This window comes from Streptomyces sp. NPDC059009, assembly GCF_042740175.1.
In the GTDB taxonomy this organism is placed as follows: domain Bacteria; phylum Actinomycetota; class Actinomycetes; order Streptomycetales; family Streptomycetaceae; genus Streptomyces.
This window is the reverse complement of sequence record NZ_JBHYJB010000026.1, coordinates 1-56,107: the sequence shown is the minus strand read 5'-3', so window position 1 is coordinate 56,107 and position 56,107 is coordinate 1. Positions and strand designations below refer to the sequence as shown.

The 56,107-nt window shown below is 72.4% G+C and carries 50 protein-coding genes (1 of these 50 cut by a window edge); 21 read left to right on the top strand and 29 right to left on the bottom strand.

The window, feature by feature from the left end; genetic code table 11:
- The 3 genes in view from ACFWYM_RS24970 to ACFWYM_RS24960 are tightly spaced (at most 32 nt apart) and all read left to right on the top strand, a layout consistent with a single transcriptional unit that may run on beyond the window.
- Nucleotides 1–565, top strand: partial view of a serine hydrolase gene (locus ACFWYM_RS24970; protein ID WP_384841292.1) — the 3' portion only. Its footprint begins 2,840 nt before the window's first position; only the last 565 of its 3,405 coding nucleotides appear in the window; its start codon lies off the left edge, out of view; its stop codon occupies nucleotides 563–565.
- A 1-nt stretch (nucleotide 566) separates the two neighbouring features.
- Nucleotides 567–1,784, top strand: coding sequence for a GNAT family N-acetyltransferase (locus ACFWYM_RS24965; RefSeq protein WP_384841289.1), 1,218 nt, complete (start codon nucleotides 567–569; stop codon nucleotides 1,782–1,784).
- Between the two features lie 32 nt (nucleotides 1,785–1,816).
- A complete protein-coding gene (locus tag ACFWYM_RS24960; protein WP_384841286.1) occupies nucleotides 1,817–3,508 on the top strand; it encodes a PucR family transcriptional regulator in 1,692 nt (563 codons plus the stop codon).
- Here the strand turns inward: ACFWYM_RS24960 and ACFWYM_RS24955 are convergent.
- Complete coding sequence (locus tag ACFWYM_RS24955; protein WP_384841283.1) at nucleotides 3,447–4,598, bottom strand: serine hydrolase domain-containing protein; 1,152 nt, start codon at nucleotides 4,596–4,598, stop codon at nucleotides 3,447–3,449. The two genes, ACFWYM_RS24960 and ACFWYM_RS24955, sit on opposite strands and share 62 nt — an antisense overlap.
- 262 nt (nucleotides 4,599–4,860) lie before the next feature.
- Between ACFWYM_RS24955 and ACFWYM_RS24950 the strand changes: the two genes are divergently transcribed.
- The gene (locus ACFWYM_RS24950) at nucleotides 4,861–6,399 is read left to right on the top strand and encodes a PH domain-containing protein (RefSeq protein WP_384841280.1); all 1,539 of its coding nucleotides are present in this window, start codon (nucleotides 4,861–4,863) and stop codon (nucleotides 6,397–6,399) included.
- Between the two features lie 38 nt (nucleotides 6,400–6,437).
- Here the strand turns inward: ACFWYM_RS24950 and dctA are convergent, their stop codons facing one another.
- The 3 genes from dctA to ACFWYM_RS24935 all read right to left on the bottom strand — a co-directional run bounded on the left by dctA (nucleotide 6,438) and on the right by ACFWYM_RS24935 (nucleotide 9,945).
- Nucleotides 6,438–7,862, bottom strand: coding sequence for a C4-dicarboxylate transporter DctA (gene dctA / locus ACFWYM_RS24945; protein ID WP_384841277.1), 1,425 nt, complete (start codon nucleotides 7,860–7,862; stop codon nucleotides 6,438–6,440).
- 27 nt (nucleotides 7,863–7,889) lie between these two features.
- Nucleotides 7,890–8,948, bottom strand: coding sequence for a tartrate dehydrogenase (locus ACFWYM_RS24940; RefSeq protein WP_384841274.1), 1,059 nt, complete (start codon nucleotides 8,946–8,948; stop codon nucleotides 7,890–7,892).
- A 109-nt stretch (nucleotides 8,949–9,057) separates the two neighbouring features.
- Nucleotides 9,058–9,945 (bottom strand): LysR family transcriptional regulator, encoded by an 888-nt coding sequence (locus ACFWYM_RS24935; protein WP_384841271.1) that lies wholly within the window; start codon nucleotides 9,943–9,945, stop codon nucleotides 9,058–9,060.
- A gap of 83 nt (nucleotides 9,946–10,028) precedes the next feature.
- Here ACFWYM_RS24935 and ACFWYM_RS24930 point away from each other — a divergent pair, with 83 nt between their 5' ends.
- A complete protein-coding gene (locus ACFWYM_RS24930; protein WP_384841268.1) occupies nucleotides 10,029–10,937 on the top strand; it encodes a GNAT family N-acetyltransferase in 909 nt (302 codons plus the stop codon).
- Here ACFWYM_RS24930 and ACFWYM_RS24925 read toward each other — a convergent pair.
- The 5 genes from ACFWYM_RS24925 to ACFWYM_RS24905 form a co-directional block, all read right to left on the bottom strand.
- A complete protein-coding gene (locus tag ACFWYM_RS24925) occupies nucleotides 10,907–11,053 on the bottom strand; it encodes a hypothetical protein (protein ID WP_384841265.1) in 147 nt (48 codons plus the stop codon). The two genes, ACFWYM_RS24930 and ACFWYM_RS24925, sit on opposite strands and share 31 nt — an antisense overlap.
- 446 nt (nucleotides 11,054–11,499) lie before the next feature.
- A complete protein-coding gene (locus tag ACFWYM_RS24920) occupies nucleotides 11,500–12,303 on the bottom strand; it encodes a phosphatidate cytidylyltransferase (protein ID WP_384841262.1) in 804 nt (267 codons plus the stop codon).
- Nucleotides 12,300–14,096 carry an aminotransferase class I/II-fold pyridoxal phosphate-dependent enzyme gene (locus ACFWYM_RS24915; RefSeq protein WP_384841259.1) on the bottom strand — a complete coding sequence of 599 codons (1,797 nt, stop codon included), beginning with the start codon at nucleotides 14,094–14,096 and terminating at the stop codon, nucleotides 12,300–12,302. Before ACFWYM_RS24915 ends, ACFWYM_RS24920 begins: the two co-directional genes overlap by 4 nt.
- A 93-nt stretch (nucleotides 14,097–14,189) precedes the next feature.
- The gene (locus ACFWYM_RS24910) at nucleotides 14,190–14,630 is read right to left on the bottom strand and encodes a hydrolase (protein ID WP_384841256.1); all 441 of its coding nucleotides are present in this window, start codon (nucleotides 14,628–14,630) and stop codon (nucleotides 14,190–14,192) included.
- Nucleotides 14,631–14,701: 71 nt separating this feature from the next.
- Nucleotides 14,702–15,352, bottom strand: coding sequence for a nitroreductase family protein (locus ACFWYM_RS24905; protein ID WP_384841255.1), 651 nt, complete (start codon nucleotides 15,350–15,352; stop codon nucleotides 14,702–14,704).
- A gap of 88 nt (nucleotides 15,353–15,440) precedes the next feature.
- Between ACFWYM_RS24905 and ACFWYM_RS24900 the strand changes: the two genes are divergently transcribed.
- Both ACFWYM_RS24900 and ACFWYM_RS24895 read left to right on the top strand, forming a co-directional pair.
- Nucleotides 15,441–16,130 carry an IclR family transcriptional regulator gene (locus ACFWYM_RS24900; protein WP_384841252.1) on the top strand — a complete coding sequence of 230 codons (690 nt, stop codon included), beginning with the start codon at nucleotides 15,441–15,443 and terminating at the stop codon, nucleotides 16,128–16,130.
- Nucleotides 16,131–16,179: 49 nt separating this feature from the next.
- The gene (locus tag ACFWYM_RS24895; protein ID WP_384841249.1) at nucleotides 16,180–16,500 is read left to right on the top strand and encodes a cyclic-phosphate processing receiver domain-containing protein; all 321 of its coding nucleotides are present in this window, start codon (nucleotides 16,180–16,182) and stop codon (nucleotides 16,498–16,500) included.
- Here ACFWYM_RS24895 and ACFWYM_RS24890 read toward each other — a convergent pair.
- On the bottom strand, nucleotides 16,497–17,546 hold the full coding sequence (locus tag ACFWYM_RS24890) for a GlxA family transcriptional regulator (protein WP_384841246.1): 1,050 nt from the start codon (nucleotides 17,544–17,546) through the stop codon (nucleotides 16,497–16,499). The genes ACFWYM_RS24895 and ACFWYM_RS24890 overlap by 4 nt on opposite strands.
- Nucleotides 17,547–17,598: 52 nt before the next feature.
- Between ACFWYM_RS24890 and ACFWYM_RS24885 the strand changes: the two genes are divergently transcribed.
- Nucleotides 17,599–17,994, top strand: a complete 396-nt coding sequence (locus tag ACFWYM_RS24885) for a cupin domain-containing protein (protein ID WP_384841243.1) — start codon at nucleotides 17,599–17,601, stop codon at nucleotides 17,992–17,994.
- A gap of 137 nt (nucleotides 17,995–18,131) precedes the next feature.
- On the top strand, nucleotides 18,132–18,455 hold the full coding sequence (locus tag ACFWYM_RS24880; RefSeq protein WP_384841241.1) for a WhiB family transcriptional regulator: 324 nt from the start codon (nucleotides 18,132–18,134) through the stop codon (nucleotides 18,453–18,455).
- 54 nt (nucleotides 18,456–18,509) lie between these two features.
- Here ACFWYM_RS24880 and ACFWYM_RS24875 read toward each other — a convergent pair whose 3' ends face one another.
- Entirely contained in the window at nucleotides 18,510–19,244 is a 735-nt protein-coding gene (locus ACFWYM_RS24875; RefSeq protein WP_384841238.1) for a TetR/AcrR family transcriptional regulator, read from the bottom strand.
- Nucleotides 19,245–19,353: 109 nt separating this feature from the next.
- Here ACFWYM_RS24875 and ACFWYM_RS24870 point away from each other — a divergent pair, with 109 nt between their 5' ends.
- The 3 genes from ACFWYM_RS24870 (at nucleotide 19,354) to ACFWYM_RS24860 (ending at nucleotide 22,119) form a co-directional block, all read left to right on the top strand.
- Nucleotides 19,354–20,535, top strand: a complete 1,182-nt coding sequence (locus ACFWYM_RS24870) for an FAD-dependent oxidoreductase (protein WP_384841235.1) — start codon at nucleotides 19,354–19,356, stop codon at nucleotides 20,533–20,535.
- A 116-nt stretch (nucleotides 20,536–20,651) separates the two neighbouring features.
- Nucleotides 20,652–21,410 carry an SDR family NAD(P)-dependent oxidoreductase gene (locus tag ACFWYM_RS24865; protein ID WP_384841232.1) on the top strand — a complete coding sequence of 253 codons (759 nt, stop codon included), beginning with the start codon at nucleotides 20,652–20,654 and terminating at the stop codon, nucleotides 21,408–21,410.
- Nucleotides 21,411–21,582: 172 nt separating this feature from the next.
- Nucleotides 21,583–22,119, top strand: coding sequence for a hypothetical protein (locus ACFWYM_RS24860; RefSeq protein WP_384841229.1), 537 nt, complete (start codon nucleotides 21,583–21,585; stop codon nucleotides 22,117–22,119).
- Nucleotides 22,120–22,215: 96 nt separating this feature from the next.
- On the opposite strand, the gene ACFWYM_RS24855 is transcribed toward ACFWYM_RS24860, so the two are convergent.
- Nucleotides 22,216–23,304, bottom strand: a complete 1,089-nt coding sequence (locus tag ACFWYM_RS24855) for a DUF5937 family protein (RefSeq protein ID WP_384841226.1) — start codon at nucleotides 23,302–23,304, stop codon at nucleotides 22,216–22,218.
- Between the two features lie 99 nt (nucleotides 23,305–23,403).
- Between ACFWYM_RS24855 and ACFWYM_RS24850 the strand changes: the two genes are divergently transcribed.
- A complete protein-coding gene (locus ACFWYM_RS24850) occupies nucleotides 23,404–24,606 on the top strand; it encodes an MFS transporter (RefSeq protein ID WP_384841223.1) in 1,203 nt (400 codons plus the stop codon).
- A 90-nt stretch (nucleotides 24,607–24,696) separates the two neighbouring features.
- Here ACFWYM_RS24850 and ACFWYM_RS24845 read toward each other — a convergent pair whose 3' ends face one another.
- From ACFWYM_RS24845 to ACFWYM_RS24835, 3 genes are all read right to left on the bottom strand, one after another.
- On the bottom strand, nucleotides 24,697–25,497 hold the full coding sequence (locus ACFWYM_RS24845; RefSeq protein ID WP_384841220.1) for a GNAT family N-acetyltransferase: 801 nt from the start codon (nucleotides 25,495–25,497) through the stop codon (nucleotides 24,697–24,699).
- A gap of 65 nt (nucleotides 25,498–25,562) precedes the next feature.
- Entirely contained in the window at nucleotides 25,563–27,092 is a 1,530-nt protein-coding gene (locus tag ACFWYM_RS24840) for an amino acid permease (protein WP_384841217.1), read from the bottom strand.
- Between the two features lie 103 nt (nucleotides 27,093–27,195).
- Nucleotides 27,196–28,131 carry a hypothetical protein gene (locus ACFWYM_RS24835; RefSeq protein WP_384841499.1) on the bottom strand — a complete coding sequence of 312 codons (936 nt, stop codon included), beginning with the start codon at nucleotides 28,129–28,131 and terminating at the stop codon, nucleotides 27,196–27,198.
- A 969-nt stretch (nucleotides 28,132–29,100) separates the two neighbouring features.
- On the opposite strand from ACFWYM_RS24835, the gene nirB reads away from it, so the two are divergent.
- Entirely contained in the window at nucleotides 29,101–31,893 is a 2,793-nt protein-coding gene (nirB, locus tag ACFWYM_RS24830) for a nitrite reductase large subunit NirB (protein WP_384841214.1), read from the top strand.
- Here nirB and ACFWYM_RS24825 read toward each other — a convergent pair.
- A complete protein-coding gene (locus ACFWYM_RS24825; RefSeq protein WP_384841212.1) occupies nucleotides 31,841–32,944 on the bottom strand; it encodes a sensor histidine kinase in 1,104 nt (367 codons plus the stop codon). The genes nirB and ACFWYM_RS24825 overlap by 53 nt on opposite strands.
- Entirely contained in the window at nucleotides 32,937–33,632 is a 696-nt protein-coding gene (locus ACFWYM_RS24820) for a response regulator transcription factor (protein WP_384841209.1), read from the bottom strand. Before ACFWYM_RS24820 ends, ACFWYM_RS24825 begins: the two co-directional genes overlap by 8 nt.
- An 87-nt stretch (nucleotides 33,633–33,719) precedes the next feature.
- Between ACFWYM_RS24820 and ACFWYM_RS24815 the strand changes: the two genes are divergently transcribed.
- The 3 genes from ACFWYM_RS24815 (at nucleotide 33,720) to ACFWYM_RS24805 (ending at nucleotide 36,208) form a co-directional block, all read left to right on the top strand.
- Nucleotides 33,720–34,316, top strand: coding sequence for a M15 family metallopeptidase (locus ACFWYM_RS24815; RefSeq protein WP_384841206.1), 597 nt, complete (start codon nucleotides 33,720–33,722; stop codon nucleotides 34,314–34,316).
- Nucleotides 34,317–34,339: 23 nt separating this feature from the next.
- The gene (locus ACFWYM_RS24810) at nucleotides 34,340–35,410 is read left to right on the top strand and encodes an endonuclease/exonuclease/phosphatase family protein (protein WP_384841496.1); all 1,071 of its coding nucleotides are present in this window, start codon (nucleotides 34,340–34,342) and stop codon (nucleotides 35,408–35,410) included.
- A 273-nt stretch (nucleotides 35,411–35,683) separates the two neighbouring features.
- Nucleotides 35,684–36,208, top strand: a complete 525-nt coding sequence (locus ACFWYM_RS24805; protein ID WP_384841203.1) for an HPP family protein — start codon at nucleotides 35,684–35,686, stop codon at nucleotides 36,206–36,208.
- A gap of 114 nt (nucleotides 36,209–36,322) precedes the next feature.
- Here the strand turns inward: ACFWYM_RS24805 and ACFWYM_RS24800 are convergent, their stop codons facing one another.
- A complete protein-coding gene (locus ACFWYM_RS24800; RefSeq protein ID WP_384841200.1) occupies nucleotides 36,323–37,306 on the bottom strand; it encodes a GlxA family transcriptional regulator in 984 nt (327 codons plus the stop codon).
- Between the two features lie 133 nt (nucleotides 37,307–37,439).
- On the opposite strand from ACFWYM_RS24800, the gene ACFWYM_RS24795 reads away from it, so the two are divergent.
- The 4 genes from ACFWYM_RS24795 (at nucleotide 37,440) to ACFWYM_RS24780 (ending at nucleotide 40,839) form a co-directional block, all read left to right on the top strand.
- Nucleotides 37,440–38,084, top strand: coding sequence for an HD domain-containing protein (locus tag ACFWYM_RS24795; protein ID WP_384841197.1), 645 nt, complete (start codon nucleotides 37,440–37,442; stop codon nucleotides 38,082–38,084).
- Nucleotides 38,081–38,545 (top strand): nuclear transport factor 2 family protein, encoded by a 465-nt coding sequence (locus ACFWYM_RS24790; RefSeq protein WP_384841195.1) that lies wholly within the window; start codon nucleotides 38,081–38,083, stop codon nucleotides 38,543–38,545. Before ACFWYM_RS24795 ends, ACFWYM_RS24790 begins: the two co-directional genes overlap by 4 nt.
- Nucleotides 38,546–38,633: 88 nt before the next feature.
- A complete protein-coding gene (locus ACFWYM_RS24785) occupies nucleotides 38,634–39,437 on the top strand; it encodes an alpha/beta fold hydrolase (protein WP_384841192.1) in 804 nt (267 codons plus the stop codon).
- A 277-nt stretch (nucleotides 39,438–39,714) separates the two neighbouring features.
- Complete coding sequence (locus ACFWYM_RS24780) at nucleotides 39,715–40,839, top strand: S1 family peptidase (protein ID WP_384841189.1); 1,125 nt, start codon at nucleotides 39,715–39,717, stop codon at nucleotides 40,837–40,839.
- Between the two features lie 169 nt (nucleotides 40,840–41,008).
- Here ACFWYM_RS24780 and ACFWYM_RS24775 read toward each other — a convergent pair whose 3' ends face one another.
- From ACFWYM_RS24775 to ACFWYM_RS24725, 11 genes are all read right to left on the bottom strand, one after another.
- On the bottom strand, nucleotides 41,009–42,778 hold the full coding sequence (locus tag ACFWYM_RS24775; RefSeq protein ID WP_384841186.1) for a DUF4157 domain-containing protein: 1,770 nt from the start codon (nucleotides 42,776–42,778) through the stop codon (nucleotides 41,009–41,011).
- A gap of 398 nt (nucleotides 42,779–43,176) precedes the next feature.
- On the bottom strand, nucleotides 43,177–46,596 hold the full coding sequence (locus ACFWYM_RS24770) for a lantibiotic dehydratase (RefSeq protein WP_384841183.1): 3,420 nt from the start codon (nucleotides 46,594–46,596) through the stop codon (nucleotides 43,177–43,179).
- Between the two features lie 7 nt (nucleotides 46,597–46,603).
- Nucleotides 46,604–47,989: a lanthionine synthetase C family protein gene (locus ACFWYM_RS24765; protein ID WP_384841180.1), complete on the bottom strand. Its 1,386-nt coding sequence runs from the start codon at nucleotides 47,987–47,989 to the stop codon at nucleotides 46,604–46,606.
- A gap of 426 nt (nucleotides 47,990–48,415) precedes the next feature.
- Nucleotides 48,416–49,648 (bottom strand): cytochrome P450, encoded by a 1,233-nt coding sequence (locus ACFWYM_RS24760; RefSeq protein WP_384841177.1) that lies wholly within the window; start codon nucleotides 49,646–49,648, stop codon nucleotides 48,416–48,418.
- Nucleotides 49,649–49,661: 13 nt separating this feature from the next.
- On the bottom strand, nucleotides 49,662–50,870 hold the full coding sequence (locus ACFWYM_RS24755) for a cytochrome P450 (protein WP_384841174.1): 1,209 nt from the start codon (nucleotides 50,868–50,870) through the stop codon (nucleotides 49,662–49,664).
- A complete protein-coding gene (locus ACFWYM_RS24750) occupies nucleotides 50,867–51,478 on the bottom strand; it encodes an ATP/GTP-binding protein (protein WP_384841171.1) in 612 nt (203 codons plus the stop codon). The genes ACFWYM_RS24755 and ACFWYM_RS24750 overlap by 4 nt, the downstream gene beginning before the upstream one ends.
- A complete protein-coding gene (locus tag ACFWYM_RS24745) occupies nucleotides 51,456–51,812 on the bottom strand; it encodes a DUF742 domain-containing protein (RefSeq protein WP_384841167.1) in 357 nt (118 codons plus the stop codon). Before ACFWYM_RS24745 ends, ACFWYM_RS24750 begins: the two co-directional genes overlap by 23 nt.
- Complete coding sequence (locus tag ACFWYM_RS24740; protein ID WP_384841165.1) at nucleotides 51,809–52,225, bottom strand: roadblock/LC7 domain-containing protein; 417 nt, start codon at nucleotides 52,223–52,225, stop codon at nucleotides 51,809–51,811. Before ACFWYM_RS24740 ends, ACFWYM_RS24745 begins: the two co-directional genes overlap by 4 nt.
- Before the next feature lie 2 nt (nucleotides 52,226–52,227).
- Nucleotides 52,228–53,574, bottom strand: coding sequence for an ATP-binding protein (locus ACFWYM_RS24735; protein WP_384841162.1), 1,347 nt, complete (start codon nucleotides 53,572–53,574; stop codon nucleotides 52,228–52,230).
- Nucleotides 53,575–54,061: 487 nt separating this feature from the next.
- A complete protein-coding gene (locus tag ACFWYM_RS24730) occupies nucleotides 54,062–55,465 on the bottom strand; it encodes a PQQ-binding-like beta-propeller repeat protein (protein WP_384841159.1) in 1,404 nt (467 codons plus the stop codon).
- Nucleotides 55,462–56,034 (bottom strand): SigE family RNA polymerase sigma factor, encoded by a 573-nt coding sequence (locus ACFWYM_RS24725; RefSeq protein ID WP_384841156.1) that lies wholly within the window; start codon nucleotides 56,032–56,034, stop codon nucleotides 55,462–55,464. The genes ACFWYM_RS24730 and ACFWYM_RS24725 overlap by 4 nt, the downstream gene beginning before the upstream one ends.
- Between the last annotated feature and the right edge of the window lie 73 nt (nucleotides 56,035–56,107).

Here is a 56,107-nt window from a genome sequence, read left to right as displayed (position 1 = left end):
CGGCCGCCGGGCCGATGACGGTGACCATCGGGGCGACGGTGGCGGTCACCGGGCCGATGGCGGCGGTCACCGGCTCATCGGACATGACGGCAACACCCTCGGCCAGTCCGCCTTCCTGCGGCTGCTGCCCGAACAGGACCTCGCCGTCACCCTCCTCACCAACGGCGGGGGAGCGCGCGACCTGTATCTGGAGCTGTTCGGGGAGATCTTCGAGGAGCTGGCCGGGGTCACGCTGCCGCGGCCGTTGCAGCCATCGGCCGAGCCCCCGGCGCTGGATGGCGGCAGCCGCCTCGGTCGCCACCTCGGCCGGTACGAGCGGGCCGGTGCACGCTTCGAGGTCCTGGAGGGCGCCGACGGGCTGCGGCTGCGGCACACGGTGACGGGGCCGCTCGCCGCGCTGGTGCCCGAGACGGTGCAGGAGGTGGACCTGGTGCCCGTGACCGGTGACCTCTTCGTCGTACGGCTGCCCGGCAGCACGGCGTGGACCCCGGTGACCTTCTACGCGCTCCTGACCGGCGAGCCGTATCTGCACTTCGGCGTGCGCGCGACCCCGAAGGTGTCCTGACGTGAGACGGCAGCACACCATGACGGGCGCGGCGGCGGGCACGTCGGCGGGCGCGTCAGCGGGCACCTGGTGGGCCACGGAAGCCGCGCACCGTATCGCGGCGGACGCGCTGGCCGCCGCCGAGGCCGCGGCGGACGCGGCCGGGTGCCTCGTGCGACCGATCAGCGCCCTGCCGGAGCTGGAGGCGACCTGCCGTCTGTTCCACGGCATTTGGCAGCCGGGCGCCGAGAACGGCCTGGCCACCACCGAACTGCTGCGCGCCATGGACAAGGCGGGCAGCTATGTGGCGGCGGCCTTCGACAGGGAGGCGGCCACGGGAGCTCGGGGCGGGGGAGGAGCCCTCGCGGGCCAAGCAGCTCTTGTCGGCGAGGGAGCTCTCGCGGGCGAGGGAGTCCTCGCAGAAGGAGGGGCTCGTGGCGCAGGAGGGGCCCGTGGAACAGGAGGGGCTCTCGCCGACGGCAGCGGTGAACTGGTCGGCGCCTGCATCGGATTCTTCGGCCCGCCGCCCGACGGCTCTCTCCACAGCCACATCGCGGGCGTCTCGGCCCGGATGCGCGGCCGCAGCGTCGGCTTCGCCCTCAAGACGCACCAGCGCGCCTGGGCCCTGGAGCGCGGCGCCACCCAGGTCTCCTGGACCTTCGACCCGCTGGTGCGGCGCAACGCCTACTTCAACATCGGCAAGCTGGCCGCCCGGCCCGCCCAGTACCTGCCCAACTTCTACGGCCGCATGGACGACGGCATCAACGGCGCCGACGACACCGACCGCCTGCTGGTGGAATGGCCGTTGGCCGCGCCCGAGGTGGCCGCGGCATGCCACGGCCGTCCCCGGCCCGCCGACGCCACGGGAGAACGGGCACGCGGCACCGCGATCGCCCTCGGCACCACCCCCGGCGGCCGCCCGCACGCGCACCCCGTCACCGGGTCGGGGTCGCGGTGCCTGGTCGCCGTGCCCGACGACATCGAGCAACTGCGCCGCACGGACCCGCCGTCCGCGGCCGACTGGCGCGCCGCCGTGCGCGAGACCCTCGGCGGGCTCCTCGCCGACGGCTGGCAGGTCGCGGGCTTCGACCGCGCCGGCTGGTACCTGCTCGCCCGTCCGTCTGTGACCGTTGCGGCTCCAGCGGCTCCTGCGGTTGCTGCGGCTCCTGCGGCCGATCCCTTGTCGCAACCGACCACAGCACCGCACAATCCCGTCGACACCGACGAAGAGCGGCCGTGAACTCGGCCTGGGGGGCGGGGAGTACGGACACCGTGAACAGCAGAGAGCCGCGGGCCGGCCTCAGACGGGTCCTGGAGGACCTCGGCACCACCCTGCTCGACCTCGTGTGCGGCGACCCGGACACGGCGGACGCCATCGGCGGGGTGGTCATCCACGATCCGCTGGACGAACCGGTGCTGCCCCGGCAGGCGCTGGTGCTCGGCATCGGCGTCGAGGGGCCGGACGAGACCGCCCGGCTGCTCGACGCCCTGGGCGACACCGGCGCGGCGGCGCTGGTGGTCCGCGCCCCGGCACCCGCCGACGCGACGGTGACGGCGGCCGCCGAACGCTCCGGCGTCGCCCTGCTCGCCCTGACCCGCGGCGCCTCCTGGGCCCAACTCACCGCCCTGCTACGCTCGTTGCTGGCGGACGGCGACGTCGGCGAGGCAGGTCCGCAGACGCTCGGCGGCACCCCGTCCGGCGACCTGTTCGCGCTGGCCAACGCGGTGGCCGCACTCATCGACGCCCCCGTCACCATCGAGGACCGCAGCTCCCGCGTGCTTGCCTTCTCGGGCCGCCAGGACGAGGCCGACCCGTCCCGCGTGGAGACCGTCCTGGGCCGCCAGGTGCCCGAGCGCTTCACCCGCTTCCTGGAGGACAGCGGCATCTTCCGCTCCCTCTACCGCAGCGACCAGCCGGTCCACGTCGCCCCGCCGAAGACCGACGAGTTCCACGTCCCGCGCGCCGCCATCGCCGTGCGCGCGGGCGACGAGGTGCTCGGCTCGATCTGGGCCGCCGTCCGCACTCCGCTCACCCCGCAGCGCGGCCGGGCGCTGCACGACGCCGCCAACCTGGTGGCCCTGCACCTGCTGCGGCTGCGTGCCGGTGCCGACGTGGAGCGCCGGCTCCGGGCCGACCTGGTCGCCACCGCCCTGGAAGGCGGACCCGGCGCGACCGAGGCGCTCAGCCGCCTCGGCCTGACCGACTACGCGGGCGTCGTCCTCGCCCTGGCCGTCCCGGACCCGCCCGAACTGACCGGCTCGCCCGACCTGCACGCCCAGCACACCGCCGAACGCCAGCGCCTGGCCGACGCCTTCGCCATGCACCTCTCCGCCATCCACGCCCGCGCCGCCACCGCCCTCATCGGCGACGTCGCGTACGGCATCCTCCCCGTGCCCCACCACCAGCCGGACGCTGAGGACCGGGCGGCCCGCACCGGCACCGACTTCCTCACTCGCATCGGCGACCGCCTGACCCCGCTCATCGGCATCGGCCCCACCGCCCACGACGCCGGGGCACTGGCCCGCTCCCGCGAAGGAGCCGACCGCGCCCTGCGCGTCCTGCGCAGCAACAGCGGCAGCCGCCGCCTCGCCCGCATCACGGACGTCCACGTCGAGGCGCTCCTCCTGGACCTCGCCGACCTCGCCGCCGAACGCGGCGACCCGCCCACCGGCCCCCTGGCCCGGCTCCTCGCCTACGACCGCGACCACGACGCCCAACTGGTCGACACCCTCCGGGCCTGGCTCAACGCCTTCGGCGACGTCCCGGCCGCCGCCGAGACGATGTACGTCCACCAGAACACCTTCCGCTACCGCCTGCGCCGCGCCACCGAGGTCGCCGAGGCCGACCTCGCCGACCCCGATGTGCGCTTCGCGCTGATGCTGCAGCTGCGGCTGGGGCCGCCTACTTCGGGCAGTACTCGGCCTCGATCACCGACTGTGTGTCGCCCGCCCAGTCGCCGTTGAAGTTGAAGGCGAGGCCGTGCTTGCCGTCCGGCGTGGTCACGGCCTGGGACGCCGACCCCTGGATGTTGCCGCCGTGCCCCCACACCGACGTACCGCAGGACAGGTCGAACTCCATCAGCCCGAGCCCGTAGCCCGAGAACGGCGCACCGCTGACCGGCACGGTGGTCTTCATCTCCTTGAGCTGCTCCGCGGGCAGCAGCTTGCCGCCCAGGAGGGCCGCGTAGAAGCGGTTCAGATCACCGGAATCGGAGATCATCGCGCCCGCCGGGCCGGCCGCCGACGGATTGAGCTCGGTGACGTCGTACGTCGGGTCCGCCGGCTGCGGCTGCAGGGACAGCTTCGAGTACGCGCGGGCACTCGGCTGCGGCATCGCGGAGGCGGTGCGGGGGACCGAGGTGGCGGTCAGGCCGAGGGGCTTCACGACGCGCTGCTGGACCTCGTGCTCGTACGACGTGCCCGTCACCTTCTCGATGACCATTCCGGCCAGGGCGTAATTGGTATTGGAATAGCTCCAGTTGGAGCCCGGCTCGAAGGACGGCTGGTGCCGCATGGCGATGCCGACCAACTGTGCGGGGGTGTAGGTGTCGTAGCGGTGCTCCAGGAACTTCTTGGTGAAGCCGTTCTCCAGGAACTCCGGATCGGTGACGTAGTTGAAGATCCCGCTGGTGTGGTTGAGCAGCTGCCGCACGCTGATCCGGCTGCCGTCGTTGCCATTGCCCCGCACCACGCCCGGCAGCCACTTCTCGACGGTGTCGTCGAGGTCGAGCTTGCCCTCCGCCTCCAGCTGGAGCAGGACCGTCGAGACGAAGGTCTTGGTCATGCTGCCGATCCGGTAGCGGTCGAACGCGGAGCGCGGCTGGCCGGTCTTGAGGTTCCCGACCCCCGAACTGCCCGGCCAGACCGAGGCGCCCTCCTTGACCTGCCCGGCGACCCCGGGCACCCCCGCCTTCACCGCGGCGTCCATGGCCTGCTGGGTCTGCGTGTGCCCGACGCCGCTGCCGGCCGCCGCGGGCGACGTGAACGAAGCGGCGGTCAGGGCCGCCGCTGCCACCAGCCCCACCGCGCCGACCCGTGCTGTGCGCACTGCCATGTGCTTCCCCTTTCGGTTGCCGATTCCTCGAACCGGTGATCCGGAAGGTAGGGGAAGCGGGAAGGCCACAGCTTCGTCGCGGGCGACAACGTGGGGAGGGGCGGTCATCGGGCCCTACGAACGCTTTCGTCGACCTTGCAGATGGGTGCGGCTTACCCTGAGCGGCACCACATCACAAGAAGCGAGCCAGCCCATGACCGAGACGCCCCCTCCCAGACCGGACAGCCCTGGTCCGATACTTCCCCCGCCCGGGGAGGACACGGTGTTCGAGCTACCGGGGCGGGGCGCTGTGCGGGGCTTCGCACTGGGCGGGACGGCGGCGGCGCCCCTGTCCCTCTTGCCACTGGTCACCGGCTGGGGACCGGAGGTGGTGTGGGCGACGCTGGCGTTCTCCTTCCTGCTGATCGGCGTGGTGTGCGCCACGTACCTGCGGCGCAGGATGTACGTCGGGCCGGACGGGCTGCGGATGCGCACTCTGTGGCGCTGGCGCCGACTGGGCTGGGACCGGATCGTGCGCTTCGGGGCCGTCGAGCGCCGCTACAGCAGGGGCAGCAGCATCCGTATGGCGGCGGAACTGACCGACGGCCGGCTGGTGCCCCTGCCGCTGCCCATCGACAGCACCCGCTCCGCCGCCTTCGAGCGGGACGAGGCGCGCCTGCAGGCGCTGCACGCGCGCCACGCGCCGAGCACACCCGACCCGGCCCTCCCGCACTTCGGCGCCCGCCCGGAGGAGTCCGCCCGCACCCGCCTCGTGCACACACGGCTGGTGCCGCTGCTGCTCGCGACAGTGGCGATCGTGCCGTCGGCGTACGTGGCGGTCTACGGCGTGCCCTTCGAGGAGCGCGCCGAACGCACCTGGCGGCAGGCGCAGTTGTGCCCCGAGATGCCCGGTCCCGATGACGTGGGCCGGGACTGCAAGACCGTCGCGACGGGAGTGATCGCGCGCAAGCACTCCGAACTGAAGCGGGGCAGCAGCGACAACTGGCTGGAGTTCGTCGACGACATCCCGGTGCACCACCTGGAGGTGGAGTACGACACGGCCTCGCCCGCGGCGCCCGGCGACCGCGTCACGCTGACCTGGTGGCGCGGCCAACTGATGTCCGTCTCGGGCCCCGGCTACACCAACAACGAAGGCATGCCCGAGCCCAAGGCCCTGTCGGTCGTGGTCACCCTCGTGCTCCCCGCGCTCGCGGGCGCCACGCTCATCTCGCTCGCCCGGCGCCGGAAGCACGGCCAACCGGTCGGCCCGGACGCCTCGTTGACCCCCACCGGCCTGCCCTTCCTCCTGCCTCTCGGCTTCACGTGGGTGTGGTCCGTGACGCTGGCCGCGGTCCGCCCCGCCGACGCGATCGCACTCCCGGCGGCGGCATGCTGCGCTGCGGGAACCTTGGCACTCACAGGGGTGGCCTGGTGGGCCACGGGCCGACGCCTGCCCTCCCGCCCCCGCCCCGTCCCAGCGGGCGAGGACGTCTTCATCAAGGCCCGCTTCCTGGACAGCACGCCCTACAACCCCAACCTCCTCGGCACCCACGTCGTGCTCGGCGCCGGCCCGATGGCCGTGGTCCCGCACGCGGGCCCGGGCCGCTTCGGCGCCCACGCCATCCCGCTGGAGCGGCTACGCGTACAAGGCATGCGCCGCCCGCTTCCGACGGAGGAGGTCTCATCGACCTGGTACGTCGCGGACCTCCAGGACACCCAGGACGAGAACACCCGGGTCCGCCTGGCCGCTGCCCCAGCGGACCTGCACCTGCTCATCGCCCGGCTGGGTCCCGCAGACGTTCCCGGTGTGCTGGGTACGTGAGCTGGACGGCACCAGTTCGAGCCTGGCGACGACGCCCTCTAGCGCGTGACCCTCGCCAGATCGGATGAGTCTTCTCCCTCCTCCTGATCCGAGCTCCGTCCCCGTTCCCGGACGGGTTGACGACCTGAACTGCCGGTGCGCAGCACCTCGTTGACGCGCGCCGTGTCCAGCGCGTTCTCCCATCGCGCGACCACCAGCGTGGCGACGCTGTTGCCCGCGAGGTTGGTCAGGGCGCGGCACTCCGACATGAATTTGTCGATGCCGAAGATGAGCATGATCCCGGCGGCGGGCACCGTGCCGACGCTGGACAGCGTGGCGGCGAGCGCGATGAAGCCCGCTCCCGTGACGCCGCCCGAACCCTTGGACGTGAGCAGCATGATCGCGAGGAGGCCGAGCTGCTGGCCGATGCTCAGTGGGGTGTCCGTGGCCTGGGCGATGTAGATGGCCGCCAGGGAGAGGTAGATGGAGCTGCCGTCGAGGTTGAAGGAGTAGCCGGTGGGGACGGTGAGGCCGACGATGTCCCGGCGGATGCCGAGCCGTTCGAGCTTCTCCATCAGCCGGGGCAGGGCGCTCTCGGACGACGAGGTGCCGAGGACCAGGACGAACTCCTCGCGCAGGTAGGCGAGGAGGCGGAAGATGTTGATCCTGATCGCGGCGGTGATCGCACCGAGGACGACGACCACGAAGAACGCGGACGTTCCGTAGAAGAGCCCGATGAGTTGTCCGAGGCTGGTGAGCGTCGAGATCCCGTACGTGCCGATGGTGTACGCCATGGCCCCGAACGCACCGACGGGCGCGGCCAGCATCACGTACTGAAGGATCTTGAAGACGACGGCGCTGAGGCGGTGGATGCCGTCGACGACGGGCTCACCGACCGGGCCGACGGCCTTGAGCGCGACCCCGAAGAGCACGGAGAAGAAGATGACTTGGAGGATGTCGCCCTCGGCGAACGCCCCGACCACGCTGGTGGGCACCAGGTCGGTGAGGAAGTGCCACCAGCCCTGCGCCTCGCCCTCCTTGACGTACTGGCCGGCGTCTCCGGTGAGGCGGAGCGTGCCGGGGTCCGCGTGGACACCGGCGCCGGGCTGGAAGACGTTGACGGCGACCAGCCCGACGAGCAGGGCGGCCAGCGTGCCGGCCTGGAAGTAGAGCAGGGACTTCAGGCCGACGCGGCCGACCCGGCCGAGACTGTCGACGCTGCCGATCCCGCCCACGATCGTCAGGAAGACGATCGGCGCGATCAGCATCTTGATCGCGGAGACGAAGGTCGTGCCGACCGGCTCCAGCGCCGAGCCCGTCGCTGGCCACAGCCACCCGGTGAGGATGCCCGTCACGATGGCGGTCAGGACCCAGACGTAGAGCTGCCGGTACCAGGGTCTCCGGGACGCTTCGGCACGCGGCGGCGCGGGCGCGGGCGCGGAGGGTGGTGCGGGGCGTTGCGCGGGGGGATCGGACGCTGCCATGGCATCTCTCCTCGTGGGGCCGACAGGTCAGAGGAGCTCGAGGAACGTCTCGGTGAACTCCGACGTCGTGGCGGTGCCGCCCAGGTCACGGGTGCGCACATCGGTCTTCGCCAGGACCGCGGCGATCGCGTCGGTGACGTCCTTGGCCGCGTCCGCGTGCCCGAGATGGTCGAGCATCATCGCCGCCGACCAGATCGCGCCCAGCGGATTGGCGATGCCCCGCCCGGCGATGTCGGGAGCCGACCCGTGCACGGGCTCGAACATCGAGGGGAACTCCCGATCCGGGTTGAGATTGGCCGCCGGGGCGATGCCGATCGAACCGGCCACCGCGGCGGCGAGGTCGCTGAGGATGTCGCCGAAGAGGTTCGAGGCGACCACGACGTCGAACCGGTCCGGTTCGAGGACGAACTTCGCCGCCAGCGCGTCGATGTGCTCCTGGTCCCAGCCGACCTGCGGGAAGGAAGCGGACCGCTCGGCCACGAGCTCGTCCCAGAACGGCATGGTGTGCACGATGCCGTTCGACTTCGTCGCCGACGTCAGGCGGCCCTTGCGCTGCGCGGCGAGCGCGAAGGCGTGGTCCAGCACGCGCGTGACACCGGCCCGGGTGAACACGGCTTCCTGGACGGCCATTTCGTCGGGGAACCCGGTGTTGTGGCGCCCGCCGACCTGGCTGTACTCGCCCTCGACGTTCTCCCGTACGACGACGAAGTCGACCTCACCGGGCCGTGCGCCCCGCACCGGACTGTCGATGCCTTCGAAGACCCGTATGGGCCGGAGGTTCACGTACTGCCGAAAGCTCCGCCGGATCGGGATGAGCAGCCCCCACAGCGAGACGTGGTCGGGCATCCGCGGACTGCCCACCGCGCCCAGCAGGATGGCGTCCTTGTCGCGGAGTTGGTCGAGCCCGTCCGCGGGCATCATGGCGCCCTCGCGCAGATACCGCTCGCACGACCAGTCGTCGTACGCGGTGTAGGTCAGGCCGAAGCCGTGGCGGCGGCCGAGGACGTCGAGCACCTGCTGCGCGGGAGGCAGCACTTCGGCGCCGATGCCGTCGCCGGGGATGAGAGCGATGCGGTGGTCGGTCATGCCGTCGATTCCAGCAAGGCGCCGACGGACGCGTCCAAGACGGAATGCGGATCTGCCTTATAGGCCCCACCTATAGGCCCCACCTATAGGGGCCCACAGTGTTCACGGGTCAGCCGTCGGCCGGGACCGACCGCGCGGTCTCCCAGAACGCTGCGGCCGCCGGAGACAGCACCCCACGACGGCTGACCAGCGACACGCACAGCGCGGTCGCGGGTTCGATGTCGAGGACGACGGCCCCCGTCCGCCGGGCGATCTCCCGCCACGACTCGGTCACGACCGCGAGCCCGACCCCGGCAAGGACCAGCGGCAGCAGCGCCACGCGGTGCTCGGTCTCGGCCGCGACACTGAAGTCGACGCCCTGGTCCCGCAGGGAATCCACGTACGCCCGCATCCCCGTCCCCGGCTGCCCGACGATCAGCCGCTGACCCGCCAACTCCTCGCACCGCACAGCCCGTCGCCCGGCGAAGGGCCCCTCGGGCGGGACCACCAGCACGAACCGCTGCTCGCCCAGCACATGCGCCCGGACCTCCTGGTCCGGCCCGGCACCGGCGGACGCCAGCAGGCCCAGCTCCCCGGCCCCCGTCCGCACCGCGTCGACGACGTCGCGGGCGGTGAAGGCCGCCTTGACCGCCACGGTCACGCCCGGATACCGCTCGGCGAAGGACCGGATCAGCGTGGTGAGCGGCTCGACCGCCTGGGACGGCATCGCCGCGATGTCGAGCCGTCCCTCGCGCAGTTCGTGCACGGACGCCACACTCGCCCGGGCGGTCTCCAGGCTCCGTACGGCCTCGCGGGCCGGTTCGATGAGCGCCCGGCCCGCCTCCGTGAGCACGGCCCGGCGCCCGATCCGATGGAAGAGATCCGTCCCCAGGTCACGCTCGAGCGACCGGACGGCCTGCGACAGCGAGGGCTGCGACACATACAGCGCCGAGGCGGCCCGGTTGAACCCGCCGCGGTCGACGACCGCCAGGAAGTACGACAGCTGCCGGATGTCCATGCCTGACCGTGCCCCTCCCCGCGCCCCTCCTCGGCTCCACGGTGGACGCGCCGTCCCGATCCGGGGCCGGTTAGGGTCGGATCATGGCATACGACGCAGGCCCGCTGTTCTGTGACCTCGCGCTCGGCGAGCGCATCGAGCGCGCCGAGGCGGAGCTGATCGCGACCGGCAGCCGGGCAGCCCTCGCCCGCATCGGCGCGGACAAGGGAGCCGACACGGCAGGGGACAACGGATTCGTCACCCCGCTCGCGGGCGGCGTCGCCTGCTGTACGGAGGAGGGCTCGCCCCTGAACAAGGTGGCCGGGCTCGGCTTCGCCGGAGTGCCGGGTGCCGACGAACTCGGCGCGGTCGAGCGGCAGTTCGCGGCCCGGGGCGTGCCGGTCCAGGTCGAGCTGGCGCACCTCGCCGACCCCGCGCTCGGCGAGGTGCTCACCGCCCGCGGCTACCGTCTGGTCGGCTTCGAGAACGTCCTGGGCCGCGCCTTGAGGCCGGGAGGCGGCGCAGAAGGTCGCTCCGCGTCGCCCGGGGAATGCGCGCCACCTCGGACCCCCGGCGTCGAGGTACGGCATAGCGGCGAGGACGGCCTCGCGGAGTGGCTGGACGCGGTGGTGGGCGGCTTCGCGGCCCCCGACACCCAGGGCGTCCCGTCGCACGAGGAGTTCCCCCGGGACATCCTGGAGCGCGCCGTGCGCGACATGACGGCCGCCTCCGGGATGCGCCGCTACGTCGCCCGGGTCGACGGGGCGGTGGCAGGAGGCGCCAGCATGCGCATCGGCGAGGGCATCGCCCAGCTCACGGGTGCCGCCACCCTGCCCGCGTACCGCCGACGCGGTGTGCAGAGCGCGCTGCTGGCGGTCCGCCTCGCGGAGGCCGCCGCGCAGGGCTGCGATCTCGCGGTCATCACCACCCAGCCCGCGTCCACGTCCCAACAGAACGCCCAGCGCCGGGGGTTCGGCCTGCTCTACACGCGCGCCGTGCTCGTGAAGTCCTGACGCGCGAAGACGGCGCAGGTCGTCGTCGCACGGGCATACAGCTTCCCGTCGTCCACCCCGACGGCCTGCGCCTCGGCGGTGCCGATCGTGCGGCCCACGTGGATCGCCGTTCCCATGCCCCGCAGCGAGCGCCGAGTCGAGCAGGGTTGTCAGAGAGCCGCCTTGGACCGTCCCCATGGGCACCTGCGGGGTCTGCCCTCGCCGCGTCGTGCCCGAACGCTCCCGGTCGGCCGCGTCGTGGTCGAGCTGAGGTTCCGCGGCGCGGACACCGGACCGTACTTCCTGCACGTCGCGCGCGCGGGCGTGGACCTGTGCGCGGACGACGGCGGCTTCGGGACGGCCCTGCGCGTGGCCGCCGATCTGCGGGCGCTGACCGAGTACTGGCTGGGCGAGCGCTCCTGGTCGGACATCGTGCGCGCGGGCGAGGTCGCGCTGAGCGGACCGAGCGCCCTGTGCAGGGCGTTCCCCATGCGGTTCTCGGGGTACGTGCTGCGTGCTGCGTCCGTAGCGGCTCATGGGGGAGTTGGCCTGCCCGCGTCGGCGGCCGGGCGCCCGACCACGTTCACCGGAGCACGAGCAGTACGGCCAGCGCGACGAGCAGCGAGTCGATCCGGTCCAGGAGCCCGCCGGAGCCGGGCAGCCAGCTGCCCGCGTCCTTCGTTCGCGCACCCCGCTTGACCATCGATTCGAGCAGGTCGCCGACCGGGCCGCCGACGGCCACCGCGACCGCCATCGGCCAGCTCAGTGCGGAGAGTACGGCCAGCACGCCGAGACCGGCCGCGGCCCCGGCCAGCGTCCCGCTCCACCGCTTGGCCGGCGACAGCGGGGACAGGCGCGGCCCGCCGAGGCGCCGACCCGCGAAGTACGCCACGATGTCGGCGATCGAGACCGCCACGAACAGCGCGAGCCCGTCGGCCCCGAGCGGCACCAGCGCGGCCAGGACGCCGAGCCAGGCAAGCCCGAGGAGGCCGGAGCTCAACCGGCGCAGACCGTCGTCGGCGTCGCCCGACACCAGCGGCACCGCGGCCACCGCGAGCGCCCCGATCGCGACCACGCGCAGCACCTGCCCCGGCGCCAGCCAGGCAGCCACCACGACACCCGCCACCGCCGCGGCCAGCACCACCTGGTCCGCACGGGGAAGGCGCAGCAGCCCGCCGAACTCCAGCACCGCCACGACCCCGGCCACGGCGGCGACCGCCGCGATCCCTGGCTGCCCCCACCAGAACGCGGCGGTCACCAGGGGCACCCCGACCGCCCAGCAGCACCACCGGATCATCAGCTCACGGCGTCGGGACGCCGCCACCCCGACCCCGCCCAGCACCAACGCCCCGCCCAGATAAGGCGCCAGAGAGGCCACGGTCGTCACTGAACGGACTCGGCGAGGCGAGACGGAGAGGGCACAGGAGCGAGGGATTCGAGGGGTTTCGTGCCCGGCCGCAGCTCGTCCAGGGCGGCCCGGCACGCGGCCACGATGCGCGCGTTCTCGGCGGTGTCCCGGACCGCGATGCGCACGGTGCGCCCTTCGTACCGTGGCGACAAGGGGGAGAGGTCGCGCAGGTACACGTCGTGGCGGCGGCACGCGGCGACCAGGCGCGCGGCGCTCGGCCCTTCGTCGGGCGGCAGGGTCACGCTGACGAAGTTCGCCACGCCCTCCTCGACGACCACAGACGCGTCCAACTCCCTCAGGGCTGCGGCCAGTTGGCGGCGCAGCTCATGGGTGCGCGCCCAGCAGTCGCGGTAGTACGCCGGGTCGCGCAGCGCCGCCACCGCGGCCAGCTGTGCCGGGAGGCTGACCGGCCAGGGCGGGGTCCAGCGGCGCAGCCGCGCCGCGGTGCCCGGCTCGGCCACCAGGTACGCGGCCCGCATGCCCGACAGCGCGTACATCTTCGACAGCGAACTGCAGACCACCACCCGCGGGTCGGTCGCGGCGAGGCCCGCGAGCGACTCCTCCAGGCCGGCGTCGACGTAGCCCAGGTATGCCTCGTCGATCCACCAGCGGGTGCCGCTCGGCGCCGCCGCGATGACCTCGCGCAGCTGTGCGGCCGGTGCGTGACGTCCCGTCGGATTGTTCGGGTTGACCACCACCACGAGGTCGTAGCGGCCGGAGCGGACGACGGCGGACAGCCGGACGGGATCGATCCGCCAGCCGTCCTCGCGCCGCAGCCGGAACCGGTCCACCCGGCAGCCGATCACCCGCTCCGTGACGTGGGCGTACTCGCCGTAGCCCGGGTCCATGAGCAGCACCCGGCTGTCCGGGGTCAGCCACTGCCCGAACGCCCGGAAGATCAGGTCGGAGGAACCGGTCCCCACCGCGAGCGCCGCCACCGGCAGCGCCCGCGCCGCGGCGATCTCCGCCAGCAGTCCCTCGGCGCCGGTCGGAGGCGAGGTGCGCGCGGCCCACTCCGGATCCTGCGCGAGCGCCGCCCGCACGCCGGGAGCGGGCGGGAACCAGGCGTCCAACACATCGGCCGCGACGACCTGTTGACGCCGATGGAGGCTGCGGAAGTCCGTACCGATGGCGGTGAACGACGCCCCGCCGTGCTCGCAGCCGTCGGGCCCCGGCGCGAACGGCATGTCAAGGCGCCAGTCCACGGAGTCCGCCAGGCGCCGCAGCGTGGCGCCGTGCCGCTCCAGCGTGCCCCGCGTCAGCTCGACGACGCCCCCGGTCAGCACCTCGAACGACACCGCACCGGAGCGGACCGTGCGGCCCACCGGGCGCAGACCGGCCGCCAGATACATGTCGAGCAGCTCGGTGCGCCCCATCGCCACCACCCGGCGGCCACCCCGGGAGGCGATCCAGCGCAACGCCGCGTACATCAGCAGCGGCGCCGCGACGGTGGACCGCCAGCGCGGCTCCACGGTCAGGATGCGCACCTCGAACGGGTCGTCCTCGTCGAGCGACGGCAGCTCGTCCCGGCTCAGATACTTGTCCAGCGAGTACCGCCCGAGCCATGGCGGGGTCACACTCACGAACCCGATGCGGGTCGCTCCGCGCGCCGCGACGAGATAGACGTTCTCCCCGTCCAGCCCGTCGCGCAGCAGCCCGGCCGGATCCGGCGCGTGCTGGCCCAACTCCTCCGCATACACACGATGACGCAGTTCGTGGATCCACTCGAGATCCTCCGGAGCAGCGGTGCGCAGCTGCAGGTCACAGCCCATGGGTTCCCTCCACACATGACGAAGACCCCATCGTCGAGACCACGAGCCGTCCGCGTCAGGGGCAAGTGACGCAATCGAAGTGAGTACGCGCACTCAGGCGCAACCGCGAGCAGCGCACCCACGCACCCGCTTGACTCCCAACAGCACCCGGTACCGCTCGCGCGCCGCGAAGTCCTCCAGAGTCCATACGGCCGGACGCCCGACCTCCGCACAGAGGTGCAGGACCGCGTCGTCACCGGCCCACACGCCGACGTGCGCGCCGTAGGCGGCGGCGGAGCCGTTGAAGAGCAGGAGGTCGAGGGTTTCTGGTTCCGCCACGTGGACGGTGGAGTGCGTGTCGTCCCACAACTCGCTGGAGCGCAGCGGCGCGGGGGACAGGCCGAAGTGGCGGAGCACCTCGTAGGCGAACAGCTGGCAATTCGCCCCCGCGCCGAGTCCGGGCAGCTCCCGCACGGCTGCCGCTCCCGGGAAGCGTGAGCCGACGTAGGGAGTGGTCCAGAAGGCGGCGGGGAGTCGGGCGAGGATCGATTCCATGGCGCCATGGTGCCCTCCCTGGTTGCCACATGGTGGTGGCTGCCCCGCTCGCCGACAGGTGGCCGGAGGCGTCACCAACGGTCCCAGTGGAGCACCTCCGCGCGCGGCACCCGCCGCGCCGGCCTGAAGTCCGTGCCGAGGGTGTGCGCTACGGGGAGCAGCGCCGCCTGCATCACGTCGCCGTACGGGATGCCCAGGAGGCGGGCCACCTCCTTCTCGTTGGCGAGGTTGCCCGTCGTCCAGCAGGTGCCGAGACCGCGGGCGCGGGCCGCGAGCGCGAAGCTCCAGACGGCGGGCAGGATCGAACCCCAGGTCCCGGCCTGGTGCACGACCTCGGCGTCCTCGGTGCGGCCCTCGACGCAGGGGACCACGAGGGCGGGTGCCTCGTGCAGTCGCCGGAAGAGGTAGGAGGAGCCGGAGAAGACCCGGTTCATGACGCCGGGCGCGACGTCCATGCGGCGCACGTCCCGCGCGCGCAACTGCGGTGAGACGCCGGGGCTCTGCACCCCTGCACGCCAAGCGTCGGCGAGGGCGGCCCGCTGCCCGGGGTCGGTGACGATCACGAAGTGCCAGCGCTGCCGGTTGCGCCCGGTCGGTGCCTGGACCGCCAAGTCCACGCATTCCTCCAGGAGTTCACGGGCGACGGGACGGTCGAAGTCGAGGCGGTGCCGGACCGCGCGGGTGGTGGAGAGAAGCTCGTCGGAAGAGAGATCGAGTGTCATGTGTTGACCTTGAAGCGCGGGGTCGCGTGGCGGCAACGGGCCGCTTTCGCTGAGTGAAACCCCGTACGGACAAAGGGCGGTGGACGGCATGGGCCAGAGCGTGGCGGGGCGGATCTTCGCGGTGCTCGACGCGTTCGCGGAGGGCCCCGACACGCTGCGGCTCACCGACATCGCGCGGCGCACCGGCCTGCCGCTGCCGACGGCTCTGCGCATGGCGCGCGAACTGGCCGCATGGGGCGGGCTCGAACGGGCCTCGGACGGCTCGTACCGACTGGGCACACGCATCCGGGCGCTCGGCGCCGCCGCGCCCTGCCCGCGCGGGCTGCTCGACGCGGCTCTCCCGGCCCTGCGCGCCCTGTCCGCCCGCACCGGCGGCCACGCCGACATCGCCGTGGCGTCGGACGGCGCCGCGCTGCTCCTGGTCAGCGGCGAACGCCTGCCCCCGCACGCCACCGCCGCGGGCAAGGTCCTGCTGGCCCACGGCCTCGTCGCCCTGGACGGTGCCGCCCCGCCGACCCGGTACACCCCGCACACGGTGACCGTGCCACGGCTGCTCCACGCCGAGCTCGGCCGGGTCCGCACCAGCGGCCTCGCCACCGCGCACGAGGAGCACCGCCGCGGCCAACTCGCCGTCGCCGCCCCTGTGGTGGTGTCCTCCGCGCGACCGGTGGCGGTGGTGACCGTGACGGCCCGCACGGGCAGTGCCCCGCAGGAGCGTCTCGCAGCGGCGGTCGGGGAGGCTGCGCGCGCCGTCAGCCGGGCGATGACGCCCTCGTGAGCCGCTCCCTTCCACCTGCAATGATGATCACGTGTATGTGGACCCCGCCTTGCCGACGCCCGTCATCCTCGGCATCGATGACCTCCGGCCGCTCCCCGGAGCGACCCGGATCGCCCGCACCAGCCGCGAAGGCATCGAGCTCCTGCACGAGCACCGCGATGTCTTCATCGACGAGCTCTGGCTCGACCACGATCTCGGCGGCGACGACACCATCATGCCCGTGGTGACCCTGCTGGAAGAGGCCGCCTTCAGCGGTCACCCCTTCCGCATCGGAACGGTCTACGTCCACAGCGCCAACCCCATCGGCGCCGCGAACGTCGTCCGGTCGCTCGCGCGCTGGAACTACCACGTCCGGCGTGCGACGGCCTAGTTCGGCAGCAGTGCATCGCTGCCGTCCGCAGCCCGAGCCGTGTTCGACGGGCCGAACCGATTCCGGTATGCCGAAGGGGTGAGGCCGGTCTCGCGGCGCATCAGGGCGCGCAGATGGGCCGCGGTGCCGAGCCCGCTGCGGCGTGCGACCACCTCGAAGCGGGACTCGCCCCGCTCGATCAACCGGCAGGCCAGGGCGAGCCGTTCGCCCGTGAGCCACGCCAGCGGTGTCGTGCCCAACTGTGCGCGGAAGCGACGGTGCAGGGTCGCCGGGCTGACGGCGGCGCGGGCCGCCAGGCAGGACACGGTGAGCGGCGAGTCCAGCCGCTCCTGGGCCCACGCCAGGATCGGCGCCAGCGACTCGTCCGGCAGGTCGGGCAGGGGGCGCTCGATGAACTGCCGTTGCCCGCCGTCCCGGTGGGCCGCGAAGACCAGACGCCGGCTGACGGAATTGGCCACCTCCGCACCATGGTCGCGGCGGACGATGTGCAGCCCGAGGTCGAGGGCGGCGGCGCTGCCCGCGGCGGTGAGGATGTCGCCGTCGTCCACGAACAGCACGTCCTCTTCGAGCCGTACCGAAGGGAAGCGCTCGCGGAAGGAGCCCGCCCACTGCCAGTGCGCGGTGGCCCGGCGCCCGTCGAGCACCCCGGCCTCGGCGAGCGTGAACGCCCCACTGCAGAAGCCGACCAGGCGCGCGCCGCGCTCGTGCGCGCGCCGCACGGCGTCGAGCACGGCCGTGCGGCGCGGCACCTCGACGTCGGGCCGGTTGGGGACGATCACGGTGTCCGCCGCATCGGCCGCCTCCAGGCCCGCGACTCCGCTGAGCGTGAAGAAGCGGTCTCGCATCGGCGTGCGCGGCCTCGGCGAGCAGAGGCGGAAGTCGTAGAGCTCGCGGCCGAGTTCGGGGCGGCGCAGGCCGAACACCTCGGTTGCACAGCCGAGTTCGAAGGGGTTCGAGTTCTCGTCCACGATCACGACCACCCGGTGGAGGGGTGCCGCATCCGTGCCGTGGGTGGCACTCGAAGCGTGCGAGGAATCTTGCGTCATATGCGATGCCTAGCACTCGCGCAGACCCCGCTCAACCGGCGAGGATCCCCTCATGACCAATGAACCCATCGCCCTCGGCAAGGCCCTGGCCTCCTTCGACGCCCTGTGGAGCCCGCGCATCGTCACGCGCGTCAACGACTACGACGTACGCGTCGCCAAGGTCGAGGGCGAACACCTCTGGCACGTCCACGACGACACCGACGAGTTCTTCCTGGTGCTCGACGGCGAGCTGTCCATCTCGCTGCGCGAGACCGCGGGGGAGCGCACGGTGCACCTCCCCAAGGGGTCGGTCTTCACCGTCCCGCGCGGCACGGAACACAAGCCGTACGCGCCCAAGGGCGCCGCGATCCTCCTCTTCGAGCCCACCGGCACACCGACGGTCGGCGACCGCCACGACGAGATCCCCGACCACGTCGACGCGACGACCGGGCACGCGCTCGACGCCTGAGCTCACCCGGCATCGGGTGTTTGAAGATGGCGGTAACTCGCTGTTCAACCACTGGTGATGGGCTGCTCCTTGCGTGCGGGTGCCGTACAGTCACCCGCCAACTGGGGTCAGTAGCCGATGGATCAAAGGGGTGGGCAGTGGCAGGCAGCAGGGACACGTGGTGGGAGCGCGCGGCATGCCGCACGACGGATCCGGACGAACTGTTCGTCGAGGGCGCCGCTCAGTCCAGTGCCAAGCGGGTCTGTTCGGGGTGCGTGGTGCGGACCGAGTGCCTGGCCCATGCGCTGGACCAGCGCATCGAGTTCGGGGTGTGGGGCGGCATGACCGAGCGCGAACGCCGCGCGCTGCTGCGCCGCCGCCCTACCGTCACCTCCTGGCGCCAGCTGCTCAAGTCCGCCCGCGCCGAGTACGACGACGCGCGGCAGCCCGCGTCGCAGGGGCAGCCGGCCGAGGCGTCCTGAGCGAGGCGGGGGAGAGAGCCGGACACGCCCGTACGACAGGGGCGGCCCGCCCTCTCACATCAGCCCGCCCTCCTTCTTGCCGCCCTCTCCCGGGTGCAGCGCGGTGATGCCGGTGAGGACGAGATCGATTCCGGTCAGGAACTGCTCGCGGTCGTCGTGGTCGTGCATCTGGTCGGCGACGGCCCGGGTGAAGGGGTAGTCCTCGGGGTCCAGGGCCTCCCACGCCGTCGCCACGGTGTCGAGGAAGCCGGCGCGGTCCGCGTCCGGCCCGAGGTCGTGTGCGCTCGCCGTGTTCGTGGCGTTCTGGCTGGTCGCGCCGAGGATGTAGTGCACCAGCGCCGACGTCGCCGTGAACCAACTGGCCTCGGGCACTCCCAGTGCGCGGACCTGGCGGCCGATGCCTTCGAAGATCCGCGGCGCCACCGATTCGCCGGGGCTGCGCGCGAACTGCACGGCGAGCTGCGTGGCGAGCCACGGGTGCTCCTCGATCGCGTCGAACAGGCCGAGCGCGACGGCGCGGATCCCCTCCTGCGGCGAGTCCGGGGACGCGGAGGGCGCGCCGGACACGGCGTCGGCGACGACGGCGTCGGTCGCCGCGCCGAGCAGCTCGCCCTTGTTCGCGACGTGCCAGTAGATCGCCCCGGGCCCGGTCGCGAGGCGCTCGGTGAGCGCCCGGAAGGTCAGTCCGCCCTCGCCCGCCGTGTCGAGCAGCTCGACGGCCGCCTCGACGATGCGCTCGCGTGAGAGCGCCTCTGTGCGCCGCTGTGTCCGGCGCGTCCGCGTTGTCATGCCGCCATTTTGACACGTCTGGAATGTTGTTCCAACATGAGTCATGGAACGACGTTCCAGAGAGTCGTCCGGGCCCCACCGGCCGGCCTCCCCACCCCGAGGAGTCACCATGACCACGCACGTCACGATCATCGGCGCCGGACTCGGCGGCCTCACGCTCGCCCGCGTCCTGCACGTCCACGGCATCCCGTCCACCGTCTACGAGGCGGAGCCCTCCCCGATGGCCCGCGCCCAGGGCGGGATGCTCGACATCCACGACCACAACGGCCAGCTCGCCCTCGAGGCGGCCGGCCTGATGGAGGAGTTCCGCGGCCTCGTCCTGGAGGGACGGGAGGCATCGCGGGCCCTCGCCGCGGACGGGACCGTCCTGCTCGACGAACCCGACGACGGCGCGGGAGGACGCCCCGAAGTGCTCCGCGGCGAGCTGCGCCGGCTGCTGCTCGACTCGCTCCCGGACGGCACCGTCCGCTGGGGCCACAAGGTCAGCGGCGTCCGGGCCCTCGGCGACGGCCGCCACGAGGTGGCCTTCGCCGACGGCACCACCGTCGTCACCGGCCTGCTGGTCGGCGCGGACGGCGCCTGGTCGCGGGTCCGCCCCCTGCTGTCCGACGCCACCCCCGTCTACGCCGGTACGTCGTTCGTCGAGACCTACCTCTACGACGCCGACACCCGGCACGCGGCCACCGCGAAGGCCGTCGGCGACGGCGCGATGTACGCGCTCGCCCCGGGCAAGGGCATCCAGGCGCACCGGGAGAGCGGCGGGACCCTGCACACCTACGTCGCGCTCACCAGGCCGCTGGACTGGTTCGCCGCCGTCGACTTCACCGACGCCGCCGCGGCCGCGGCCCGCATCGCCCGGGAGTTCGACGGCTGGGCCCCGGAGCTCACCGCCCTGATCACCGACGGGGAGACCGCCCCGGTCCTGCGCCCCCTGCACACCCTGCCCACCGGACACCGGTGGGAGCGGATACCCGGCGTGACCCTGATCGGTGACGCCGCGCACCTCATGATCCCGTCCGGCGAGGGCGCCAATCTGGCCATGTTCGACGGCGCCGAACTCGCCACGTCTCTCGCCGCGCACCCCGACGACACCGAGGCCGCGCTCACCGCGTACGAGCAGGCCATGTTCCCCCGCAGCGCCAAGGAGGCCGACGACGCCGTCCGCCAACTCGCCCTCATGTTCGGCGACGACGCACCCTACGGCCTGATCGACATGTTCACGGGGCAGGGGCAGGGGCAGGGGCAGGGGCAGGGGCAGGGGCAGGGGCGCACGCCGGGCTCGTCGAAGTGATCCTGTAGGCGTAGAAGTCCCGTAGCCGATGCCTCGTGACACCGGGCAGGGCGCGCCGTCCATGACGCAGGGACCCTCGCATTGATCGCGAAGGCGTCAACTGACAGGCTGCCGCCGTGGATCTGGGACTTGCGGGGAAGACGGCCTTCATCACCGGAGGCAGCAGCGGCATCGGTCTGGCCATCGGCCGGGCGCTGCAGGACGAAGGGGCCGTGGTCACCGTCTGCGGGCGGGACCGGGAACGGCTCGAGGGGTGCGGACTGCCCGGCATCCAGGCGGACGTCACCGACCCGGACGCGCTCGCGCGCGCCGTCGACGAGGCGGCCGGGCGGATGGGCGGGCTCGACCTGCTGGTGGCCAACGCTGGCGGCGCACAAGGGGGAGGGCTGCTGGAGTCGACGCCCGAAGACTGGCTGCGGACCTACGAGTTGAACGTGCTGCACGCCGCCCACGCCCTGCGCACCGCGGTGCCCCACTTCGAGCGGCGCGGCGGGGGCAGTGCGATCGTCGTGGCGTCGATCACCGGGTGGAAGCCGGGCCCCAAGTCCTCGTACGCCTCGGCGAAGGCGGCGGAGATCCACCTCGCCGCCACGCTGGGCCAGGAGCTGGGCCCCCGCAACATCCGGGTGAACGCGCTCAGTCCGGGCTCCGTCATCTTCGAGGGCGGCGGCTGGTCCTGGTTCCGGGACAACCGGCCCGAACAGTACGAGGCGTTCGCCCGCGACGATTTCCCCCGCGGGCGGCTGGTCGAGGTGCGGGAAGTGGCGGACGTCGCCTGCTTCCTCCTCTCGCCGCGGGCGGGCGGGATCAACGGCGCCAACATCTGTGTGGACGGCGCCCAGGACCACCCGAGCGCGGGCCGCTTCTTCCCCTAGCGCGGCGGGCGGTCGCGGCGCGGACGGCTCCCGCCGGGCGCGTCCGGAGCGCGCACGGGGCGCGTTGGCGCGGGCGCGGGCAACCGATCGCTCGCCAAGTTCCGGTGGCTTGCCCTGAGTTGGTACGTTGCGATGGGGCCGCTGCCCGGCGCGGTCACACGAGGAGGATCCTGTGTCATCGCCCTGTGGCCCCGAGTACGCACCCGCCGGCGACGTGGGCGCGGCGCTCATGGTCATCGATTCTCAGCTCAAGGCCATCTACGACGGCAGGACGAAGCCGGACCCCGAACAGCAGGAACTGGTCGCCCAGTTCACCGAGTCCCTCGGCCCCGAAGGCGTCGAGGACATGCTGGACGGCGTGTGCACGCTGATCTACATGTTCATGCAGTGGCTGCGGATGACCTACGAGGACCACGACAAGGACGTCATCGAGTACGTGGTGCCCAGCCTCGTGGCCTCGATGCGCATGATGCCCAAGAGCATCCGCCCCGAGGCCATCCCCACGATGGCCGGCCTGCTCGTCGCGGGCGGTACGGGCCTGAGCCCGAGCCTGTGGCGCAAGCAGTACGGAGAGTGGACAGGGGCCGAGATGAACCCCCTGGAGGCGACCGCCTTCCTGCTGGCGGAGCACATCAATCGCATCGCCGACGACCGTGACTTCGCCACCCGCCTGATCACGGGGGTGCTGACCGGGGTGGAGGAGAGCTGAGACACGGCCGTCCCTGAGTGCCGTCGAGGTCGGTGCGCACCAGTCGCGCAGCCACTCCGCATCGAGGCGCTCACCGCTGTCCCTCACTGCTGCCGCTCACCGCAGGACCGCCTTCAGCAGATCGTCGCCCAGGGCCGTCAGTTCGGGCAGGTTCAGGGAGTTGCGGACGTAGCGGCCCTGGCGGCGGGTGGTGAGCAGGCCCGCTCGGCGCAGGACGGTGAGGTGGCGGGAGACCTCCGGGAGGGAGAGCTCCCAGGCGTGGGCCAGTTCGCCGGTGGTGTGCGGGCCGCGGGCCAGGGTGCGCAGGAGGCGGAGCCGCAGCGGGTGGGCGAGTGCTTCGAGGCGCAGGGTGACGGTTTCCAGGGACACCGGTTCCGTGGGGGGAGCCGGCTCGGGGACGGGGTACTGCACCACCGGCTGCCAGCCGCGTGCGTGGACCGCCACCAGGTGCGGGCGGCCGAACGCGCTGGGAATGAAGGTGACGCCGCCGCCCTGGGCGGAGGTCGCCTTGTCCTGCAGCTTGTCCACGATGATGCAGTCGCCCTCCGGCGCCAGCGTGACCGCACCCGAGACCGAGGCGAGCGCCGCCCCGACGCCCTGCCGCCTCAACAGGTCGTTCTTCAGGCGCAGATCGGTGGCGAGCCGCACGGAGACGTCCGCCCAGGCGGCGTCGAAGAAGGCGTCGACGCACTGCTCGAGGGTGTCGCGCACCCGCGCCCGCACCGCGGCCGGATCCGCCAACAGTCGTTCCGCGAACGCCTCTTGGCGCGCCCCGCGGGCCTGCGCCAGCTCCAGGGCCCGTTCGCGCGCGGTCGCGTCGGTGAGCGGCGACGGAGAGACGGCCAGGCCGCGGTTGCCGCCGCACGTGGTGACGAGCGCGGCGGTCACATACGTCGCGTCGTCGATGCGGTCCACGTCGTCCAGCTCCTCGGCGAGGGTCGGCCGGGGCCGGGCGGGGATCAGGAAGTCGGCCTGTGAGGAACGCCAGAGGAACTCCGCCTCCCGCAGCCGCTCGGCCAGCTCCGGCCGCAGCCCGGCCCACACGTCCGCCGCCCAGTCGGCGAGCTGCGGATGATGCCCGGGCTCGGCCAGCACGTGCAGCATCGCGGTCAGCTCCGCCAGCGGCGAAGCGGCGAACCGCACGCCCTCGGACGGCAGTCCGCTGATGTCGATCCTCAACGTCATCCGGCCATCATCACCGACCGGCAGCGCGGCGACGGCGTCGCTTGACGATGTCCGTCAAGCGGCGTGGCCGACCGGGTGGCCGTCCGCACCGTTGTCGCCATGGCAACCACCACCAAGATCAAGCCCCGTGCCCTCGTACGGGCTTCCGGAGGCCCCCGCTACGCCGTGGCCCTGGCCGTGGACGCGCTCGGCACCGGCCTGTTGCGGCCCTTCCTGCTGCTGTACGGGGTGCTGGTGCTGAGGCTGTCCGCGCCGCTGACCGGCATCGCCATGATGGCGGGCGTCGTCGCGGGCCTGCTGTGCATGCCCGCGGTGGGCCGCTGGCTGGACCGGGGCGCACGCAGCACGGTCGTGGCGGCGTCGATGCTGGTGCGGGTCCTGGGCGTGGGCCTCCTCCTCGCCACCCCGGCCGGAGACGTGTGGCTGTTCGCGACGGCGGCGCTCTTCCTCGGCATCGGCAACCAGGCATGGCCCGCCGCCCACGCCGCTCTCGTGGCCACCATCGCCCACGGCCGGGACCGCGACGCCGCCCTCGCGGCGGGCCGCGCCCTGCGCAACGCCGCCCTGGGCGTGGGCGCGCTCATCGCCACCGCCTGCCTGGCGGGCGGCACCACCGCGCTGCAGTCGCTGGCGGCCGTCACCGGACTCGCCTACCTCGCCGCGGCGGCCCTGGCCTGGTCGGTCCACCTGCACGCGCACCCGGCCACGACCCGCACGGACGGCGAGCACGACAAGGACGACGCGGGCGACGGACCTGCACCCCGCATGCGCGCCCTGCTCGCCGCCAACGTGGTCTACGTCTTCTGCCTCAACGTCCCCGAGATCGCGCTCCCGCTGGTCCTGGTGACCCAGCTGCACGCCTCCCCGATGTGGTCGGCGGCCGTCTTCGTGGCCAACACGGTCCTGGTCGTCACCCTGCAGGTCCCGCTCACCGTCACGCTGTCCCGCTTCCCCCGCCGGACGGTCCTTGCCCTCGCGGGCGTGGTGCTCACCGCGTCCTACCTCGGCTTCCTCGCGGCCACCTCACTGGGCGGCGGCTGGGGCGCCCCGGCCGTCGCCGTGGTGTCCGTGGTCTGCACGATCGGCGAGATCATCTACGCGGGCAGCGCCACCGCGCTCGTCACCCACCTCGCCCCGGCCCGTGTCCTGGGCCGCACCCTCGCCCGCTTCGAACTCTCCACGGGCCTCGGCCTCGCCGTCTCCCCGGCGGTCATCACCGCGCTCGCCCCGCACGGCCCGACCGCCCTGTGGGGCAGCCTCGCCGCTGCGACACTGGTCTCCGCCGCCGCTGTCACGCAGTGAGCCCCGGACCGCGGCGGAGAGCCGGTCCAGGGCCATGGGGGCGGGGGAGACCTGAGGCCGGCCTCGCACCCGCGGGCCGGCCTCGTCGGCTCACTCCATCAGGTGGTAGAAGCCGATGGGCGTGTTCGGCTTGAAACCGATACGCGGGTACACGGGGGCCCCGGCGACGGTCGCGTGCAAAGTGGCGCGGGTCAGCCCGGTGGCTCGGGCACCCTCGTACAGCGCCTTGCGCGTGACCGCCTCGCCGTAGCCCCTGCGCTGCCATTGGGGGTCGGTGGCGACGAAGGCGACGAAGAGGCGTCCCTCCGCTTCGACCGTCGCGGCGCACGCCACCGGTACGTCGCCTCGCATGCCCAGGTAGGCGTACATGGTGCTCTTCCAGTGCGCGGATCCGACCAGGCTGTCGCGGCATTGCTCCAGGGGGAACCCGTAGGCGCGTGCTTGGAGGTCCGCGTAGGCGCGCAAGTGCTCGTCGGTGCGCACCCGCACGAACGTCAGGTCGGGGTGGACCGGGTCGGGGATCGGCAGCAGGTCTCCGGCCATGCCCGTGCCGGGAAAGGCGTACTGCAGGCCGGCCTGCTCGGCCGCCGTGGTCAGCGCGGTGCGGGCCTCGTCGTCGAGGAGGTCCTCGAAAAGCCACAGGAAGCCCGGGTGCTTCTTCGCGCGCATGATGTCCGCCGCCTGGCCCAGGCGTTGTGCGAGAAGGCCGGGTCCTGCTCCTGAGTCGGTCAGGGTGAGGCAGTTGTAGAAGGGGAACGGGCGGTCTGCCCAGCGGACGGCGATGCCGGGAAGGTCGCGGACATCCGCGTCCGCGTCGCGGTCGAGCACCAGGGCCCGCCAGGCGACAGCGAGCTGCTGCGCCGATTCGATGGACTCCGTGAGGCCAGTCACCGTACTCCCGTGGGTCGTTGGTGTCGGTTGGTGTCGTTGTGCGTGCGGCATACGGTGTCGCCTCCTCAGATGATGCCCTCGAACTGTCTGTCCTCGGTCGGAGAACTCGAGCGGGGCACGCGGTAGGAGTCGCGTCCGAAGCGTCGCCACAGGGCCGCTATGAGGAAGGCCACCACGACGGCGACGGGGGTGTAGTTGAAGGTGGTGGCGGTGATCGGGCTGCTCTGCGGCAGCAGGAACAGCACCGTGACCGCGGCCGCCCACACCACCGCCACCCAGCCGATCGGCCGGCTCCAGCGCCCCAGGTTCCAGGGCCCCGGGGAGAATCGGTCGCGGTGGAGCAGGCGCAGCAGCACCGGGATGGCGTAGGCCGAGGTGAATCCCACGACCGAGATGGCGGTCACCGCCGCGAACGCCGCCGGGGAGTACAAGGACGGCAGCGCGAGCACGAAGGCCACGGCGACCGCGAGCCAGACCGCGTTGGCGGGGATGGCGGTGCGGCGGCTGATCTTCTTCCAGAGCCCCGACCCGGGCAGGGCACCGTCCCGGGCGAAGGCGTAGATCATCCGGCTGGCGCTGGCGGTCACGGTGTAGCCGCACAGGAACTGGGCCACGATGATCACCAGCAGCAGGGCCTTGGCCGCCGCCATGCCCAGCGCGTCCAGAAGGATCTGCGCCACCGGTACACCGGTCGGTCCGGACAGGGTCGTCGCGTAGTCCTGGACGGCGAACAGCAGCGTGGTCAGCAGGATGCCGCCGGCGATCCAGGACACCGCCACCGAGCGGAAGATCCCGCGGGCCGCGGCGACGGAGGCGTGGTTGGTCTCCTCGCTCAGGTGGGCCGAGGTGTCGTAGCCGGCCAGGGCGAAGACCGGCAGCAGCATGCCAAGGAGGATCACGTACACCGGCGCGCTCCAGCCGGTGTTGTTGGTGAACTCGGAGAAGACGAAACCGGCCGACTGGTGGTGGGAGGGCACGAGTGCCAGGGAACCGATGATGACGACGGCCCCTGCCAGGTGCCACCACGCGCTCAGGGACGTCAGGATGTTCATCAGCCGGGTGCCGAAGAGGTTCAGGACCGCGTGCAGCGCGAGGATGACCGCGTACAGGGCGAGCAGGGAGCCCGGGGCCGGCGTGTATCCGAACTGCAGGTTCATCCAGGCGGCGGTGAACGTCGCGATGCCGTAGTCCTGGGCGGCGATCCCACCGAGCAGGCCCAGGAGGTTGAGCCAGCCGGTGTACCAGCTCCACCGCTCGCCGCCGAGCTGGCGGGCCATGTAGTACAGGCCGCCGCTGGTGGGGTAGCGGGAGGTGATCTCCGCCAGGGCGGCGGCCAGGCACAGCACCAGCGGACCGACGGCGAGCCACCCCCACGTGATCACCGCGGGGCCTCCCGAGTTCAGCCCGTAGCCGAACAGCAGCAAGGTCCCCGACATGATCGAGATGACCGACAGGGAGGCCGAGAAGTTACCGAAAGCCCCCATCCGGCGGTGCAGTTGCTGGGTGTAGCCCAGCGACTGGAGGATGCGTGCGTCCTCCGCGTCGTCGTCGACCGGGTTCGACTGCTGCTGGCGCGGTGTTCTTACCGAGGTCATGGGTTCTCCGCACAGGAAGGCTGGGACAAGGGGGTGCAGGCGGGGCGGCTGCCGGACCGCCGGGGGGACGTGGCGGCGCCCGCCCGCGAGGCCGGGGCGGCGGTCACGGGCGTTCTCCCGTGTACCGCGGGCGGGATCTCAGGCAGGCGTGGCGGTCCTCCTCGAATACCTTCCGCCACCGGTCCTCGGGGTGCCGGGCGTCGTACTGCCACGGGGCGGGCGTGGCGAAGTCGCCGATGGCGTCGAACACTTCGGTGGCCCAGTGGGCGAAGCCGCCCCGCACCAAGGCGTAGGCGAGGTAGTTCAGATCCATCTGGGAACTGGTGGCCGGATCGCACTTCCGGAACCAGCCCTCGTATGCCTGTGTGACGGACCGAGTGGTGTCCTCCCTGGTCCACAGGAGGTTCAGCATGCCCTCGGCACCGTTGTCCCGTCGCTCCCGGTGCTCCTGCACTCTGGCGTAGAGGGGCAGCAGAAGCAGGGGCGAGTCGGGCGGTGCGAAGGAGACCGTCCAGCGGGCGAAGTCCGTCGCGACCGCCTGGCGGCCCGCCGGCCCCGGGCGGGCCTGAAGCGCCTGGGACATGCGGTGCCATGCCTCGCGGTTGAACGGATCCCGTCGGTGCGCTTCCCCCAGCAGGCCCCATGGTCCGCCGGGCAGCAGATACTCATGGGGTGGCGGAGCCACGTGATGCTCCGGGTGACGTCCCGTCATGTCCGTTTCGGCCAGGGCCAGGCGGCAGACCCAGGGCACCGAGTCGTCGGGATTCCCCTCGGCTGCCCTGTGGCACGCCTCCCGGGCGCGGGCCACCAGCCTCTCCAGATCCCCTGCCCGCCGGTAGTCACGCGCCCAGTTCCTCCGGTGGGCCTGCAGCACCCGTTCGGTGGCGACCCTGGCGTACATCACCCGGGCAGCGAGGCTCTCCGGTTCCTCCTTCAGCCATAACTCCACCACGTTGGCCTGGGCTGCGACGACGCCCAGCACCTGAGTGCGGGACGTCCACTGGGGCCAGTTGCCCGTTCGGGCAAGCACCTGCCGCATCTGCATCCAGTAACCCGCCTGGATGTCTTGCACTGCCGTGTAGAGGTCGGTGTCTCGGCTGACCGGGCACAGGCCGGGTCGCAGAGGGCCGTCAGCCGGAGCCGCTGGAGACGCAGGTAGGGGCGGTCTGAGTTCCTTCACGCGGGGACCGGCCGGTTCGGACGTCGCTGCCGAGACCTGGTGGCGCGTCCGACGGGCAGCTGCGGGCCGCCGCCATGAGCGCTGCGGCTCGCCGGGCGGTGGGAGCACGACACCGAACGGTGTGCACGGGCGAGCATAGGCAGAAGGACCCTTGGGACGGTTGGGACGGTCGGGACGGGGTGGCACGGTTGACAGATACCTAAGTGCCTGAAGAGGCGCATGACCAGAGCATCCCAAGATTGCTGGGCTGCTCAGATGCAGGTTTCGGCCAGGCGGCAGGCGAGCGTCGCGATCTGTGACCGCGACCCGCCGGCCGCCGCACTCGGACAGTGCGCGGGCGGACGTTTCGCGGACCCGCGGCGACCGGCCGGACAGTGCTTCCTCGTCACCGGTGGACGCCGGTGCCTCCCGTCGCGCCGGGTCGACCACTCTCCGACGGAGGAGCACAGCACCGTCAACGTGCCTGTGGGTCAGGCGAGTTGCCCCTGGGGCAGTCGAGTCGAAACGTGCTGATGGTGCGCAGGTGCCGTGAGGGGCACTGTGTTCAGGTGTGCAGGGTGTCCTGGTGACGGTCTTCCAGGCGCGGGAGCATTCGGCCAGTTCGATGCGGTCGTCACTGGCTGTGAGCAGGCGCGGATCGGAGCGTGCGGATGGGGCGTCTGTGGGCGTTCAGATGCTGACCGACGCGAGGACAGCGAACGGCCCCCTCCGCGCCCGACCTAGGTCCCTGGAGGAGAGGACCTTCGCTGGCCGGAGGGCGGGCAGGGCGGTTCTAGCGTCGAGCGCGGGAGGCATGTCCACCCTTCGGCGCGACGAAGCGAGGTCCACGTGACACAGGGTCCGGTCCGGGAGCTGATCCTCATCGGCCACGGCATGGTGGGGCAGCACCTGCTGGAGATGCTCGCCGAACGCGGTGCGCTCGTCGGTGGGGGGAGCGAGGCGAGCGGCCCCTGGCGGGTGACCGTACTCGCCGAGGAGGACATCCCCGCGTACGACCGGCTCCATCTGTCGTCCCTCTTCTCCGGTACCGGTGCGGACGCGCTGCGCCTGGGTCCGCCCGACTTTCTCGACCGGCACGGGGTGCGGCTGCTGCTGGGGGAGGCGGCCGAGCGGATCGACACCGCGGCGCGCACCGTGCATACGGCCCGTGGGCGCACCCTGCGCTACGACGCCCTGGTCCTCGCCACCGGCTCGGTGCCCTTCGTGCCTCCGGTTCCCGGAGCCGACGCCGAGGGCTGCTTCACGTATCGGACCCTGGACGACGCCCGCGCGCTGCGTGCCTATGCGGAGGGCCGGGCCACCGGTGTCGTGATCGGGGGTGGGCTGCTGGGGCTCGAAGCGGTGGGAGCGCTGCGGTCGTTGGACCTTGCTCCGTGTGTCGTCGAGTCGGCGGAGCGGCTGATGCCGCTGCACGTGGACGACGGGGGTGCGGCCGCGCTGCGGGGGAGGGTCGAGGCGCTGGGCGTCGCGGTGCACACCGGGGTCGCCGCGCGGCGCGTGGTGGTGGACGGTGCGGGGCGGGTGGCCGCGGTGGAACTGGCCGACGGGCAGCGGATCGTCGCCGACCTCGTGGTCTTCGCGGCCGGGATCCGGCCGCGCGACGGGCTGGCGCGGGCGGCGGGGCTGGGGGTGCGGGACGGCGGCGGTATCGCCGTGGATGCGTCGTGCCGGACCTCCGACCCGGCGGTGTACGCGGTCGGGGAGTGCGCGCGGTTCGAGGGCGCGGCGGTGTGCGGGATGCTGGCGCCGGGCTACCGGATGGCCGAGACCCTGGCCGCGGTGCTGGCCGGGGCGCCGGAGCCGCAGCCGGGGAGCGGAGCCGATGGCTCGGCGCGGCTCAAGCTGCTCGGTGTGGAGGTGGCGTCGTTCGGCGACCCGTTCGCCTCGCAGGAGGAGGGCGCGGTGGCGATGGTGTCCTCCGACGTCCGGTCCGGGGTGTACAAGAAGGTGCTGCTCGGTCCGGACGGGGTGCTGCTCGGCGGCGTCCTCGTCGGTGACACCGCGGCCTACGGGACCCTGCAGGCGTACACCGGGCGGGAGTTGCCGGGACGGCCGGGCGACTACCTCGCTCCCGGCGCGGCCGGTGGATCCGCGGCGCCCGGGGAGCTGCCGGACGACGCGGTGGTGTGCAGCTGCCACCACGTGACCAAGGGGCAGGTGACCCGGGTCGTGCAGGAGCGGGGGCTGTCCGACGTCGACGGGATCAAGCAGCACACCCGGGCGGGTTCGAGCTGCGGCGGCTGCCTGCCCGCCCTGGAGACGCTGCTCGAGGGCGAGTTGCGCGCCCGCAGCGCACACCACCGGCGGCGGCTGTGCGAGCACTTCGAGCTGTCCCGGCCGGAGATCTACGCCCTCGTACGGGATGAGCGCATCCGCTCGTTCAGCGAGCTCGTGGCGCGCCACGGCAGCGGCGAGGGATGCGCGGTGTGCAAGCCGGTGGTCGCGAACATCCTGGCCACCCTCGCCCCCGAGCTGGGGCTCTCCCACATCCTGGAGGGCGAACAGGCCGCTCTGCAGGACTCCAACGACCTGTTCCTCGCCAACTTGCAGAAGGACGGCACGTATTCGGTGGTGCCGCGCATCCCTGGGGGAGTCATCAGCGCGGCGAAACTGGTCGTCCTGGGGGAGGTGGCCGAGGAGTTCGGGCTCTTCACCAAGATCACCGGAGGGCAGCGGATCGACCTGTTCGGCGCCACCGCCGAACAGCTGCCGCTCATCTGGCGGCGGCTCGTCGACGCGGGCTTCGAGTCGGGGCACGCGTACGGGAAGTCGCTGCGCACCATGAAGTCCTGTGTGGGCGCGCGGTTCTGCCGGTTCGGGCAGGGGGACACCATGCGGCTCGCCATCGACCTGGAGCTGCGCTACCGCGGACTGCGCGCCCCGCACAAGATCAAGGGCGGCGTCTCCGGCTGTCTGCGCGAGTGCGCCGAGGCCCGGGGCAAGGACATCGGCGTCATCGCGGTCGCCGGCGGCTGGAACCTCTACGTCGGCGGCAACGGAGGCTCCCGCCCCCGCCAGGCGGACCTGCTCGCCAAGGGGCTGACACAGCAGGAACTGGTGCGGCTGCTCGACCGGTTCCTCATGTACTACGTCCGCACCGCCGACCGGATGCACCGCACCGCGACCTGGATCGACCGCCTGGACGGCGGGGTCGAGCACCTGCGCGAGGTGCTGGTCGAGGACTCCCTGGGCCTGTGCGCCGACCTCGAGGCACAGATGGAGCGGCACGTCGCCGCCTACCGCGACGAGTGGCGGGCCGTGCTCGACGACCCCGCCGCGCTCAGCAGGTTCGGGGCCGTCGACTTCGGCGCCGCTCCGGATGTGCTGGAGCCGGGCCGGGGCCGGGCCGTGGTGCTGCCCGACGGGCGGGAGACCGCGATGTTCAAGACGCGGGACGGCCAGGTGTACGCCATGGACAACACCGACCCGGTCTCCGGAGCGAAGGTGATGGCGAACGGCATCGTCGGCGACAAGGACGGCGTCCCCGTGGTGACCTCGCCGATGTACAAGCAGGTCTACGACCTGCGCACCGGCCGGGAGTTCCACGTCGGCCGCACGATGCTCCCGGTCATCCCTCTCGGAGAGCGGCCTGCGGGGACGTCGCGGGCAGCTCCACGGTGATCCGGATCCCGCCTGCGGGGCGCGGGGTGAGGGTGAGCGTGCCGTCGTGCGCCTGCGTGATGGTCTTGACGATGGCCAGGCCGAGGCCGACGCCCGCGTGGTCGCTCTGAATGCGGTCGGTGCCGCGCCGGAAGGGTTCGGTGAGCGTCGCGGCCAGCTGCGGGCTGATCTGCTCGCCGGTGTTCTCGACGGTGAGCACCACCGATGCGGGGCGGACGCCGGTGGTGACCCGGACGGTGCCCCGCGCGGGCAGGTTGTGGACGATGGCGTTGTGCACGAGGTTCATCGTCAACTGCAGCAGCAGCGTGTGCGAACCGGTCGTCGGGGTGACATCGCCGCTGGTCTCCAGGGTGACGCCCCGCTTCTCCGCGAGCGGGAGGAGCGTCTCGGTGGCCTCTTCCGCCAGGAGCGACAGATCGACGGGCTCCCGGGTGAAGGAGCGCTGCTCGGCGCGGCTGACCAGGAGCAGCGCCTCGGTGAGGTCGATCGCCCGGGTGTTGACGGCGCTGAGGCGGTCGACGAGCTCACCGGGGTCGCGGCCCGGGTCGGTGCGGGCCACGTCGAGCAGCGTCTTCGAGATCGCCAGGGGGGTGCGCAGCTCATGGGAGGCGTTGGCCGCGAACCGCTGCTGTTCGGCGACGTGCGCTTCGAGTTGTTCGAGCATCGCGTCGAAGGCGTCGGCGAGTTCGCGGAACTCGTCCTTGCGGCCCGGCAACCGGATGCGGTGGGACAGCGATCCGCGCGCGGCCATCCGGGCCGCGTGGGTGATGGGGGCCATGGGGGCGAGCATGCGTCCGGCGAGGATCCATCCCCCGAGCAGACCGAACACCAGCAGGAACGCCATGGCCCCGGCCGCCACCGGGGCGAAGGAGTGCAGGAACTCCGTGCCCGGGGACCTGACCCACGCGCCCTGCTCGTTGGTCGTCAGCCACCGGGCCTTGAGGAGGACCAGCGCCACGGCGGCGAGCAGCAGGACGCCGGCCAGCATGAGGAACCCCGCGTAGCTGAGGGTCAGCTTGAGACGGACGCTCGGCCCGGACTCCCTAGCCATGTGCGCCCCCGTCGCGTCCGGCCCCCGGCGGCGTCTCGATGCGGTAGCCGACGCCCGGCACGGTGGCGATGATCCAGGGCTCGCCGAGACGCTTGCGCAGGGCGGAGACGGTGATGCGCACGGCGTTGGTGAACGGGTCGGCGTTCTCGTCCCATGCCCGCTCCAGGAGCTCCTCGGCGCTGACCACACCGCCCTCGGCCGCGACGAGGACTTCGAGCACCGCGAACTGCTTCCTGGTGAGCGCGACATAGCGGCCGTCGCGGAAGACCTCTCGGCGGAACGGGTCCAGGCGCAGCCCCGCGATCTCCCGCACGGGCGGCCTGTTGTGGGCACGTCGGCGGTCGAGCGCGCGCAGCCTGAGTGCCAGCTCCAGGAGCTCGAACGGCTTGGTGAGGTAGTCGTCGGCGCCGAGTTCGAACCCGGACGCCTTGTCGTCGAGGCGGTCGGCGGCGGTGAGCATGAGGACGGGCATGCCGCTGCCGGAGGCGACGATGCGCTGGGCGATCTCGTCGCCGGACGGGCCGGGGATGTCGCGGTCGAGGACGGCGATGTCGTAGGTGTTGACGCTCAGCAGCTCCAGAGCGGTGTCGCCGTCACCGGCGATGTCGGCCGCGATCGCTTCCAGGCGCAGGCCATCGCGGATGGCCTCGGCCAGATAGGGCTCGTCCTCGACGATCAGCACACGCATGCTCCCGATGCTACGAGCCGGTCCATATCGTCCACATATCGAAAACCGCATACGTGCCGACAACACCGCACTGCCTTGACTGGCGGCATGACTCGAAACCCACCGTCAGCACGGACATCGATCTTCCGGATCCGCTGGCTCCTCGTCGTCGTCCTGATAGTCGTCGTGGCGGCGCTCACCGCGGCCTTCACGTACGAGACGCGGACGTCCTCGTCCGGCTCTTCCGGCTCCTCCCTCGCCGACGGTGTCGTCCCCGACGGCGTGACGGTCTTCGACGACGAGACCCCGGCCGTCACCAACCTCGACGCGGATCTGCTGGGGGCCCTCCGCCGGGCGGCGACGGACGCCGCGGGCAACGGGATCGAGTTCTACGTCAACAGCGGATGGCGTTCCCCGCAGTACCAGGACCGGCTCCTGAGCAAGGCGATCTCCAAGTACGGGTCCAGGGCCGAGGCCGCCCGATGGGTGGCCACCGCGACGACCTCCCCGCACGTGTCCGGCGACGCGGTCGACCTAGGCCGCTCCGAAGCGACGGCGTGGCTGTCCGCGCGCGGCGCCGCGTACGGGCTGTGCCAGATCTACCGCAATGAAGCCTGGCACTACGAGCTGCGCCCCGAGGCGATCGACCACGGCTGCCCGCGCATGTACGCCGACCCCACCCAGGACCCGAGGATGCAGAAGTGACCAGCAGTGAACGAGGACAGACGATGGAGCAGACGGACGCCAAGGACACAGTGGATACGGCGGATACGGCGGGTACGGCGGCGGTCGTGGCGGAGACCGAACAGCCGCCGGGGCGCTGGAAACAGCGGCCGGGACCCTGGAAGCGCGGCTTCGTGTGCGCGGCGCTGGCGCTGCTGCTGGGCCTGTTCATGCTGCTGCACGCGCAGATCACCGACCGCGGGGGCCTCGGCAGCCTGGTGGAGTCCCTGCTGCCGTGGTTCGGCGTGTTCATCCCGGTGCTCCTCGCCGGGGCACTGTGGCGCCGCTCCGCCACGGCACTGGTCGCGCTGCTGCTGCCCGCCGCGGTGTGGCTGAACCTCTTCGGCGGGCTGCTCACCGACAAGTCGCAGACGGGCGGCGACCTCACCGTGGCCAGCCACAACGTCAGCGCCGAGAACCCCGACCCGGCCGCCACCGCCCGCGACCTGGCCGCCTCCGGTGCGGACGTGCTGGCCCTGGAGGAGATCAGCACGCAGGCCAGGCCGGTGTACGAGAAGGGCCTGGCGAAGGCGTACCCGCACCACACGGTGATGGGCACGGTCGGGCTGTGGAGCAAGCTGCCGCTGTCGGACACCCGCCCGGTCGACATCCAGCAGGACGTCGGACCCCTGGGCGACGCCAAGCCGGACGCCGTCAAGCTCGTCGACGCCCGGGCGCTGCGGGCCACAGTGGCCACGAAGAAGGGCCCGCTGGCGGTGTATGTGGCCCACTTGGGATCCGTGCGGGTGATGCCCAGGGGCGGCTTCTGGACGGACTCGCGCGACCGCAACGCAAAGGCGCTCGCCGACGCCCTCGCCACCGAGCGGAACAAGAGGATGGTGCTGCTCGGCGACCTGAACGGCACCACGGACGACCGCGCCCTGGACGGCATCACCTCGCAGCTGCGCTCGGCCCAGAGCGAGGCCGGGAACGGCTTCGGCTTCACCTGGCCGGCGAAGTTCCCCATGGTGCGGATCGACCAGATCCTGGTCCGGGGTGTGGTGGCGGAGAGCTCGCGGGTGCTGTCGGCGACGGGCAGCGACCATCTGCCGGTGGCGGCCGGGATCAGCTGGTGAGCCTCCGCGCCTTCGCGTCCCGAGCTCCGGCTTCCCCCTGGCGGGTACTCAGCTCGGGGCTCGGGGTCGGCACCCCCGTCGTCGTACGGGAAAAGGGGCCACCCGCGGCGTCTGGATCACCCGCTGGTTAGATAGGAGGCCGGACTGCGCCGCCCCTACCGGAAGATCGGCGCAAGGTCAGCCACGTCGATCACGGGGCGCGCTGCGCTCAGCACGGGACCGCTCCTTCCTGCCTGCACGTCAGGGCCCCCAGGCCCAGGTCCCGAGAGACGCATGACCCTCAACACCCCATCGCGCCCGGCTGTTTGGCGCGCCCTCGCCGGACGCGCCCCCGCCCGCCCCGGCCACCGGCACACCCTGCACGCCACGGCCTCCGCCATATCCGTGCTGCTGCTCCTGGCCGCCACCGGCGCCGTCCTGCACGAACCGCTGCTCATCCCGCCGCTCGCGGCCAGCGCCGCCCTCGTCCACAGCACGCCCACGCTCCCGCTCGCGCAGCCCCGCAGCCTGATCGGCGGGCACCTTCTGTCGGCGCTCCTGGGCTATCTGGTGCTGGCCGTCTGCGGCAGTTCGACGTGGGCCGCCGCACTGGCGGGCGGACTGGCCCTGGGCACCATGATGATCACCAGGACCCCGCACTCCCCGGCGGCGGCCAGCGCCGTCATCGTGGTCCTCCAGGAGCCCGCCGCACCCCGCTTCCTGACGCTCCTGACGACCGCGACCCTCCTCCTGGTCGGTGCGGGCATCGTCGCCGGCCGGGCCAAGCACGCGCCGCGCTACCCGGTCTACTGGTGGTGACCGCTCCTCCCGCTCCGCAGCTGCGCCGTGCGCCGAACGACGGCGGGAAGCCCGTCACCGTCCCGCCCCGTCACCGTGCCGCACTCGCCCCGCCACCGTGGCGCCCCCGCCCCATCACCGTCCCGCCCCCGCCCCGGCGCTGCGGAACCTCGCCCGGTACTCCGACGGCGTCACCCCGAGCCGCCGCATGAAGGCACGGCGCAGTGACTCGTCGCTGCCGAGGCCCGACCGCCGCGCCGCCGACGACACGGGCTCCCCGGCCTCCAGGAGTCCTTGCGCGGCCTCGCACCGCACCGCCTCCACGTACGCCGCGGGCGTCTGCCCGACCTGATCGGTGAACAGGCGGGTGAGGTGGCGCACGCTCACCCCCGCGCGGGCGGCGAGCACCGGGCCCGAGTGGTCGGCGGCCGGGTCGGCGTGGATCGCGTCGAGGACCACCCGCAGCACGTCGTGGCGCGGGCGCGGCGTGCGGGCCGGGACCGAGAACTGAGACTGCCCGCCCGGCCGTTGGAGGAAGACCACCAGGTCGCGGGCGACCTCGCGGGCCAGCTCCGGGCCCTCGTCCGCCTCGACCAGCGCCAGACAGAGGTCGATGCCCGCGCTGACCCCGGCCGAGGTGAACACGCGGCCGTCGCGCACGTAGATCGCGTCCGGCTCGACGGCGGTACGGGGATGGGCGCGGGCCAGCAGCGCGGCGTGCCGCCAGTGGGTCGTGGCGCGCCGGCCGTCGAGCAGCCCGGCCCGGGCGAGCACGAAGGCGCCGGTGCACACGGACGCCACCTGGCCGGAGCGGGCCGCCAGGTCGCCGACGGCGGTCAGCAGCGGCTCCGGTGCCGGTCGCAGCGGCAGGTCGGGGGAGCCCGGGACGATCAGGGTGTGCGGGGAGCCGGGCGCGTCCGCCGCGCGGTCGGGCACCAGACGGGTGCCCGAAGAGGCCGTCACCTCCGCGCCGTCGGGGGAGCAGAGGACCACCTCGTAGGCGGCGCCGAGCGCGGCCGCGGTGGAGAACACCTCGAGCGGCGCGGTCACATCGAGCAGACGGACACCGTCGTAGGCGAGGACCGCGATGGAGCGGGGCGACGGGAGCTTCGAGGACATGGGAAAAGGCTAGCCGATCACCATGTCCAAATGTGTGGGGTCCCTGTCCATATAGACATCGCGGGCGGCGGCCCCGCCGCGCCAGGCTGGTGTCCAGCAGCACAGCAACGTACTGACCTGAACTGGAGGCACCATGACCGCGGCCCTGCGCATCGCCGGCGTGGACATCCCCGGCAGCGGACTCGCCCGCGAGGCCACCGAACTCGTCCGCGAGTGCGCCGGCGACCTGCTCTACGACCACTCCCGGCGGGTCTACCTGTGGGCGGCGCTCGCGGGCACGCGCCGCGAACTCGGCTTCGACCCCGAACTCCTCTACGTCGGCGCGATGTTCCACGACCTGGGCCTCACCGAGAAGTACCGCACCGACCACCAGCGCTTCGAACTCGACGGCGCCGACGAGGCACGCCGCTTCCTCGCCGCCCACGGCATCCCGGAGGACGGCGTCCGCCGCGTCTGGACGGCCATCGCCCTGCACACCACCCCGGGCATCCCGGAGCGGATGGAGCCCGAAGTGGCACTGGTGACCGCCGGGGTGGAGTTCGACGTCCTCGGCATCGGGCTCGACACGGTGCCGGACGCCGTCCGCGCCGAGGTCGTGGCGGCGCACCCGCGCCCCGACTTCAAGCGGCGCATCGTGCGCGCCTTCCACGACGGCATCGCGCACCGGCCGCAGACCGCCTTCGGCAACGTCAAGGCGGACGTGCTGGCGCGCCACACCCCCGGCTTCGTCCGCACCGACTTCGTCGACGTCATCGAGAACTCGGGGTGGTCCGAGTGAACACCGCACCCGCCACGGACGCCGCCCCCGAGGCGCCCCGCCCGCCCCTGCCGCCCTTCACCGAGGCCGACGCCCTCGCCAAGGTCCAGGCGGCGGAGGACGCGTGGAACACCCGTGACCCCCACCGCGTGGCCCTCGCCTACACACCCGACTCCCAGTGGCGCAACCGCGACACCTTCCTGAGCGGCCGGGCAGCGATCGAGGACTTCCTCACCGCGAAGTGGCAGCGCGAACTGGACTACGCGCTGCGCAAGGAACTGTGGACGTACGGGGAGAACCGCATCGCGGTCCGCTTCCAGTACGAATGGCACGACGCGGCCGGCCAATGGTGGCGCTCGTACGGCAACGAACTGTGGGAGTTCGACCCGAACGGCCTGATGCGGCGGCGCGAGGCGAGCATCAACGACGTGCCGATCGACGAACAGGAACGCAGCATCTTCGGGCCGCGTACGAAGCCGTGACCCTTCCCGCAGAACCGGGGGCCGTGCCCTTCTCGCAGACCCGGGGGCCGTGACGTGTCCGTCGGCCGTGCGGCGCAGAATGAGCCGCATGGCCGACCTCGTCGCACCCTCCGCCGACGGCACGCCCGTCACCGCTCTCGACGACGGCAGCGGGCCCCCGCTGCTCCTGGTGCACTGGGGTGCCGGGAGCGCCAACTGCTGGGACAGCGTGGCGCGTTCGCTCATCGGAGACTTCCGGGTGGTCCGGGTCGCCCGCCGCATCTACGTCCCCGGGGCGGTCGTCCCGCAGGGCTACTCCATGGCCGTCGAGGCGGCGGACGTGCTCGCGATCGCCGCGCGTCTCGACCGGCCCGTGCTGCTGGTCGGGCATTCCTCAGGGGCGGTCGCTGCGCTGGAGACGGCGGTGCGGGCGCCCGAGGTGTTGGCGGGCCTGGTTCTCTACGATCCGCCGGTCCCCACCACGTCGTCGGTCGGAGCGGGGGCGGCCCGGCGTGCCCGCGCGGCCCTCGACGCCGGGGACTTCCACGAGGTGATGCGGATCCATCTGCGCGACATCGCGCAAGAACCCCCGGAGGTGGTGGCGGCGCTGACCGCGGACCCGAAGACGCGGGCCGCGTACGCCGCGAAGGCGGAGGCGGGCCTCGCCGACACCGACGCGATCGACGCGCTCGGTGTCGGCGTCGACCGCTTCACTTCGCTCCACGTGCCGACCACCCTGGTGGAGGGCGAGCACAGCCCGGCCCACCTGCGCGAGCGCATCGCCGACCTGGCGGCCGCCCTGCCGGACGCGTGGGTCGTCACACTCCTCGGGCAGGGGCACGCCGCTCACCGCACCGCTCCCGAGACGCTGGCGGATGTGATCCGGGAGGCGGCGGGGCGGGCCTTCGGCTGACAACGGGGCCTTGAAGCAAGCACGTTCCGGTACGCGGGTCACCAACTCCGGTGCAGCGGCGCCCAGTTCCGGTGGCGGGCTGCACGAGATTGCCCGAATCGCGTCGCGGTCCTGGCATGGACCTGCTCGCGATCCCTCGCTAGTCTCCACACCGCCACCGCCTGAGAGCGCTCTCAGGCCGTGCCGTTCCACCCCACACCGCTGGAACAACGAAAGGCCGATCCGCATGAGACGTACGAGACGTACGAGACGTACGAGAACGAGAGCACTGCGCTCCATGCTGTCCGCGCTCCTCGTCACGGGCGCCTGTGCCACGGCCGGATTCGTCCCCGCATCCGGTGCGAACGCCGCCCCGCAGGCCGGGCGCGCACCGGCGTCCGATGGTGTACTCACCGCCATGCAGCGGGACTTCGGGCTCACCCGGAGTGCGGCCGTCGACCGGCTCGCCACGGAGAAGAAGGCCGCCGCCGTCGAGAAGAGGGCCCGGTCCGCGGCCGGGTCCGGCTACGCGGGCTCCTGGTTCACCCCGCGGGACGGACGCCTGACCGTCGCCGTCGCCGACCGGAGCAAGGCCGCGAAGGTGCGGGCCACCGGTGCGGCCGTCGAAGTCGTCACCCACAGCGCCCGGCGCCTCGACGCGGCCAAGAAGCACCTGGACGCCCTCAAGGCCCCGGCGGGCGTGGCCAGTTGGCGCGTCGACTGGAAGGCCAACCAGGTCGTCGTGGAGGTCCTCGCCGACCAGCGTCGCGACAACGATGTCAAGAGCTTCCTGGCGCGGGGGCACCGAGCGGGACCGGTGTCCGTCCAGGTCACGCACCACAAGCCCGGCACCCTCGCGGCCGGCACGGTCGGCGGGGACCCGTACTACACCGGCAACGTCCGCTGCTCCATCGGGTTCTCCGTGCACGGCGGCTTCGTGACCGCCGGGCACTGCGGCGGGGCGGGCCAGGGAGTCAACGGCTGGGACGGGTCGTTCATCGGCAACTTCCAGGGTTCCTCGTTCCCCGACAACGACTACGCCTGGGTCAACGTCGGCAGCGGGTGGTGGACCGTCCCCGTCGTCCTGGGCTGGGGCACCGTCTCCGACCAGCTCGTGCGCGGCTCGGGCGAGGCCCCGGTCGGCGCCTCCATCTGCCGCTCCGGCTCCACCTCCCACTGGCACTGCGGCACCGTGCTCGCCAAGAACGAGACCGTCAACTACAGCCAGGGCGCCGTCCACCAGATGACCAAGACGAACGCGTGCGCCGAACCCGGCGACTCGGGCGGCTCGTTCATCAGCGGCGACCAGGCCCAGGGCGTCACGTCCGGCGGCTGGGGCAACTGCGGCAGCGGGGGAGAGACCTGGTTCCAGCCGGTCAACGAGATCCTCAACCGGTATGGCCTGACCCTGCACACGGCCTGACCCTGCACACGGCGTGACCCGCACCGAGGGGCCGGCGGGCCGAGGGCCGGTGCGGCGGAGTGCGGCGAGTCGAGTCGAGTCGCGGCCCTGGGGCCGGCCCCGCTGCAGACGGTGTGGGCGGAGCCGGACGTCTGACCTCGCGCCTGCGTGAAGCGGGCTGCGGTGCCGGTCAGTCCACCTCTCCCGAGTCGGACGAGCTGGTCTGGGACTGTCGTTCGCGGGCGAGCCGGTCGGCGACCTCTTCCGCGGTGCCGGGGCCGGGAATCATGCCGCGCATGGGGCCTTCCGCGAGAGGGCGCATGCGCTCCTTCCGGTCGTTCAACCGCTGTTCCTGGTGGCTCGCTATCCCTTCGTTGGTGGCCCTGGGATTCGCGACGGCCTGGTGGACCGCGCCTGCCACGGTGAGGAAGTTCGTGGGGACGGCTTTACCGGTGATGGACTTCCACACTTCGGCCGCGAAGGTCGTGCAGTTGTGCGCGGTGAAGTGGTAGGTGTCGTTGGACTTGCTGTGGATGAGGTGATACCCCTGGACGATTTCCCGCAGAGTCACATTCTTCGACTCATGGTTGGTGGCGCCGTACTTGGCGATCGGGTCGGGGCAGAGAACGCCGCCTGCCGTCGGCAGGAGTGTCAGGCCGTTCCGTTCGACCGGGAAGAAGCCGAAGGTGACCCGCACCCCGTCGGATCCGGTGACTTCCATCCAGGCATGACCGCCACCGATGGCCTCGTTCGCGGTCACGCTGAACGTGACCTTCAGCTTCTTGTTGAGACCGTTCTCATGCATGTCGTTCAGCAGCAGGGCGCGTAGCGGGTCCAGCTTGTCGTTCTCGGGCAGTTCGGGAAAGGGATCTTCGAACTGAGCTCCCGCCCCCTGCTCCCGCGCCGGGGGTCCGGCCGGCCTCTCCGGCGAATCGGAGTCGGATTCCGGGACCATTCGCCTGACTCGGCGGAATTGCGGACCGTCTTGCGCGAGCCTGTCCGTCTGCTCTACAAGGTCGGCCAAATCCTGTGGCTCAAGATCTTCCGGGAGTTGGCCGAGGAGTTCTTCCGGCGCCGGGCCACCCTGCGCCGGGCGTCCGGCCGGCCTCTCCGGCGAATCGGAGTCGGAATCCCGGCGCACCCGCCTGACCCGGCGGAATCGCGGGGCGTCTTCCCCGAGCCTGTTCAGTCTGTCCGCAACGTCACCCAGGTCCGCTCCTTCCCCCAACTGACGTCGGATGTGGTCCTGGAGCTCGCGCCGCTCCGGGGAGCTGTCGGCGTCCCGGCCGCTGTCCTGCTCGGGAGCGGATTCGTCGGCTTCGTACTCCCCGCTGTTCCGGCGGCCGCGCGGGTTCTCCATGCGCTGGACGGAGACACCCCCGTCCGTGCTGCGCTGCACTGCCCCGCCGGGTGCGCCCGCACCGGGTAGCGCGAGGTCGGGCGCCTCGCCCCGGGCCAGCTTCTTGCCGTTGGCGCCGGCGCTCTGCTCGAAGGGGTCGTGCGGATCGGAGACCTTCTCGCCCTTGCCGTTGCTGCGGCCGGGCACGGGCCCCAGCGCCTGCTGGCGTACGTGGTCGACCTCTTCGAACATCACCTCGTCGCTGACGCGGTCCGAGCCCAGCACGATATGGGGGCCGGTGGTGTAGGCCAGGGCGTCGAGGTCTGCGGCCGAGTGCTGGGCGACGGCTTCGTTGTGCACGCGAACGTGGCCGAAGCCCATGCCGTAGGCCGCTTCGGCGCGCTGCCGGATACGGGACTCCAGCGGGCGGGAGGGGGAGTCGATGGCATCGGGGACCGACACCCGACGCTGGACCGGCGTGTCCCCCGCGGCGACCCGCTCGGTTCCGCTCCCCTCGGTCCCGTGCTCGGTCCCGCTCTGCTCTCCTGCGGCCTGTTCCCCTCCGGTCTGTTCTCCTTCGGCGGGATGCTCGGCCCGTGCCCGCTGGATCGCGCGGGTCACCGCGGTGTTCCCCGCGGTCTGTTGGAGGGCGAGGAGCGGGGGAAGGGAGACGGCGGCCGGCCTGGGCGGGGTGCGTGAACCGCTGCGGTCGGTAGTGGAGTCGCTCCGTGCCTGGCCACGCATGCGCGGGTCCCCTCTGCGCTTCGTTGGGCGAGGGCTTGTCCCCTTTCCCCGACCGGCTATGTCTACCCGACCGGCCATGCGGAGCAGAGAGGGCCGCAGGGGCAGGAACGAGGGCACTTATGGCGGCCGCAGGGGCCGCAGGGGCATCGACTTCTGCCCGCGCTCATGCGGGCGCTCATGCAGGCGCTCATGCCCGCGTGGACTCCAGCACCTTCTTGAGCCGCTCCAGATCGGCGCCGACCCAGTGCCCTGCCCGTGTGAACGCGCCAGCCACGTCAGCGGGGCAGGTGCGCGGCCCGGTCGAGGAGGCGCCGCCACACCCCGTGACAGGACTCCTCCTCGGTCCGGCTCAGGCCCATGCGGTTGCAGTGCATGTGCAGCAGGCTCCTGACGACGGCGGCACGATCCGCCTCCGGCCGGCCGGTGCGCTCCGGCTCGGCGAGGCGGCGTGCCAGCGGCCGCGCGGCCGGTCGCCATGCGGCGTCGGCGCCGTCGAGCAGCGAGCGGACCGGGTTGTCCGTGGTGCGGGCGGCCCACAGTCCCGGCCCCGCCGCCCGGTACAGGGAGCCGCCCGCGGTGCGGGGTGCCGCGGCGCGGGCGACGTCGCGCCGCGCCTCGGCCTCAGGGATCAGGTGGGCGCACAGCCGGTCGACGCTGAGAGCGGCCAGGGTGACCCGCTCGGCGTCCAGGCCCATGTCCGTGCCGGGCAACGGGAACGGGGCCGGGCCGGTGTGCGGGAGTCCGCTCCCGCCGTCGCGCAGGTGGCGCAGGAGCGGGAGGACGGCCGTGCTGTCGTGCCGGAAGAACTCCTCGGCGTCGGCGATCAGTTCACCGCCCCCGTAGCGCTCGACCTCGCGCTCGTAGCCGACGAAGGAGTGGTCGACGATGTGCCCCTCGGCAGCCAAGTCGTAGGCCCAGGCGGTGACTTCACGCAGCACTTCGGGGCGTGCCGCCTGATCGGGTACGAAGAAGCGGACGCGCAGGTGCGGGGCCGGATCTGCGTAGCGTACGAAGAACAGGGCGTCCGCACCGCACCACGGGCGGATCCGCTCCGCCACGGTGGGCAGGCCCGCCTCGAGGAGCCTGTCGTGGGCGTCCGGCTCGGCGTAGAGCTTGACGGTCAGCCAGTCGCTGCCGACCGGCTTGTGCCGCCCGTCCGGCGGCTCGCTGGTGCGGACACCCGCCGGGCGCACGGCTGTTCCGCCGGGAGCCGGTGCCTGATCCCGACCCGCGCGCCGCAGCACAGGCACCACGACCTCGGCGGCATACGGCTCGTCGGCGGCATCCCGCAGAAGGGCCCGCTCGGGGTCGGGCAGCACCTCCTCCAGGAGGAGCCCCTCCGCGGGTGACCGCGCCAGCGAGTCACGCAGCTCGTGCAGACCGGGTGCGCTGGTGAGATCGAGCAGCAGGGTGTTGTCGAAGCTGACCAGGTTGACCAGGCGGGGCACCATCCATGTCGTGGACCACGTGTCGACGGACGCGGCGAACTCCCGTATCCCATCGCCCTGTTGAGGGATCGATGCGGTCGGGGCCGCGCCGGGCGGCAGGGTGAGGTCGTGGGGGCGCAGCCGCCACCGCGCGCGGCGCAGCACCAGGTCTCCTCGCTCGACGCGGGGCAGGAACGGCATCGTCTCGGCGAGCTCCCCCCAGTCGAAGGAGGAGACCGGCCCCGACTGTGCGGCGGAGACCTCCAGCAGGAACCGGCACGGGTTCGGCGCCCCCAGCCAGTTGAGCAGCGTGCGCTGGGTGACGTGCAGCGGCCGGCCCAGGGTGCGGCTGCGCAGGTGGAGCCGCCCCTCGGCCGCTCCTACGAGCACGTCGTCCAGGCGCAGGACGTGCTCCTCGTCCCGGCCCGGCGTGACATTGACCGGCAGTTCCCATGCGTGGGCGGCGGGGCGGATCGCGACGTTCGCCTGCCGGGCGTCTCCGGGCAGATAGGTCAGTTCGGCGCAGACGGTGTCGCCCAGGCTCCGCTCCTCGGCGACGGCCAGCTCGTGCAGCCCGGCCCGGATGTCCGCGTCCAGGAGGTCGTGGAAGCGGGCGAACGTCCGGCCGCCCAGGGCCACCCCGAGGTTGTTGCAGACGGCACGCCACCGCTCCTGGCCGGGGCCCGGGGGCATGGGACGCAGATACAGGTCGAGCGCGGGTGGCGGTGGCCGGTCGCCGTCCGGGGCGGCCGACGCCTCGGCCAGCTCGTCGAGGAGACGGTCGTCCAGTTCGACGCCGGTCTCCCGGCGCGCCAGGGCCGTTGCCGCGAGGCGGGCCAGCACGGCCTCGCGCGCCGACCGTGCCGGAGGGTTCCGGTCGACGCCGGGCAGCGGGAACTCCCGGCGGGGGCAGCGGTATCCGCGCGGCGGCCCCAGGCCGGTCTCCGCGGACAGCACGTCGAGCAGCGGGACTTCGGAGAGGTGCCCGTACCGTTCGCTCAACGCGTCGGCGTACGCGGCCAGATGCGGGGGATAGCGCCGCTCGCCGCCCACGCGGGCGAGCACCTCCGCCGCCTCCTCGGCCAGCGCGGCCACCGGCCGGGGCAGGACCAGGGGCCCGTCGACGGCGAGGGCGGAGTCGATCTGCAGCGTCGGGCCGCGGTGTCCGCCGAGGGCGAGCGGCAGCGGTGCGTCCGCCGCTTCCAGCAGCTCCGGCACGGGAATCCCGTCGCGGTTGAACGCGTCGATCGCAGCCGCCACATCGCCGAGCGCCCGGGCGGCGGTGGGGTCGGTGACCGCCGGGAGCAGCGAGCGCAGCGGCTCGTCCGGTGTGTCCATGGCCGGGGGAGTGAGCAGCCGGAGGCGTTCGGCCGTGATGAGGATGTCGTTGTCGAGGAGGCCGTCCAGCAGGGCGGCGATCCGCTCCGAACCGGCTTGCGGGTAGGCGTCGTTGAGCGTGGCGGCCACGTGGTCGAGCGTCACGGGCGTGCGGGTGAGGTCGAGGACGGCTCGCACCGGGGCGGTCAGGCGCACGCTGACGCTGCGGCTGCCGCTCCTGCGCGGGGCGCGCTCATGCTCGCGCTCGCGCTCGTGTGCCTGGTCGTGTGCGTGGGCGTGGCGGTCGGGCGTGCCGGGGCCGTCGGGGCGTACGTCGGCCGTGCCGTCCTGTCCGTACGCGTCGGCCAGGGGCAGCCATACGCGGCCACGGGCCACGTGCAGCAGGTCGTTGCTCCTGATCCGCAGCTGTCCGGGGCGTGTGCGCGGGTGTCCCGGTGCGGGGTGCGGAGCGCGGGAGGCCAGCCGCTTGACCAGGTGCATGACCCATCCCGAGTCGGCGCGGGCCCGGGCCCTGCCGATGGCGGACGGGCCCAGCCGCATGCGCTGCTCGTCGCCGAACACGCCCGTGGCCACGCCCGCCACGAGGCCCAGGGGAGTGGCCCGGAAGCTCATCCGGTTCAGATAGCGGCCGAGGCTGCGCACGGCCCGGCGCCGGTCCTTGCCGGTGAGCCCGTCGAACCGGTCCACGGCGTCCGCCAGGTCGGGGGTCGCGACCCGCACGGCATCGGCCACGCCCGGGGCGCCCCACAGCTTCAACAGCCGGTCGGCGTAGTCGTCCTGCCAGGTGCCGGAGTGCTCGGAGCCCCCGGAGGCGCGGTCGGCGCCGGGCAGCGAGCTCAGCAGGTCGAGCATGGGGCGGGCGGGCAGAGCGGGGGCTCTGAGGAGGAAGAATCCGCATGCCTGGTAAGGGCCGGCATCCGCATGGTTCATGTAGCCATCACACCCTCGACTGGGACTCGGAGTCGGACCGGGTCAGGAACAGCACCTCGTCCCACTCGGCCGCCTCGGGCGACACGCTGCCCAGCAGCGCGAGCAGGGCCCCGGCCGCGCCGGTCAGCAGGCCGGGACGGTGTTCCGGCCGTTCCGGGACAGGACGGTCGGCGAAGAGATAGGGATGGTCCGGATCCGCGTACGCGCACAGCCGCGACCGCAGTTCGGCACACATCTGCCGCAGATCCGGCTCCCGGGTGTGCGCGGCGGCACGGCCGCAGATGGCCAGCAGCCCCGCAAGGCCGTGGCACACCGTGGGGGAGAAGAGGCGCTGCTGCTCGGCGGGCGCGCGACGGACGCCGAGGAGCGCGGCCGTCGCCAGGTCCACCGCGCCGCCCGGTGCACCGCACGCCGCGGAGGCCGTGGCGGCCGACAGCAAGGACGCGGCGATGCCGGGTGCGCCGTAACACCACGCGGCCCGGGCCGGTTCCTGTGCGGCGCCGGTGTCGGGCAGGCCGGTGGCCGGGTCGGGCGGCACGAGGGCGGCCCAGGCCGGATGGTCGTGGCCGTCGAGCCGCCATGCGTCCATGCGCCGTACGAGAGCGTCGATCCGCTGTCGCACCAGGCGCGCCCGCGTATCGCCCCGTCCGCCTCGGCCCACGACGCCGTGGGTGTGGGCGAGGTCTACGCGGCACAGGGCGGCGAGGATGCCCGGCGGTCCATGGGCGAACCCGAGGTTGAAGTGGCCCTCGGGGAATGTCTCCGCGTACCACCGCCCGGTCGCCGTCCCCGCTCCGGTGCCCAGGGCGGTGGGGTAACTGGCCGGAGCGCACACCCACGTGGGCATGCCGTCGCCGTTGCCGTCGGCCCGGGTCAGTGCCAGGAGGTAGTCGACCAGGTCGTCGATCGCCTCGCGCGTGGCGCCGGTCGCGGGGCGGCCCAGGACCTCCGCCGCCTTGAGCAGCGCTGCCAGGCGGCCCGCCGCACCCTCCAGGACGTCGTAGTCGTACGGGGCGACGCTCCCGGCGGACAGCGGGTGCGTCAGGGCCAGCGACTGGCGGGCGAGCTGGTCGGTCATGGCGGTGAGCGTGCGGAGGTAGCGCGGTTCCCGGCGGGCGTATTCCGCCACCACCCAGACGATCCCGGCGGTTCCGCTGTAAAGCCCTGCTGACGTGAGGGGAGTTGTGGCGGTCGCCTCGGCGGTGCGGCGCAGTTGGAGCCGACCGGCGCGCATGTAGCCGTCGTCGTCGAATACTTCAGCCGCGTGGAGGAGAGCGAGTGCGATGCCCGGAGCGCCCTCGCCCAGATCCGGTGACGCGGTCCCGGTCCCCGCCGATTCCACCAGCCGCCCGGCCATGTCGCGCGCCAGGCCCCGAGCCTCGTCATCGCTCACCGTTCGCGCGCAACGAGACTCCACGAATCAGCTCCCCTCCGGCCCTGGCAAAGAAAGGACGGCGGCCACCCGGAGGGCTCACGAGTTTCGGGATTGCGAAACCGCGATGCCCTGCGCGGGGGCCGCCTCCGCGTCACGGACCCGGTGTCAGCCGCACGCGGCTCCGGGACACGACGCCCTTGACGTGCCGGCCCCGCAATTCGGCTCCAGCGTCACCAACGCGGCTCCGTCAGCAGGGTTTTCCGTATACCGGACGCGCAGATCGAGAGTGAATTCGTCGGCTGCTTCGAAGTGGTCATTCATGTTGTTCCCTCCAATGGTCCGCTGGACTGCGCCGGTTCCTTGCGGAACCGACGCTTGGGGGTGCCATGCATCGCCAGGCTAGGAGGGGGTGCGCGCCGTTCGCTATTGCCCAAAAGGGCAACGTCAGGCGGTGGCGGGCCGCAGGCGGACGGGCAGGGTCTGGTGGCCGTTGCTGATGAGGGAGCCGACGGGCGTCAAGTCCTCGGCGGGTACGGCGAGTTCCAGCTGCGGGAACCGCTCGAAGAGCAGGCGCAGGGCCGTGCTGACCTCCAGGCGGGCGAGCGGCGCTCCCAGGCAGAAGTGGACGCCGTGCCCGAAGGCCAGGTGGTCCTTCACGGTGCGGGTGATGTCGAAGTCGTCGGCGGTCTCGCCGTGCCAGTCGGGGTGGCGGTTGGCGGCCGCGTAGGAGGCGAGGATCGCCTCACCCTCGGCGATGGTCTGGCCGTCGGGCAGGACGATGTCGGTCACCGCGTACCGCAGCGGCAGGTGCTTGACCGCCGGTTCGAGGCGCAGGGTCTCCTCGACGGCTTCGCTCCAGTCGGCCTGCCCCGACTGCAGGAGCGCGAGCTGGTCGGGGTGGGCGAGCAGCTGGGTGATCGCCTGGTCGATGACGTTGACCGTGGTCTCGTACCCGGCGCTGATCATCAGGAGCAGGGTGTCGCGGAGTTCCTCCTCCGACAGGCCGCCCTTGTCGTCCTCGTCGCGCGTGGTGATCAGCAGCGAGGTCATGTCGTCGCCGGGCTCGGCGCGCTTGGCGGCGATGAGCTCGTGGAGGACCTCGTACACCGCCTTGGTGTTGGCCTCCGACTGCTCGGCGGTCAGGGTGGTGGAGAAGATGTTGTCGACGAGTACACGGAAGTCGTCCTGCTGCTCGGCCGGTACGCCCATCAGCCGGCAGATGACCGCGATCGGCAGCGGGTAGGCGAGGTGCTCGCGCAGGTCCGCGACCTCGCCGGGCGGGAGCGCGTCCAGGCGGTCGAGGATGCCCGTGACGACCGTGTCTATGCTCTCCGCCAGCGCGGTGACGCGGCGGTGGCTGAACGCGGGGGCGATCATGCGCCGCAGGCGCCGGTGGTCCGAGCCGTAGGCGGTGAACATGTTCTCCACCGTGACCCACAGGGCCAGCGGCCACCGCTGGACCACCTCGCCGAACTCCGGCCAGTGCGCGCGTGCGTTCTTGGAGACGTTCGGGCTGGTCAGCAGCTCCTTGAGGAGAGCGGGGTCGGAGACCGACCAGGCGGTCACGCCGAGGACGTCGACGCGGACGGCCTGGCCGTGCGCGCGCAACTCCCGGTGCTCCTCGTGCAGTTGGGCCCCGGAGGGGTCGAGAACGATCGGCTTCGTGGGCAGGGCCATGGGGCGAGTCCCTTCAGACGGATGCGGCGGCGGGGAATTGGACGGGCAGGGCGGTCAGCGCCCGGTGGAAGGGCCCGGGGCGCCAGACCAGGTCCTGGGCTGCGGTGGCGAGGTCCATCTCGGGCAGCGCGTCGAGCAGGTGCGTGATGGCCGTCTCGGCGATGAGATAGGCGTGCGGGCGTGCGGGGCAGGCGTGCGGGCCGGTGCTCCACGACAGATGGGCGCGGTTGCTCGCGGTGCGCTGGTCGCCGAGGGCGGGGTCGTTGTTGCAGGCCGTCATCGAGATGAGGACCGGCTGGTGCGCGGGCAGCAGGAACCCGTCGACGTCGACCGGGTGCGGCGGATAGCTGATGCAGAAGTTCGCCAGCGGCGGGTCGGTGTAGAGCACCGAGTCGAGCGCCTCGCGGACCGAGGAGCCGCCCGCGTGCAGGTCTCCGGAGAACTGGTCGTCGGTGAGGATCCGCAGCACGGTGTTGGTGATGAGGTTGGTCAGCGGCTCGATGCCGGCGCCGTAGAGCGTGACCAGCTGGTGGAGCATCTCCATGTCGTCCAGGCCCGAGGAGTGGGCGAGGAGCCGGGAGGTGATGTCGTCGCCCGGCTGCCGCCGGCGCAGGGCCACCAGGTCGGCGACGGCCTCGGTGAGGATCTGGTTGCCGCTGGCGGCGTCCACGCCCTCGAAGATCTTGGCCATGCCGTCGGCGATGCGCCGCCCCACCTCGTCCGGGCAGCCGAGCAGGGCGCTCAGCACACGGAAGGCGATGGGCCAGGCGTACTGCGTCAGCAGATCGGCGCCCTCGGTCTCGCGGAACTCGGCGATGGTGCCGTCGGCGACCTGCTCGACCAGCGTGCGCAGCTCGTGCTGGTCGACGCCGTCGATCGCCGCGGTGTTCGCCGACCGGTAGCGGGTGTGCGCGGGGCCGGCCGAGCGCAGCGCGTTGGGCCGGCTCTCCATCATCGGGCGGACCGGGCAGGTCTCCGGGACGGACTGCTCCCACACCGTGGGGTCGGCCGGGAACCGCAGCGGGTCGTTGAGGATGCGCCGGGCCTGGGCGTAGCCGATGACGAGGGTCGCCGGGACGTCCGGTATGAGGTCCACGGGGACGAACGGCCCGAACTCCTTCCGCATCCGCTCATACGCGGCGTGCGGGTCGGCCGCGAACTCGGCTTCGTGCAGGGCGATCCGGCGCTCGGGGGCCGCCTCGGGCGGGGTCGGGCTGGTCACGGGCGGGGCTCCAAAGCGGGTGCGTTCAGGTCGGACAGGTATTCGCAGAGGGTGATCAGGGCCAGCACGCTGGAGGTGCCATCGCGCGCGTCGCACGTGGTCAGCGGCGTGTGCGGGTCCAGGTCGAGGGCCTGGCGGATCTCGTCCAGGTCGTAGCGCGGGGCGCCGTCGAAGAGATTGACCGCCACGGCGTACGGCGTGCCCTGCTCCTCGTGCAGCGCGAGGATCTCGAAGGACGCCTCGAGGTTGCGGGTGTCGACCAGGACGAGGGCTCCCAGAGCGCCCTCGGTCAGCCCCGCCCACATGGGGCGGAAGCGGCCCTGGCCGGGGGTGCCGAACAGATACAGCACCAGGGCGTCGCTCAGATGCAGCCGGCCGAAGTCCATGCCGACGGTCGTGGTCGTCTTGCGCGGTGTGCGCGCCAGGTCGTCCACCCCGGCGCTGGCCTGGGTGATCCGCTCCTCCATCCGCAGCGGCGGGATCTGGGAGACGCTGCCCACGAACGTCGTCTTGCCGACGGCGAAGCTCCCCGAGATCACGATCTTCGCGGACCGGGTCACGCCGGGTGGCACATAGATGAGGCCGTCAGACGAGGGCGCGGAGACCACGCAGTACCTCCTGGAGCAGATCGGTTTGGGGTTCGTCGTCGCGGGCGGCGACGGGGCGGGTCAGCAGCCCCTCGTCGATGAGGGAGGAGACGAGGATGCGCACGGTGGAGGGAGGGAACTCCAGGGCGGCCGCGATGTCGGCGACCGCGAGGCCGCCGCCGTCGGCACGGGTGAACAGACCCATCACCCGCCGGGCGTCGGCGCTCAGGCCCTCGGTCGAGCCGCTCGCGGCGAGCACCACGGTCTCCAGGCGCACCTCCGGGTCCGCGCGAACTCGCCCGTCGGTACGGACATAGGGTCTGACCAGGTCCGGGTCTCGCCGCGGCCCGCTCATGCCGTCGCTGTGCCCTGTTCGGAAGGCTGCCGCGGGGCGACCTTCATCTCATGTCCCACCCGCTGGGCCAGCTCCAGCATGTGATGGGTGATCAGGCCGATGTCGGCGTCGGGGCCGGTCGTCTGCACCGACAGCATCGTGTTGCCGCCCGCCTGCGTGATCAGCCCCACGTGGTTGGTCAGCTCGATCAGGGCCTGCCGGGTGCCCCCGCCGCCGGTCTCCTCGTCATAGGCGAGCGCCGCCGCACGGACGGCCGCGGTGATCGCCGCGAACTTCTCCGCCTCGTCCTGGCCGATGTCGGACGTCCGCGAGTGCAGCAGCCCGTCGGAGCTCATCAGCACCGCGTGCCGGACGCCGTCGAGAGAGCCCAGTGAACGGTCCAGCAGCCAGCCAAGTTCGTTGCCGGTGGTCACGGTCAGGCTCCTTCGTGCGTGGTGGTCGGGTCTTGGGTGCGTGCGCTGCGCGTCCCCTTCGCCCAGGCGGCGGCGATGGCGGGCCGCCCCGGCGCCGCCTGGCCCTCGGACGGCGCCGCCGGAGCGCTCGCGGCCGGAGTCCGCCGCGAGCGGACGGCCAGGCCGCTGGCGGTGGTGCGCTTGGGGGCGACCGGCTCGGCGACCGGCTCGGCCGTGGGCTCGGCCGCCGGCACCGGGGCGGGCGGCGGGACCGCAGCGGTCAACAGGCCCTTGGGGATGAACATGTAGACGCGCGTGCCGCCGAAGGGGTTGGGGGCCTCCAGGTCGATCCGGAAGCCGTAGTCGTGGGACAGCGCCGCGGCCGCCCGCAGCCCGGTCTGGGGGTGCGCGCCGAGCTGGTTGATGTCGTCGCGCTGCTCACCCGTCAGGATCCTCCGGGCCCACGCCAGTTGCTCCTCGTTCATGCGCAGACCGGCGTCGTCCACGATGACCGAGACCCCGTGATGGCCCTCCTGGAAGGCCACATGCACCCGCGCCGACGAGGGGGAGTAGCGGACCGCGTTGTCCAGGAGCACCGCGAGGGCGTGCACGACGGGCCCGACCGCCCGGCTCGTGATCGTCACGTCGAGCTCCTGGTGCTCGACCCGCTCGTACTCCTCGATGCTGCCCATGGCAGCCCGCACCACATCGGTCATCGGGGTGGCGGGCCAGCGCCGCGACAGCTTGCCGCCGGACAGGACCACATAGTTCTGGGCGACCAACAGCATCTGCTGCGTGGGGTGATCGATGCCGACCAGCGTCTCGTACGCCTCGTCGCCCTCGTGCCGCCGCACACCCTGGCTGACCCGCTGGCTCAGCTTCGAGGCCATGCCCACCATCGCGGAGGAGACGGCGCGCACCGCCGCCCGGCTGGACGCCTCGGCGCTCTCGCGGGCGCGCGCGACATCGCCCTGCGCGGCCTCGTGGGCCTCGGAGAGCTGGAGCCCCGCACTGGTCTGCGCGTCGTACTGCACCTTGCGTACCGTGTGCGCCGCGGAGCCGGCCAGTTCGGTCAGGCGCTGCGCGAGCACGGTGTTGACCAGCGCCTCGGGCAGCTGGATGTCGACACCGTGGCCGTCGCCCTCGCGCTCCGCCGCGGCGCCGAGACGGGGGATCACGGCGTCGGCGAGCTGCACCAGCACGGCCTCGGTGGCGCGCTGCTGTCTGGCGATCTCCTCGGCCTGTTCCCGGAGGCGGGCGCTGGTGGTGCGCTCGCCTCGGAACTGGTCCCGGAATCGCCAGGCCGCGCCGCCGGCGGCCAGGGCCAGAACTGAAGGCACCACGGAGGTTGCCTGTATCAGGTCTGTCATCACGTCCTCTACGGGTTCAAAGGGGGAGAGGCGGCCACCCGGCGCACGCGATCGGCCAAGGGGGAAGTGGCCGAGCCGAAGGGATCGCCGTGCTGGGGGCGGGTGCCACCTACGGAGCGGGCCACAGGAGTTGACGGGCAACCGGGGGTCTCACCGAACTCATCAGCACTTCCTGGTATCTCTCAGTCGCGGCAAACATTCCATGGCACGCGTTTCGGTCAACTAGCGGCTATTAGCCGCCAGTTGGCCGTCGCAGGTAAACGATATCTTGTCGTGTCCATCGTTTGTTGTGCCAGATGCCCCGCAGCCGGACCTGTTGTCCGTGGACATCCTCTCAGCCCTGCCCGAAGCGGACGTAAGCGCCTCGGAGGCTCTCGGTATGCCACCCCATGGCACACCGTCACATGGAAGGTGAGGAAAGGTCACCATGAATAGGGCGCCTGTCCCGGACGGCGAATTCAGCCCGGGACAAAAGCCGGGCCCCTGGCTATGAACCGGTCCGATCCAACACGGGCTTGATCCGGAAGAGTTCACCGCCCGACTGACCGATGAGGCCGTGGCCGTAGGGCATCAGCTCGGGGGCGATCCCGCCTTCCACCGGGCGTTCCGGCAGCCGGACCTGACCGCGCCAGCGGACCACCCCGCTGTCCAGGTCGAGGCCGACCAACTGGCCCGAAGGAGACAGGTAGTAGGCCATGCGGGCGGAGAGATCCACGGCCGCGGCGGACGGCCGCTCCCGCATGCCGGAGCCGCGCTCCTCCTCGCGCAGCGTCAGCCCGAGGTGGCGCGACCACAGTCGGCGGCCGTCCTTGGCCGAGTACGCGACGACCTCGTCGCCGCGGCGCGGGGTGAGGATCCTGCCGTCCGCGACCTCGCCCATCGGCATGCTGCCGACGCGGTGCTGCGTCGTCGCCCCGGTGCGGGTGTCGACGCGGTACAAGGTGGCGGGGCCGGAGGAGGTGGGGGACTTCCGCCTGCCGAGGGGAGCGGCCAGCAGCACGGTGTCGCCGTCCGCGCCGACATAGGCGGTCTGGCCCTTGACGGTGGCGACCGTCCGCGGCGTGCCGGTGGCGGGGTCGAGCCGGACGACGGTGCTGCGCTGCGGCGCCTTCTCGCTGTCGGGCGAGCACATCAGGTACGGGACGCCGCCGATCGCCGTCCGCTCGCAGTCGGCCTTCTTCCACTTGTACGTCCACAGTGTCCGGCCCGTCTTCGCGTCCAGCGCGGCCACGCTCTTGAACGTCGGGGTGTTGGCGAGGATCCCGCCGTCGAACAGCACGGCCGAGGACCTGCCCCGGCTGTCGTCGGCCAGCTTGTGCTTCCACAGCACCTTCTGACGGGCCAGGTCGAGGGCGACGAGATCCGTCCCGGGGGTACCGGCCCCGGGCGCGTGGTCGGCGAAGGTGTAGAGCACTCCGTCGCGGACACCGGGCACCGACCCGGCCGGGGTGCGGCCACCGTGGGCGTCCGCGGACTCACGCTGCCAGGTGACCTTTCCCGTACGGGCGTTCACGCCGACGGCATCGTGCTCCGGCCCCCGGCAGTAGACGCCGCCCGAAGCGGTGGCGCAGGCGTCCCAGGAGGCGCCGGGCAACGTCGTCTGCCACAGCAGCTTGCTGTGCGTGCTCAGGCGCGAGGCCGGCTGCGACCCGTCGTTGCCGCCCGCCCCTGCGGTGAGCACCGCGCCGACCGTGATCCCGGCGAGACCGAGCGCCGCCCCGGCCACGCGGGTGAGGTTCCGCCGCCGACGGCGCCGCACGAGACGGTCGGCGATGCCCGTCGGAGCACCGGAGGAGCCCGAGGGGTCGGGCGTGCCGGGGGAGTCGGGGGTCCAGTTCTGCAGGACGTCGCGGAGCGTGCGGTCCAGCTGATCGGTGTGGTCGGTGTTCACGTGTGTGCTCCCCTCGGCGCGGGACCGCGCGTGGTGGTGGTCGTGGCCAGTTCCGCCGGTGCGCCCGACGACGCCGGAGCGCCCAACTCCGGTGCGAGGCGGCGCAACCGGGCCAGTGACCGGTGCGTGGTGCTGCGGACGGTGCCCACCGAGCAGCCGAGGACCCGCGCCACCTCCGTCTCGGACAGGTCCTCGAAGTAGCGCAGCACCAGGACCGTGCGCTGGCGCGGGGTCAGCCGGGCGAGCGCCTGGCCCACGGCGATGCGCAGGTCCGCCGCCGAGGTGCCGTCGGACACGCCGAGCCCCTCCGGCGGCGAGGCGAACGTCGGCTCACGATGCGGCCGGCGCAGCCGCCACCGGCTGACCTGCTGCCGGTACATCACCTTGCGTACATAGCTCTCCGGGTCCTCGACCTGCCGCCAGCGCCCCAGCGCCTTCATCAGAGCGGTCTGCAGCAGATCCTCGGCCTCGTGCCGGTCGCCGCCGGTGAGCAGGTTCGCCAGCCGGAGCAAGGCACTCCACCTGGCATCGACGAAGTCCCGGAATCTGTCATGGTCCTGCGGGTCCATGGGCCCCCTCCTGTTTCTCAACGCCCCCTAGGACGCGCGGACCCGCGGCAATCTATGCCCCGTGCGTGAAACG

What these genes read in the sequence shown, in the direction of transcription:
- ACFWYM_RS24745 (WP_384841167.1), bottom strand. Translation starts at nt 51,812, where the DNA reads ATGAGCGGGCCGCGGCGAGACCCGGACCTGGTCAGACCCTATGTCCGT.
- ACFWYM_RS24925 (WP_384841265.1), bottom strand. Translation starts at nt 11,053, where the DNA reads ATGGGAACGGCGATCCACGTGGGCCGCACGATCGGCACCGCCGAGGCG.
- ACFWYM_RS24855 (WP_384841226.1), bottom strand. Translation starts at nt 23,304, where the DNA reads ATGACGTTGAGGATCGACATCAGCGGACTGCCGTCCGAGGGCGTGCGG.
- ACFWYM_RS24885 (WP_384841243.1), top strand. Translation starts at nt 17,599, where the DNA reads ATGACCAATGAACCCATCGCCCTCGGCAAGGCCCTGGCCTCCTTCGAC.
- ACFWYM_RS24770 (WP_384841183.1), bottom strand. Translation starts at nt 46,596, where the DNA reads ATGAACCATGCGGATGCCGGCCCTTACCAGGCATGCGGATTCTTCCTC.
- ACFWYM_RS24820 (WP_384841209.1), bottom strand. Translation starts at nt 33,632, where the DNA reads ATGCGTGTGCTGATCGTCGAGGACGAGCCCTATCTGGCCGAGGCCATC.
- ACFWYM_RS24870 (WP_384841235.1), top strand. Translation starts at nt 19,354, where the DNA reads ATGACCACGCACGTCACGATCATCGGCGCCGGACTCGGCGGCCTCACG.
- ACFWYM_RS24930 (WP_384841268.1), top strand. Translation starts at nt 10,029, where the DNA reads ATGGCATACGACGCAGGCCCGCTGTTCTGTGACCTCGCGCTCGGCGAG.
- ACFWYM_RS24850 (WP_384841223.1), top strand. Translation starts at nt 23,404, where the DNA reads ATGGCAACCACCACCAAGATCAAGCCCCGTGCCCTCGTACGGGCTTCC.
- ACFWYM_RS24825 (WP_384841212.1), bottom strand. Translation starts at nt 32,944, where the DNA reads ATGGCTAGGGAGTCCGGGCCGAGCGTCCGTCTCAAGCTGACCCTCAGC.
- ACFWYM_RS24815 (WP_384841206.1), top strand. Translation starts at nt 33,720, where the DNA reads ATGACTCGAAACCCACCGTCAGCACGGACATCGATCTTCCGGATCCGC.
- ACFWYM_RS24955 (WP_384841283.1), bottom strand. Translation starts at nt 4,598, where the DNA reads ATGGCAGTGCGCACAGCACGGGTCGGCGCGGTGGGGCTGGTGGCAGCG.
- ACFWYM_RS24795 (WP_384841197.1), top strand. Translation starts at nt 37,440, where the DNA reads ATGACCGCGGCCCTGCGCATCGCCGGCGTGGACATCCCCGGCAGCGGA.
- ACFWYM_RS24905 (WP_384841255.1), bottom strand. Translation starts at nt 15,352, where the DNA reads ATGACACTCGATCTCTCTTCCGACGAGCTTCTCTCCACCACCCGCGCG.
- ACFWYM_RS24805 (WP_384841203.1), top strand. Translation starts at nt 35,684, where the DNA reads ATGACCCTCAACACCCCATCGCGCCCGGCTGTTTGGCGCGCCCTCGCC.
- ACFWYM_RS24940 (WP_384841274.1), bottom strand. Translation starts at nt 8,948, where the DNA reads ATGACCGACCACCGCATCGCTCTCATCCCCGGCGACGGCATCGGCGCC.
- ACFWYM_RS24890 (WP_384841246.1), bottom strand. Translation starts at nt 17,546, where the DNA reads ATGACGCAAGATTCCTCGCACGCTTCGAGTGCCACCCACGGCACGGAT.
- ACFWYM_RS24780 (WP_384841189.1), top strand. Translation starts at nt 39,715, where the DNA reads ATGCTGTCCGCGCTCCTCGTCACGGGCGCCTGTGCCACGGCCGGATTC.
- ACFWYM_RS24835 (WP_384841499.1), bottom strand. Translation starts at nt 28,131, where the DNA reads ATGCGGCAGGTGCTTGCCCGAACGGGCAACTGGCCCCAGTGGACGTCC.
- ACFWYM_RS24935 (WP_384841271.1), bottom strand. Translation starts at nt 9,945, where the DNA reads ATGGACATCCGGCAGCTGTCGTACTTCCTGGCGGTCGTCGACCGCGGC.
- ACFWYM_RS24800 (WP_384841200.1), bottom strand. Translation starts at nt 37,306, where the DNA reads ATGTCCTCGAAGCTCCCGTCGCCCCGCTCCATCGCGGTCCTCGCCTAC.
- ACFWYM_RS24785 (WP_384841192.1), top strand. Translation starts at nt 38,634, where the DNA reads ATGGCCGACCTCGTCGCACCCTCCGCCGACGGCACGCCCGTCACCGCT.
- dctA (WP_384841277.1), bottom strand. Translation starts at nt 7,862, where the DNA reads ATGGCAGCGTCCGATCCCCCCGCGCAACGCCCCGCACCACCCTCCGCG.
- ACFWYM_RS24735 (WP_384841162.1), bottom strand. Translation starts at nt 53,574, where the DNA reads ATGACAGACCTGATACAGGCAACCTCCGTGGTGCCTTCAGTTCTGGCC.
- ACFWYM_RS24910 (WP_384841256.1), bottom strand. Translation starts at nt 14,630, where the DNA reads ATGGAATCGATCCTCGCCCGACTCCCCGCCGCCTTCTGGACCACTCCC.
- ACFWYM_RS24915 (WP_384841259.1), bottom strand. Translation starts at nt 14,096, where the DNA reads ATGGGCTGTGACCTGCAGCTGCGCACCGCTGCTCCGGAGGATCTCGAG.
- ACFWYM_RS24900 (WP_384841252.1), top strand. Translation starts at nt 15,441, where the DNA reads ATGGGCCAGAGCGTGGCGGGGCGGATCTTCGCGGTGCTCGACGCGTTC.
- ACFWYM_RS24760 (WP_384841177.1), bottom strand. Translation starts at nt 49,648, where the DNA reads ATGGCCCTGCCCACGAAGCCGATCGTTCTCGACCCCTCCGGGGCCCAA.
- ACFWYM_RS24810 (WP_384841496.1), top strand. Translation starts at nt 34,340, where the DNA reads ATGGAGCAGACGGACGCCAAGGACACAGTGGATACGGCGGATACGGCG.
- ACFWYM_RS24875 (WP_384841238.1), bottom strand. Translation starts at nt 19,244, where the DNA reads ATGACAACGCGGACGCGCCGGACACAGCGGCGCACAGAGGCGCTCTCA.
- ACFWYM_RS24840 (WP_384841217.1), bottom strand. Translation starts at nt 27,092, where the DNA reads ATGACCTCGGTAAGAACACCGCGCCAGCAGCAGTCGAACCCGGTCGAC.
- ACFWYM_RS24725 (WP_384841156.1), bottom strand. Translation starts at nt 56,034, where the DNA reads ATGGACCCGCAGGACCATGACAGATTCCGGGACTTCGTCGATGCCAGG.